Below are 44,626 nucleotides of genomic sequence, written 5' to 3'. Positions count from 1 at the left end.
CCCCGATCCGATTCAATCGGATCGGAAAAGGCTCTAAGCCGAATTTCGCCCTACATATCGCGGCGCAAATCAAGGGCTTCCTCGTCGCACAGGACTTTCACCGCCTCTCGCGCGGCCGAAATGGCCGGATCCTGCTCCGGTTCGCCGGAGCGCAGCGTCTCGTCCGTGGGGCGCCGCAATTCTTCCTTGAAACCTGTTTTCAGGAAATGGCGGTTGAAGATCGCCATGACATCGGCGACGCCTTCTTCGGTGACCGAGCGTTTGTCTTCCGCGAAATAGTTTTTCTCTGTGAAGCCCCCGGCGATGAATTCGTAGGAGGGAAAATAGGCGACCCTGTCCAAACCTCGCGTCAACATCTCGCAAGCCACGCGCAGGACCGACTTGGAATAGCTCGTCGAGCACAATACATGGCGCGGCTCGGCGGTCGCGACCAATGGCACCGGGGAGACGGTCAGGATCACCCGAGAACCGGGATTGACGCCGCGCAGGCGAGCGATGAAATCCCTCATGTCGCCGACGACGTCATCGACGCTCAGATTGACGAATTCATGGCGTTCCCGCGAAAACTCGCCCCCGACGACGCCGGGACATACCGGGAAAGCCGCGCCATCCTCGCGGGAGCGCCACATTTCGGTCAGGCCCAGCGTGAAGACGAACACGTCGAGCGTCTCGAAAGCCTGGCGGACGGCGCGCAAATGCCTTTCGCGGTCGATCTCCAGCTCCTTTTCCGAACCGAAGCCGCGCGGCTGAATATTGGGGCGAAAAGGGTCGATCACCGCGCCGGCGGCGCCGAGCCACAGGCTTTCGCGGGGCGTGAAACGGCCATAGGCGCGGTCGAACGTCTGGACGAGCTGCCGGCTGGTGTAAATATTGCCGTATCGCGCTGTGAACACGCCGTAATTCAGGGCTTGCGCGGCACTGGGCCCCATCATCGGGGGAGCGGGTTCGGTAAGCAAGAAATTGTAACCGCCGGCCTTGAGGTATCGCCCGATATGTTGCGCGAAACAGCTTCCGGCGGTCGCCACCGAGTCTTTCGGCCCAAACTGGAAAGGGACGCCGACGACCGGGTCGAGTCCGTCCGCCCCGACATTCGCCACTGCGCGACGCCAATAGGCGTGATCGGGGAGATTGGAATAGGGATGCGGAGCCATGAACCTATCCACAGAGTTTCAAGCGAAGTATACCGGTTCGCATCCAGAAAACGCACACCGAATCCCAATTCGATCGGATTTGATCTCTACGCCGCGATCGCGCCGGAAACGAGGCCGATCGCTTTCTCGATCATGGTCTGGCCGAACAGTTCATTGGCGTGGGTCGCGTCGCGTCCACAGGCTGCCTCGACCAGCATTCCATTGGAATCCATCATTTCAAGCGGTGTGTCGATATAGATGAAGCCGATTTTATGGCACAGCTCGCGATAGAGGCCAGCCTGCACGCGCCAGATCTTGTATCGCAGGCAATCGGGGGCGAGATTGCCTGGATCGATCGATTTGTCAAAAATACCCTGCGGATGGAGCAACACCTGGCGGAGGGGCAGCGGCGGCGGCGGCTCGATCAGAGCTATAGGCTTGTCTGTTGCATCGCGAAAAGCCTGCAGAAGGAACAGGCCGTCGGCCATTGCTTCCCACAAGGTTTCGCGGATCGTCGCCTCGGGGTAAATTTCCGCGTCCGGATCCAGAGCAAGCGCCGGATTTTCTGACAGGATGAAGTCGTAGCGCTGCTGAAACCGGGCCAAACCGAGGACGTTATGTTCATTGCCGCCGATCGACAGCAGGATGCCCTGCGGATCTTTTTCGCCGAGTTTCGCGATGATTGCAGCATTGAGCGACGCGCCTTCCGGCCCAGGCGACAAAGCCGGAACAAAACAGGGGTCATGCAGATAGTGAAACCGGCCGTCAACGAACGGAGCGAGAAAGGAAGGGCCCTTCGCCTGCAATGCGTACCAGCCCTTCGCCAGAGCGACGACGTGGCTGTGTCCAAATCCAACAAACGACGCCATTTGCAATCCACGAAGAATTTTCAGGGAACGCCGGCCCTTGTCAAGAGAGCGATTTTGGCGCGGTCAAGGGAGGTCAGGTGAGACTTCGATGCCTATGGGCTCGCCGAAGGCAATGGGACCGGAAATCTGTCTTTCGACGGCGATCACCCGATAGCGCCTTCCGTCTATCCTCACCAGCCGGCCGACTATATCTTCCGCTGTCGCCGCCATGGCAAAAGGCGAACGAACCGCGATCATCTCCCGCCCCTGATAGTTATAGGGGTAAAAGGCTTCGAGCGCGATTGCCTCGACAGAGGTCATGAGATTGGCTCCGGATTCAAATTTCTCCGCCAGCCTGGCGGGGCTGGCCTTTGGGCAAGGTTGTTTTGACGGATTTAACAGACGAGCGTCAACCTGTCAGGATTTTGCCCCTCAGCATCCGCTCGCCCAGCAAACCGAGGAACAAAAGGAAATTTGAAACAAAAAAAACATAGAAAAAGCTGTAATCCTCAAATAAATAATTGTTAAAAAACGCGCCGCGCAAAAGGCCGACCAAATGGTACAGCGGATTGTACCACATAAGGTCGCGCGTAGTTTCCGAAAAGAAGGTTGCTGGTATAAATACGCCTGACGTAAGATACATGGCTATAAAGGAAAATACAACGAGCAGTATTCCTACGATAAGTGAAAATGAGACGATTATGACGCCGAATATTCCAACTGAGATACCAAAATAAATCGCTAGAGCAATTGTAGCACAAGCCTGGGTAATGTCGATTGGCATTACGGCTACGCCAGCGAGCGCCAGGATGCCGACAAAAACCGCGAAAACAAAAAAGGACGATAGAATTTCAAGAATGGCGCGGGAAATTATGAGATGCATCGGCTTGAAGATTGGAAACTGCAGCAACGATCGATTTTGCGCGACTGTCATCGCCGTGAATCGCGCGGGATAGAGGCACAAGATATAGGGAGCCACGCCGGTTGCGATAAATATGCTCGGGTCGTCTCCAATAGGTGCGATACGATTAGAGAGTGTATAGGCTACTAACATCACCAACATATGTGTCAAAGGCCATCCAATGGCGATGAGGTAAGCGAAATAGGACCTCCCGTAGCGCGTACGCATATCGCGCAAAATCGACGCGACAATTATCCTGTGAAGGCTGGACACTACGGCAATACTCCCGTCAAAAGGTCGTTTTGCACTTAGGATGAGTCTTGGTGGAGTACTTTTACAAGATCGCATGCGCGATCTTTCCCGTCAAACTCTGCCGTCCGTGTCGCGCGGCCGCAGGTCGGAACGGTTTTCGCTCGCGCGCTCTTTACGTGGCGACTCGCCATGATCAGCCTCATCGAGCTTGCGCTAGCCCGCATGACCCTAACAAACGGCTCGACGCCGTTCGCCTCATGAGGCGAACGGAGGCGTTCTCGGTTTCAGTTGCATAAAATGGCCCGCGGCTCACTTTCCGCGATGCAGGAGGATTTCGCCCCGGAGGAACCCAATTATCATTGGCGCTACAGGATAGTATTGAGTTCGAAGCCCGTGCGATATAGCCACTTGCTAAAGATGGTTATAAACCGTTATTTAAGTCAATTTTGAATTGAGTGGACATCATGAAAATTGCGCTTCTCGTCCTGGGCATGCACCGCGGTGGCACGTCGGCAGTTGCCGGCGCGCTAGCCTGTGCTGGAGCTACGCCCCCGCGAAATCTTTTGCCAGCCAATTCGTTTAATGAACGCGGTTACTTTGAAGCAGCTCCTATCACGCATTTAAACGATGAGATATTAGCTTCGTTAGGCCGCTATTGGAATGATTGGCGGAGTATCGATTCCGATTGGGTTTCGTCCCCCTCGGCTGCAATTTTCCGCGAACGAGCTGTTAAATTGCTATTTGACGAATATGGGGATGAACCGCTGGTTGTGGTAAAGGATCCACGGATTTGCCGCCTCGGCAAATTTTGGCTGTCCGTGTTGCATGAAGCTGGCTTTTCAACTCGTGTTATCATTCCCGTCCGCAACCCAATTGAAGTCGTTCATTCATTAAGCAAAATGCATGGCTTGTCGATTGACGACTGCTTGCTGATTTGGCTTCGGTACATGCTCGACATAGACTTGGTTACAAGGACAGTGCCGCGAACTTTTATTGCGATTGATGATTTTTTGGCGGATTGGCGTGGCGCGTTAATCAAAGCTGGCGAAGAGCTTGAGATTGACTGGACAAACATCGACGCCGACGATGTCGTGCAAATAGATCAATTCATCGATCGGAACCTCAAGCATTATAATTTTCGCGATCGCTTTCCGACGCATAATTCTGAGTGGATTTTACGCGTCGAAGAAGCCTTTGCAATTTTAACGCGGGACCGCAACTCGAAGCTTGCAATTCGCGAGCTTGACTTGGTCGCCGCCGAGTTTGACCGATCTTGCGTTCTCTTTGATCCTGCATTTACCCTTATGCAGGAACAAATATTCCGAGACCGGGAAGCTATTGCGAGCCTCTTAACACAACTCGATGTATTGAAAACGGAAGCGTGATCTGATTTTCAGGCGACTTTCAGAACATCAGGCGGTGTTGCTTGACGATTTGGCCATGGAGAGAAACAGTCCAGAATTTCGTGTGTGGCTTGGGCTAGCGCGGAAAGGTTTTGCGCTTTGGCGTGCTTGGGCGAAAGGTTCGTATTGCCTGGAAGCGAGTCAGACAGAGGCAAATGACGTTCGCGTCATGTTCTTAAAGGCGTAGAAGGGGAAAGAGTTAATGTATTCACAAAACAGGGGCTGGATGTCTTTCAGGCCGCAAGAGCATTTAATTGAAGAAAGCGCTACCTCTGGCGATGTATCTCATATTAATGACGGCGAATTGGTTGATAGAATTATATCAGCATATCACCAAGCTGTAATTGGGCGCGTCGGAGATCCGGAAAATTTTTGGCTAAGTTTATATGGCCCTCTCAAGGAGCCGATACATGATGCTCTCATTTCGAGGAACCATGAAGAGACAACGCGGTTGTTGCGGGATCCTCGCAGTAATTTTCTATTTTATGGGTTTGAAGCTCTGTTTCAGGGTCTCAATGAGAATCCGGCTTGGCTCAGTCTTCAGGCGTCATCCCATTATGATGGGTTGCTGAGGCTATGCGAGGCAGTCGGCGTTATCGCGATGGAGGATCCGGAGGCTTATCGGTTCGATCAGGATCCGCCCCCGAAAAAGCCCATTGAAAGTCTTCTTTTGCTGCTTGACCACGCCTTCGGCTTCAGGGTTACATTTCCGAATCCTTACCCGCACGAGTCTGGCTTGGCGACAACGCGCGGCGTCGCGAGCCAAAGAGCCATTCATTCCTTGTATCTCGCTTGGCGGTCCACCACCTTTTTGACGGGGATTGCAAACCCACGCATTTTGGAAATAGGTGCTGGCTTAGGCCGGACGGCTTTTTATTCGAGCCAGTTTGGCATCAAGGACTATTCCATTATTGATATCCCGATGACTCTAGCGGCCCAGGCCTATTTTCTAGGAAGAACATTGGGGGATAATCGTATTACCTTGTGCGGCGAAGCAGGCGACGCATTAGTGAAGCTTATGCCACCTAAGTATTTTCTTGATTCAGATGAAAAATATGACCTGGTTGTTAATGTAGATTCTTTGCCTGAAATCGGGGAAGAGTTTGGAATGAGATATATCAAGGAAATTGCCCATCGATCACCCCGCTTCCTCTCCATCAATCATGAGTTGCTGCCGTTTATTGTCAAGGATGGCATGCAACAGGTATCTTGTAGATCAAGCACACGTCATCCCTATTGGATGAGGCGCGGATATTTAGAGGAGGTTTTCACGTTCTAGCTGGCTGAAGCGTTCTGCCATTAGAGATTTGCGTGGTTGACAAGCCTCGGGAGGCTCTTTATCGCTTCGAATATGCACAGGGGTGGAAATGGTTGCCTATGAAGGCTTGCGCGGTCAAGTCAGCAGTGATGAACCTCATCTTGGAGGGAACGTTGTCGAAGGCGACCCCTTCACATTTGCTCCTCGTGTTTGGGATTATTTGATCAACCGCTTTACCCCACGATCTGTGCTCGATATCGGATCAGGAATGGGGTACGCGGCCCGTTATTTCCACAGTAAAGGCTTGGCCGTCATTGCCTCCGATGGTTTGAAAAATAATGTCGAGCAAGCGTTGTTCCCGACTTTTTACACAGATTTGACACAAGGTCCTATTTTCTGCCGGGTCGATCTTGTGCACTGTCAAGAAGTGGTGGAGCACATTGAGGAGGAATACGTGGATAACGTGATTCGTTCTCTCGCATGTGGAAAGATCATCGTGATTACTCATGCTCCTCCGGGACATGATGGCCATCACCATGTAAACTTGCAGCCAGCCGAGTATTGGATCAGCAAAATGGCGACGGCAAATTGCTTTCTGCTGGAAAAAGACACTGAAAGAGTTCGACTCTACGCCAAAGAGGACGGCGCGGAGTTTTTAGAAAACACCGGTCTAGTGTTTTCCAATAGAAGCCTTTTCTAGGGTTAGGGTCTTTAACTGTTAGAATTGGGCCGGATATTCCAAGGAAGCGGGCAGCCATTTAGCGTGTGAACACGTTTCATAGCCCGACCAATTGAGAGCGGCTTATTGGTTACGGCCCAATGCGTAGCTTTTTAGCGAGATGCTGGGTCCAAAGATCAGCGAGATATGTGTCCTCGACCTCATTGATCATATTGAGGTAGGCCGGCGCCTCGCCGCGGTCATAAAGGTCTTTCCACAATTGTTGCGCGGCGAAGCCTCCTCGCTCTACCCTGCGGATGAAATCCTGCTCGGATTTGAATTGGAAATGTGCAACATAGCCGGTTTGAACAATGCGTTCGGGCCACCCTTCGGCGGTGACGATGTTCAGTGCATTTTGCGGAAATTGCTCGGTATAGTCCCGCATATCCTCTCCGAGGACATTGCATATATTGAAGGCGCCTTCCGCATAGTAATTGTTCCAGAAATGGGTGAACGCCAATCCGGTTCGACGAGCGCCTTCCATCGCGCTTTCGGCGGTGACCTTCGCTGTACGGAAAAACGATTTGGTGTGAATATCAATTCGTTTGGAACGACGCGTCAGAGCCGATAAGGTAAAGGAGCCATCGCGCTGCTTTCTCCCGTTGTTTCCGAACAAGATCCAATTGAAATAAACGCAATCCACGCTTCTATCAAAGCGAGTCATGAACGATGCGATATTGTCGTATTGCTTAAGGACGATAAACTCATCAATATCCAGGAAGCAGCACCATTCAGTTTCACCTTTGTAATTATCAAGATAATCTTTGTACATTGGCAGTTGCGCCCCGGTCTCTGTCCAGTGCACAAAAGTCACAAATGGATCCTGCCGTGCAAGATAGGGCAGGACGCGCTTCAACAATGTTTCGGGTGTATCGTCATTACAGTACAAATAAATATGGTCTATGCCTATTAATTTATGGTATTCGATCCATTCGACAATGTCGTCGTCTTCCCATCTTGCGCAGGCTGCCAACGAATAGCGAAAGCGCGGGGTTTCCGCCGTGACCATTTTTGAGTTTCCCGCTTTGATGGACTACGTTGAATGTTTTATTGCAAGCGCCCAGGCCACGATAGGGACATGTAGAGACGTTGTCGAGCGGTTCCGTCTCGGCTACATGACATGCCTTATCCACATATCATTTTTGGCCATTACTACCTCAATTGATCTAGTCCGGAATTTTGGTGAGGGTGCAAATCTTGCGCCAGATTCGGTTCCATCACCAACCCAATTGCGACAGGTGAACAGGTCGTCGATGATTGATCTACGCGATAACGATTCGCATGTGCGCTTCCGCCTGCTCTCGACAAGCTCGCGCCAGCAGACTGAGCCGCGCCGCATGGGAAATCTGCACAGGCTCGCTTTTAATGAGCTCGACAATGAACTCGCCGCCTCCGTCGGAAAGCACTCTGTTCGGGTACAGTCCTGTAAGCCCGAGCGCATTGAGCTCGCAAAGGATCAAAAGCATAGAGTGTGGCGTAAAAACCCAAGCATGCGCATCCGTGTAAGCTGTGGCCGGCTTTGATATAAGTTCATAAATGTCTTTAAGTGGGTTGCCATTTGCCATTTCTAAATGATCAAAAACCTCGCCATTCCGCCAAGTGACCTCTCGATGATTGGCAACAACAATTGAGTTGGTATCATATATAGCACTTAAAGAATGAAACGGTGCTGACTGGATGTAAGCTGCCAGCCACTGCCCAGTTGAAGTCAGTGGACGCAATAGGTCGAAGCAGCCGCGCTTGTCTGGCACGACCATGAGGAACGATCCCTTTTCACTTAAAAGCCGCCGTATGGAACGCAGGTGCGCAACGGGATTGGGGATATGCTCAATATTATGACTTGAAATACAGAAATCAAAGGTACCCAAATGCTCATCGGGGATAGCGCCATCAAGATTTCCATCTTGTACAACAAAATCAACACGCTGAATGTTACTTATTGTCTCGAGACTTAAATTATTACGTGTATAATGAGCAATTAAGTTGTCTTGAGTGTCATGGTCGACGGTATACATGTTAAGCCCATCTGTGCGATGCAATATAGGATTGTATGAGCCGCCAATTTCTAGCAATTTTTGATCTTTTGTGAATTGTGATAAAACAAATTCAATCCTATTCATGCCGATATCGGATAAAAACTCCACGAACGGAAGGCTCATATCGTGCCCTTTATTACCCGGCGGCTAGAATAAACATTGATGCTCATCGGCAGCCGACGGTTGATGATCGCTTTTACGGTTATCCTAATCCATTGGTGGCTAAAAGCAAATAATTCATTGCGAATTGCTCGGGGGGATCCCAAGTCCGCAGGAGCTTAGGGCCGCTGATTTTTTGCAGAATTTGATCAAGGTAAATTCGCGTTTTACGCGAGCCCTACTCTTTTGCTGATAAATAGTGTATCAGCAGGAATGCATATCGTTATCGTTGAGTCGCCATTTTGGAGGGCTGGCTCCGTGTTCACGGACGACGCGAGCTGTTCGAAAGGGCTTGCCCCGCTCTCCTCGCTTCCGCCTACGAGGTCGCTGCCTGTTAGGTGAAACGTTCGGATCCGTCATATGGTTCTCATGCAAAGGTTTCAGTTCCTGACAGGGCCCAACGAAAGTATAGCCAAGAAGCTTGTGTCCAAGCTATTTTCTGAGAAGTGGTATAACAGCCAAATCCCGCAAACGTCTGAAGCGGACAATGATGCATTGTTGCACTATATCCGGGTAGGTTGGCGCGAAGGCCGGTCGCCTCACCCTCTGTTTGATGGCGTTTGGTATCTTTCCAAGTATCCTGATATCGCCCAAGCAAACGTTAATCCGCTATTGCATTTTATGACTTTCGGTTGGAAGGAGGGGCGCTCTCCTCATCCGTTTTTCGACTCTATGTGGTACCGAGCGAAGAATACTGAAGTTGTTCCGACGGGTACAAACCCCGTTATTCATTTTTTGAAAGCCGGTGGGGCCGAGGGGCTGTCGCCGCATCCCCTGTTTGATTGTAAATGGTATCTATCGCAATATCCAACTATGACGGAATGCGGCCATAATCCCTTGGTCCATTTTATTGAATATGGCTGGCGCGAAGGCAGATCGCCGCATCCGCTATTCGACGCGAACTGGTATTTCCAGAACAACACCGATGTTGCCCATGCTAAACTGAATCCGTTATTGCACTATATAAATTCCGGCCATCGCGAAGGGCGGTCGCCACACCCGCTGTTCGATGCTATTTGGTACGCGTGGAGCAATCCTGACGTTAACCCGGCTGAAATAAATCCACTTTTGCACTTCGTCGAGTATGGCTGGAAAGAGCATCGGTCGCCGCATCCGCTTTTCGACATTGATTGGTACCTCGAACAAAACCCAGACCTGGCCCATGCTGGGTTAAATCCTTTGGCGCATTTTGCAACTATAGGATGGAAGGAAAAGCGTTCGCCTCATCCTCTGTTTGATACTCGCTGGTACCTGGCGCAAAATCCCGACGTCGACAGCGCGGGAATAAACCCTTTGGTGCATTATTGTAGTTCAGGCTGGCGGGAGCATCGTTCGCCGCATCCGCTTTTCGACACCAAATGGTACCTCGATCAGAATGAAGATGTGCGAGCGGTTGGCTTAAATCCTCTCGTACATTTTACCAGTTCAGGATGGCGGGAGCGTCGTTCTCCACATCCCCTCTTTGATGTTCGATGGTACTTGAATCATTATCCTGAAATCGAATCGGCGGGCCTTGACCCTGTCAAACATTATTTGGGTAAGGGCGGTCGTGAGGGGTTCGCCCCGAATGAGCTTTTCGATAGCGCCTTCTATATCAGAAACCATGAATCGATCTCCTCTACCGGAGAGAATCCTTTAATTCACTATGTCACGCTGGGAGCTGAAGAAGGCCGTGCCCCACACCCCTTATTCGATTCTGAATGGTATTGCGCTCAGCATCCTGAGCTCGCAGAACATGGTGGAAATCCTCTCGTTCACTTTTTGACGGTTGGCGCTCGCCTTGGTTTCACGACGCACCCCGCGGATAAACATAGCGCCACTTGCGAAGTGCTTGATATACCTTACGAAGTGATAAAAATACCTGAGAGTGTCAAGGACAAGGATGTTTGTATCTTTGTTACATTTAGCGCCGATGGTCATGTATACGATCACGTAACTGCTTATCTTTCGGCGCTGCGCTTGAAAGGATGGGTTGTAATAGTGGTTCTCGCGACGAATGGTTTGGCAAAGCCGTTGCCGTTCGAGTTGACAAGCGCCGAAGGATTAATCGTTCGCATAAACCACGGTTGGGATTTTGCGGCGTGGGCGACGGCGCTTGGTGCGCTACCTCAGTTATGGACGGCGCGCACGCTTTTGATGACTAACGACAGCGTTTATGGCCCCGTGAATTTCGAATCCTTCGACCGAATGCTTGCTGCGATTCAGGTCTCGAATTCAGACGTCGTCGCTCTTACCGACAGCTATCAGGCCTGGCGCCACTTTATGTCCTATTTTTGGGTGTTGAAACAATCTGCTCTCAGCTCGCCGGTAATCAGAAACTTCTGGGCAGGCATAAAGAGCATTCGAGACAAAGAAGAGCTGATAAAGCGATATGAATTGTCTATGTTGCAAAAATTCCGGGCGGGTGGCCTGACCGTCGACATCTTGTTTCCTTCCGACGAAAACGATCCGACGCCAGGGAATCCGACGTTAGCTCTTTGGCGCCAATTGATCGAGCGCGGATTCCCCTTCGTTAAAGTCCAGGCCCTACGCGATTCACTTGAGGGAGTCGATGTTTCGGATTGGAGAGATGTATTGAGCTTCAATCCTACGCTCGTGGAAAATATCTCTGACCACCTTCAGGACATAAGAGGTTCCACCGCCCCGATCCGCCCTGCGCCGTTTCCGGCGCCTAAGCGGCGGTTTGTGCGTCCGCGAAAACTTTCCACGTTTTATGGAGCGACAACCGCGACGCGATTGACCGAGGAAACCGATCTCGTACTTGAGACTCCGTTCGGTTATTCACTGCGAAAAATCGACCTTCCAGAAAAGGTCGCGGCGATTGTACATATCTTCTATGCCGATATGGCTATTGAATTGCGGGCCAAACTCGAAAACATTCCGATTGAAACCGATATCTTCGTGTCGACCGATAGCATCGCTAAAAAGGAGCAAATCGAGGGGAGCTTTGCTGGCTATGCAAATGGAAAGTGCGCGGTTAATGTATTTCCGAATATCGGTCGCGATATCGCCCCCATGATTGTCGGGTATAGAGATGTTTTTGACGAATATGAATATTTTATTCATATTCATTCTAAGAAATCGCCGCACGACGAGATATTTGGGAAATGGCGATCATATTTGCTTGATAATATCTTAGGTAATGAAAAGGCTGTCAGTAGTATATTATACACGCTTCGTCAGACCGATGTAGGGATTGTGTTTTCAGACCATTTTCCTGCTGTTCGCAATTTAATTAATTGGGGGTATAATTTCAACTCTATCAAAAGTGTGCTCGGGCGTTTTGGTGTTAGCTTAGACATCGATCTTCCGCTCGATTTTCCTTCCAGTTCATTTTTTTGGGGTAAGACGTCAGCTTTTAGGCCCTTGCTTCAGCTTGGCTTAGGTTGGGATGATTTCCAGGCCGAAGAGGGTCAGGTTGACGGTACTTTGGCGCATGCGCTCGAACGCTCTGTCCTGTTTGCCTGCGAGGCAGCCGGGTTTCGTTGGGTCAAGGTGTCCAACTGTAGCAATACGCCCTCGGCGCGTTTATTGCCGGTCCACTATCCGGAGGATTTGGAGCCTGCTCTGCTGCAGGCGCATCGACCTTTAATCGGCAATCCGGTGCGGCCTTTTGTTTACCAAAACATCGTTCCGGAAGTAAAAAAACAGGCGACGCGCAAGGACGCCGGACCGCGGCCTCGGCTAAATTTGCTGTTGCCAACGCTCAAACCTGAAAAAGTTTTCGGCGGAATATCAACAGCGATGCGCACCTTTAAAGAGGTGGGCGCCGCTCTAGGTGAAGATTTTGATTTGCGTATAATCGTGACATCCGATCCCGTCGACCTGCCTTCGACACAGGCGCACCCCGACTTTTGCCTGGTTAGGCTCGGCGCCTCATATGACAATTTCCGCCACACGATCGTCGATGCTAGCGACGTTGACTATGGCGGCGAAGTTCCAATCCGATCCAACGATATCTTCTTGGCCACGGCTTGGTGGACGGCGGCGGTCGGACAATCATTGGCCCAAGCGCAAGTACGGTATTTCGGCAAATCTACGCCGTTTATATACCTTATTCAGGATTACGAACCTGGTTTTTACAAATGGTCGAGTCACTACGGCTATGCATTGGCAACGTATACAAGAGGACGTGATACGATTGCGTTGGTCAACTCGGAGGAGCTTGCCGCTTTCGTACAATCCAAATTCCTCTTTTCAGAGGCTTATGTGGTACGCTACAAGGCCAATCAAGCGATAATAAGCTCTCGGAAAGCTTTGCCGCGAGAGCGGATTATTCTATTATATGGGCGCCCGACTACAGATAGAAACTGCTTCGACACCATTCGCGGGGCCTTGCTTCTCTGGCAGCACACAAATCCCGTCGTTGCGCAGCAATGGCGGATCGTTTCCGCTGGAGAAGAATATGATTCGGCTTATGTTCGTGGAATACTGAATCTCGAAATCAAGGGCAAGATGACGCTTGAGGATTACGGTGACATACTCAGCAGGTCCTCAATCGGCATCTCTTTGATGGTTTCCCCGCACCCGAGCTATCCGCCGCTCGAAATGGCGGAGGCTGGACTGCTGACGATCACCAATAATTACGAATACAAGGATATGACAAAGAGAAGCAAGAACATCATAACGATTGGAGAATTGACGCCGGATGCTTTGGCCTTGGCGCTGGAGGCAGCGGTTTACTCGGCTGAAAAGTTTATCGGAAGCGAGCGTCAATTCGATGAAATTGGCCCGCTGCATAGCGATTTTCCCGACTATGATCCGCAACTGCTTGCCCAAAGGTTAAGGCGATCATTAGACAATATTGCCTGAGAACTGCGCGATCGATATGAACCGCTTTTTCGTGGGGCAAGCAGCATAATAGGGCTGTCGAATGCGAAGGGGACACGCTCCACGTCGCAGCGTCGATATCGACGAGGAATGGCGCCGCGCCAAGCGATGCCTTAGCAGGGCGCCGAAAAAGGGCAGGATCTCTTCGGCGACGGGCCGCTTGCTGATTTTTATTGACGATTCTTGTTGCGGGAGGATGAGGTTCCTGCTTGCGGGAGGTCATAGCAATAGCGCTCGTCCTTCGGACATTTCATGATCTGAAGGACGCTGTTGGCCTCACGGACGGCACGCTCCGTTTCGGCCGAAAGACAGCCCCTGTATCGGAATACGTTGGCGACATATGAATCGATCTCCTTTTCGCAGCTCGTCCGGTCCTTGGGGGCCTTGGAGAGCTGATCGACGCAGGCGGGAGGGTAGGGCGGGGCGCAGTAGCCCCAGCTCCAGCGATCATCCCGTGTCTGCGCGTCGAAGAAAAGATTCGCTGCCGGCAAGGGAGTACAAAAGACCATAAGCAGCAAGGTTGCGGCCGGCGCCGACCAAATCCAACGCCGATGCGGGACGCGACCGGCGGAGATTCCTGGTTGGGTCGCCCCCGCTATCGACAAGGATACTGGTCCTCCAACGGCTTCGACGGAACGGCCGCACCGTCAAATTCTGGAAACGGCTAATCCCATGACGGCCGGTTGGGCGGCGGTCGTGAACATCTGCATCGCCTTGTAGAATTCGTTGGACGGCGACGACGCAACATAGATCATGTCCTTGTTGTGGACCTGCATATGGCGCGCGACGAAATAGGTGTTCGTATCCTTCAGATTGATCCGGTAGACCACGTTGACGGTGCGGGCGCCCGGCTCGATCGGGAAGGTTGGGTCGAGTTCCCGCGCCAAAGAGACGGGCTCGGCGCGCATCAGGAAGACGCCCTGGGGATCGGCGAGGCTGTCGAGAATGCCGCCGGATTTGGCGACGGCCTCCTCCACGGTGAGGCCGACGGCGTCGAACGGCACCATGGCGTTGCGTCCGGTCGCGCCAAATACCGTAAAGGTCTGCGGCTGCAGCTCGACAGTGATGACGTCGTTGGCGCGGGCGTAGACGTTTTCGCGTGGATTGGCGAGCAGGGCCTGCATGGGGACGCGCGCCGTCGTGTCGCCGCGCGAAAGGGCGATGAAGACCTCGTGAACCGGCGCCTTGACCCCGCCGGCCGTGGCGATGATGTCGAGAATGCGGTCGCCTCTGCCGGTCAGCGGCACACGTGCGCCATTGGTCACTTCGCCGGTGACTGTCACTGTGTTGCTGACATTGCGCGGCACGGTCACGAGCGCCTGCGGCTCGATGGCCTTGCCGGTCAGATGGTTGACAATGGTTTTTTCGACCTCCGCGGGGCTCATCCCTGCGACATGGATGCGTCCGGCGTAGGGAACGGTGATCGCGCCGTCGCGCCCGACAACCTGTTCTGGAATGCTCGCGGAATGCGAGCCGGCCGTGACGCCGCCGACTGCCGCCGAGGAAAACAAGCCGCCCGACGCGGCTTCCCAGACAGTGACCTGAATGGTGTCGCCCACGCCGATAACGGAGGAAGGAGGCGCGCCTCTTTCGCCGAAACGGCCGTACAGCGATGGCCTGGGGCTGTGGTCGAGAATCGAGACGGCGCGTTCGTTGAGCTCTACAGTCAGATAGCGCGGAATTTCCGTCTGATCGGCGACCCGTTCGCCCAGAACCTGGCTCGTCGTAGGCCCAGCCGACGGAAGAGTCGAGCAGCCCGCGGTGGCCAGCGCGAGGCCGGACACGACGACCGAAGCTATCTTGGGAAACAACCGCATCCAGTCCTCTAATTCCGCTTTGGGGCAGCATAGGTGACGCTGCGTCGGTAGCAGGTCAATCGCCAAATGCAGTCAAACGAACAAACAAGCCATTTTATGCGCCATCGTGGCGCAAGGGGCACATGGCGCCGTTAATATAGCTCAAGCTGCAGTATTTTGTCGGACCTACCAACGTTATGGTTAAATTTGTTGCATTGGCGAATAAGCAGAGCATGTTGCCACATTCATTGCGTTGTTAATCTCCGATATAAATGGCGTCAGGGCGCCAGTTGCCTGAGGAACTCGTCGAGTTTACCCAGGCGCGCCGTTTCGCCTGCGGTTTCAACGCCATTTTCTGCGCGGCGCTCGGATGGCGGCTTTGGCGGGGCGAAAGCAAGGTCGATGATGGCCTTGCGCCACGACGGCTCCGACCGGGGATCCAGATAAAGGATGTTTTCGCCCCGCTGTTCGCGAAAGGGCGGAATGTCCGAGGCGGCGACCGGGGCGCCCACTGCCAGCGCTTCGGCGACGGGCAGTCCAAAGCCTTCGGCGAAAGAGGGCGCCAGCAACGCCCGGCAATGATCGAGTAGCCTTTTGTAATCCGGAGTCGCCAGGCCGGCGACCTCGATCACATGGCCACGCAGCGCGTCATCCTCCAGTTTGGCCACGATTTCGTCGCTGCCCCAGCCGCGCTTGCCGACCACCAAGAGTTTGGGCGCGTCGCGGCCATATTTCGCGATGAGATTTCGCCAGACTTCAAGCAGTAGCAGATGGTTCTTGCGCGGCTCGATCGTGCCGCAGGCGATGAAGAAAGGATGCGCCGCCAGTCGCGCATCCAGACTTGCCGGCTCGCGAAAAATGCTGTCGGTCGGCGGCGGCATCCGCAAGACAGGAAGGTTGGGCCGGCCCATCCGTTCCAGATGATCGCGCAGGCTGGATTCGACGCTGGCGCCGGCGACGATGGCCGCCGCGCCGCGCCGCGCCAGCAGTTCGATCCGCATAAGATGCAACTGCGGCTCCCGCCCCCAGAACCATTCCGGTCGGTCGATCGCCAGCACGTCGTGGATCCAGAACACCGGCCGCACGTCGCGACGCTCGTCGAGCCACGCGATGTGGCGCTTCCATTCCAGTGGAAAATGGGTGGCGTTGAAATAGATCGCGCCGCGCGGCGTGGAATAAACTGGAATTCGACCGCTGGGCGGGAGGTGGCGGAACAGGGCGTGAGCGACATTCAGCGCGCGTCTGGGGCGGGGAACGACCATCCGCGAGGCGCCGTCGCCACGCGGCGGGCGGGAGTCGCAAAGGCGCGTCACCACCGCTTCGTAAGCGCACGATCCAGGCGATTCCACCGCATGTTCCCGCCATGCGGCGGCGACCCGCCCGATAGCCGCGCGCGCCAAGGGGTCGGACATCAGGCGCGGCCCGGTAAAGCCGAGGCCGAGCGCGTGGGTTCTGAACTCGCCGTTCAAGAGAAAATGTCGCGCCAGCATTAGATCGACCCGGTCGATTCCATTCGGCGTGGCATGCAGCACGCGCGTCACCAGCCGGGATAGATCGTAGACGAGGGCAGGGGCCATGGCCGGCTTCGAGTTTTGCGCTGGAGCCTTTTTCGGATCCAGGGGAATGGGATGGCGACTCCAGTTGCGGTTTTCCAGCGCCACATTCGCGTTATCCGGAATGCAGATCAATAGGCCCGAAGAAATATCGGGTCGGCCGATATGACGTAAGAGCATCTCGTATTTGCCGGGGCAGTCACCGGGTGTATTCTTTCGTATCAAAGAACTGTTAGAATATGGGACAGCCTCATCCCTGACCTATAGTGAAAAAGGTAATTTTTTTGCATTTCCCTAGGGTACATGGCGCTGTATCCTTAATGACACAGTGTAAATATTTTGGAATTTGCGGCGCTTTCGCTAAATTGACCAAAGGTAATGCTTAACGTATTTCGAACAAAATACGTTAGGTAATGTAAGGCGCGATTATGGCTCCGCAGAGAAATTTGAATCGAAAAAATAGCAGTTTTCTGGCTCACTCCGAGCAAAAACTGATCCAATGGATTCTGCCGCGGATTCCGGCGCGAACGACGTCGCTGCATCTGACTGGGTTTGGGATGGTCGGCTCTTTTGCTGCGGCGGTGGCCCTGATCGGGTGCAACTGGAGCCATTTGTGGTTGCCGATCGTGGCGCTGGGGATTTCGATCAACTGGTTCGGCGACTCGCTCGATGGCGCCCTTGCCCGTTTTCGCAACGAGGAGCGCCCGCGCTTTGGTTTTCTGGTCGATCACACCTGCGACCTGTTTTCCACGATCATGCTGATTGTCGCCTTCGGCTTTTCGCCTTTTCTGTCGCTTGTCGCCGCTTTATCGGTCCTGCTCTGCTACCTGCTCTTTTCCTCCTATACCTATATCCGCGCCGCCGCCCATCACGTTCATCAGATGTCTTATCTTGGCCTCGGCGGGACGGAGTTTCGCATTCTGATGATCGGCTGGTCTTATCTCGCTGCTTTTCTCGAGGTTCGCCAGCCGCTGGTGAATGGACTGTCAGGGCTCGACATCGGTATTCTTGCGCTGGCCGCTATCGCCGTTGTGGCTTTGGCGACAAAAGCGATCGGCGATGCGCGTGACGTGGCCTTTGAAGAAAACATGGGCCTCGGCGGGGCGCCGGAACTTGCCCAGGACGACGTCGGAACGGCTGTCGCATTGTGATGGTTAATGCAGCCCTCGGCTAGGCTGCCAACGGGAATATAGGATTTTTTGAACGATTCAGGGCCGCCTGCGCAAAAGTGCTGTCGGGCATCGAGATCGGCCAAAATTCGGTCGGCGGCCTGCTCCGGCGCCATGCCCTCCGCGTGGATCACGATTTCCGCGCCGTCGAGCCGTTCAAAGGCCTGGTCGATAGCAAACCGTTCAATCGGGCTTGATGAATTGCAGGATCTGCTGCGCTGGCACGAAATATTTGGCGATGTCGATCATTTTGGGCTTCGCGCCCGGGTCTCGCCGTGGCGTGGCGGCTACCTGAATCTTTCGGCTGACGATGCCCATCAAGCAGGGGCTCGTTGGGTCAAAAACGCCCGATCCAGAGTTTCCGGTCGTTGCCACATCGGCGATCAGGGTGTCGAATCGTCCCCCCTGCAGATCCGCAGGTAGCGCTTTAGGCGAAAGGACGTGTGAAGTCGAGACGGCTTGGGGCGTCACGACGATTACGGCCTGCCCGGCGCGTGGCGGCGTCCTGCATATCGGCATCAGCCGCAAGCCGAGACTCGGCGGCAGTTGCCGCACGTCGATGCGCAGCAAAGTCAAATCCACCGTCTCGAATTCTCCTTCCTTGACGACCTTGGCTTCAACAGTCCGGCCGGCAATGGCCACGCTCGGGTTCCCAAGCGTGGAGCGCCCGACTACATGCGCGGCCGAAAGGACCAGCCCGTCGCCGAGATAAATGCCATAGCCGGGCCAGCTTTGCCGAGGATTCCGGAAAATATTGACCGCGAAAGCATGGGGGTCGCTGTCGCTGCCGTCGCTCCGGGCGGGAGCGTCTCGCCCCTGCGACCTGATAGAGTCGCCGGCCCAAACGGGAAAAGCAGGGAAAAAGGCAAGCATCAAGGCGGCGAATTTCAAACCCCACTTGTGGTTGGCAAGAAGCCATGGTTCGAGCCTTGTCATGGCGTCGTGTCGCTCGGTCACTGTGTTTTCCAACTCAAGCTCCGGGCGCGGAGCGCGGCGTCATCATCGCAGTCTTTTGCGATTTGGCGAAAGGCAAAAGTCCGAAGATTTTTCAGTTCACGGTGTTTCAGGGGCAAGGCGCGGGGGCGCAGTCATGAGTAGTTGACTAAAAAACTAAACTAATTATCGTCCCCCAAAATTGTTTGATTGACGCGGCTTGTCGGGCGTGTCTTTTGCGGCCAGTCTGTGGTCGCGCCGCTCGGAAACGGAAATTCCGCGAAACAATGTCGAAAACGTCGCCGGGGAAACAAAATGTCCATTCAGTCGAAAAAGCCCGAAACCATCGTCCTTCACGCCGGCTGGCGCGCCGATCCCGCGACTGGCTCGGTCGCACCGCCGATCTACCAGACCACCAGCTACCAGTTCCGCGACACCGAACACGCCGCCAATCTTTTCGCGCTGAAGGAACTCGGCAATATTTACACACGCCTCGGCAATCCCACGACGGACATATTGGAGCAGCGCCTCGCCGCGCTCGAAGGGGGCGCCGCCGCGCTCTGCGTGGCTTCGGGGCAGGCGGCTTCCGCCTATGCGGTGCAGAATCTCGCTCGCGTTGGCGACAATATCGTCTCCTCGACCGACCTTTACGGGGGAACCTGGAATCTCTTCGCCAATACGCTGAAAGACCAGGGGATCGAGGTTCGGTTCGTCGATCCGACCGATCCCGAAAATTTTCGCCGCGCCACGGATGGGCGGACACGCGCCTATTACGCCGAAACGCTGCCCAATCCGAAACTCGCCGTTTTCCCGATCGCGGAAGTCGCCGCGATAGGCCAGGAGTTCGGCATTCCGCTGATCGTCGACAATACCGCCGCGCCGATACTGACCCGGCCGCTGGAGCATGGCGCCGCCATCGTCGTCTATTCAACCACCAAATTCATCGGCGGCCATGGCGCGGCCATTGGCGGCGCCATTGTCGACGGCGGCCATTTCGACTGGGAAAAATTCCCCGATCGCCAGCCGGCGCTGAACACGCCCGATCCCAGCTATCATGGCGCGGTGTGGACGGAGGCCGTCAAGCCGATCGGCCCGGTCGCCTATATCATCAAGGCCCGCACAACTTTGCTGCGCGATCTCGGCGCGGCGCTGTCGCCGTTCAACGCATTCATCACCTTGCAGGGGTTGGAAACCCTGCCTTTGCGCATCGAGCGCCATTGCCAGAATGCGAGCGCCGTCGCCGCCTGGCTGGCGAATCGGCCGGAGGTGGTGACTGTCATCCATCCGTCGCTGCAGAGCGGCGAAACGCGCGCGCGAGCCGATAAATATCTCAAGGGGGGCTATGGCGGGCTGGTCGGATTCGAACTGGCCGGCGGCTCGCAGGCCGGGCGGAAATTCATCGACACGCTGCAACTCTTCTATCACGTCGCCAATATCGGCGACGCGCGCAGCCTCGCCATTCATCCCGCCTCGACCACCCATTCGCAGCTTGCGGAGGAGGCGCAGATGGCCACCGGCGTCTCGCCCGGCTATGTGCGCCTGTCGATCGGGCTGGAGCATATCGACGATATTCTCGCCGATCTCGGTCAGGCCTTGAAGGCTGCCGCATAAACAGGCGAACTGACCAACGGTAAAATGCGAAGGGCCCAGCCAATGGCTGGACCCTGATATGGCGTGACAGTAACAAGCAGAAATTACTTGCCCTGAACCTTGGCGATCGCGGATTCGACCGGCTTGAAAGCCTGTTTGGCGAAGTTCGTGTAGAGCTCGCCGAGCTTGGTCGACTGCGCGATGAAATCTTCGTAGCTCGTCTTGGTGAATTCGGACTGGAGCTTGAGCGCCTCGTCGATTTGCTTCGTGGCGCTGAGCTTTGCGACGAAAGCCTGGCCGTTCTCAATGGACTTCTTGGAATATTCGCTCGCCTCGGTGGCGATGGCCTGAAGGCCCTTGGCGAATTCGCTGGTGGCAGCCTGAACCGCTTCGATCTGCTCTTTGCCGAACTTCTGGATCTGTTCAAAATTGGCGGACATCGTCGTTTCCTTTGGGATCGCCGTGCGCCTGCTGGCGGCGGCTGTTGCTGGAACCGACCTCAAAGCCGCCCCCGTGCCCACCACGTATGCCGTAACGCCTCGGCCCTGTCAATAAAAATGCTGCACTGCACAATAAGCTTCGTGCGAGGGCGCCTCGATCAATTTAACGCCCCGATCAGCGCGCCGCCCATCAGCGAAGCGAGCGTGCCGGAGACCAGCGCCTTGAGACCAAGTGCAACAATATCGTGCTTGCGTTCCGGCGCCATGGCGCTGACGCCGCCGACCAATATGCCCACCGAGCCGAAATTGGCGAAGCCGCACAAAGCGTAAAGCAGGATCAGTTTGGAGCGCGCGCTGATCGCGCCTTCCGGCAGGTTGGCGAGATCGAGATAGGCAATGAACTCGTTGAGCGCGGTTTTCGTGCCAAGCAACCGCGCCGCGATATCGAGATCGGCGCCATCGACGCCGATCAAAAAGGCTACCGGGCGGAAAATCCAGGACAAGAGGCGCTGCAGCGTCAACGGCGCGCCGAAAACATCGGGCAGGGCGGACAGGACGCTGTTGAACAGCGCCACCAGAGCCAGCAGCACGATCAGGTGGGCGACAATATTGGCGAGAATGACGATGCCGTCGGTCGTGCCGCGAGAGATGGCTTCCAGCGAATTGAGCGGGGGGTCATGGATGACGGTGGCGCCTTCGGCGTCGGGGTTCGGAGCGAAAGGCGTCAAGATTGCCGCCACGGCTATGGCGGCTGGCGCGGAAATCAGCGCGGCGGTCAGAATATGGCCGAAGGCGTCGGGCATGACGGGCAAGAGAATGCGGCCATAAATCACCATCACCGTGCCGGAAATCCCGGCCATGCCTGCGCTCATCAGGGCGAAAAGTTCGCCACGCGGCATGGTTGCGAGATAGGGGCGAATGAGGATCGGCGCTTCCACCATGCCGACGAAGAAGTTCACCGCCGCGCCTGTGCCCAGCGCGCCGCCGACGCCGACCGTGCGCCGCAGCGCGAAGGCCATTGCGCCGACGACTTTCTGCATCACGCCCCAGTGAAACAGCAGCGAGGCCAGGGCGCAGATGACGAGAATTAGCGGAAAGACATGAAAGGCGAGAACCAGCGTCGAGCCCTTGCCGTTGGGCTCGAAGGGCAGGGCGGCGCCTCCCAGGTAGCCGAAGACGAAGGAGGTTCCGGCCTCGGTCGCATGATCGAGCGCCCCTACCGCGCCGGCGAGCGTCGTCATGATGGCGCGGGCGGGCGGAAATTTCAGCAACAGGACCGCCAGAGCGATCTGCAACGCCACGCCGGCGGCGACCACGCGGAACGGAATGGCGCGCCGGTCCTCGCTGACCCAATAGGCCAAAGCCAGCAGGCAGGCCATGCCGAAAAATCCGTGCAGCAGGTTCATGGCTTATCCGGTGGCGCGAGGAAGAAGCTGCAGTCTTAAATCGCCAAACGGCGAAGGCCAAGGGGCGACGGCGGACGTGCGGGACGGGAGTCGCCTTGACAGGGCTGATCCGCTAGCCTTGTGGGGTCCGCGCCCGGTTAGGCGGCAAAGGGACGCAACGATGCGGAACCTGTCTCTCGCCAAAGTCTATCAGAAGCTCGAACCCGGGCCGGTCGTTCTCTTGACCACTGCCATCGGCGGGAGGCCCAATGTCATGGTCATGTCCTGGCACATGATGGTGGAATTCGAACCGCCGCTCATCGCCTGCGTGGTCAGCGCCGCCAACTACAGCCACGCCGCCTTGCTGAAAACAAGGGAATGCGTCATCGCCATTCCTCCAGCCGAACTGGCGAAAAACATTGTCGCCATCGGCAATTGCTCGGGGCGCGACACCGACAAGTTCGAGAAGTTCGGGCTGACGCAAAAGAAGGCGGCCCAGGTTATGGCGCCCTTGATCGTCGAGTGCGGGGTCAATATCGAGTGCCGGCTGGTCGATACCACCCTCGGCGCGCGTTACAATCTCTATATTCTTGAAGCGACGCAGGCCTGGATCGAGCCGAAGCTATCGAAGGCGAAAACCCTGCATCACTGCGGCTTTGGTCGTTTCGCAGTCGATGGCGAGACCATAAAACTGAAATCCGAAAAACCCTGAGGGAACGGATAGCAAGTTTTCAATTACCGAACACGCGTTAACACAAATCAGAACCCGCGCTGACTATATCGGAGCGGAAAACAGGCTCCCGGCTGCAACGATCCCGGTCCGCGCGCGTTTTCGTCGGAGTGACGGGAGGGGCTGATGATTCCGTGCGATAAACCGGTCTCGGAGCAAACGGTCGGCGATATAGCCAGTTGCAGCTGGCAGATCTTCAAAAGCGCCGCCGTTGCGGTCGTCGATCATCCCGGCGGCGCCAGCCTGACCGAATGGGTGATCACGGTTATGGCCGCGCTGGTCCTGCTGATGCTGGTGGGGTCGTTGATTCGTCGTTGACTCCGGGAGCTCAACGGCCGGCTGGAAGGGTCCAGCCGGCGTGAGCAAGGTAACCGAAATACGTGTCTTTTCCGTCTGGCGGCGGCGCTGCCGGGCGTCAGGCCCCGATCGCCATTTCCGGCACCACGTCCGGGATGATGAGATGGGCGGTCGTGGCTTCGACGATCTCGGAGACTTCAATTCCGGGAGCGCGCTCGATCAGGACCAGGCCGGCTTCGGTCGGCTCGATCACCGCCATGTCGGTGATGATCAGGGTGACGCGGCGCGTGGCGGTCAGGGGCAGGGTGCATTCTGGGACGATCTTCGGCTTGCCCTTGGCGGTGTGCTGCATGGCGACGATCACGCGGCGAGCGCCGCTGACCAGATCCATCGCTCCGCCCATGCCCGGCACCATCTTGCCCGGAACAACCCAATTGGCGAGATGGCCATTTTCGTCGACTTGCAGTCCGCCAAGCACCGTGGCGTCGAGATGACCGCCGCGGATCAGGCCGAAGGACATGGTGCTATCGACCGTCGCGGCCCCCGGAACGGCCGAGATGAAGCCGCCGCCCGCGTCGGTCAGTTCCTCGTCTTCCATGCCTTCAGGCGGACGCGAATCCATCCCGACGATGCCGTTTTCCGACTGGAACAATATGCACAGCGCGGGGTCGATATATTTGGACACGCCGGTCGGCAGGCCGATGCCGAGATTGACCAGGGTGCTGGCGTGCAATTCGCGCGCGACGCGGCGCTGGATGATTTCTTCGGGGGTCATGGTCATTGGTGGTTGCCTCTGCGAATGATGTAGTTGACCAAAACGCCCGGGGTGTTGACGCTATCCGGTGGGATCGTGCCCACGGGGAGAATTTCGCGCGGCTCGCAGATCACCGTTTCCCCCGCCATGGCCATGACGGGATTGAAATTCATCGCCGTCAGCTGGTAGGAGACATTGCCGTTGTGGTCGCAGCGATCGGAGGCGATCAACGCGAAATCGGCTCTCAGCGGCGGCGCGAAAAGCCATTCCTCGCCGTCGATGTCGATGACCTTCTTGCCCTTCGCGGCGATGGTGCCGAGAGCGGTCTTGGTGAGGACGCCGCCCAGACCGTAGCCGCCCGCGCGAATTTGCTCGGCGAGCGTGCCCTGGGGCGTCAACTCCACCTGGATCGCGCCGTCGATCATCCCCTTCTGGGTTTCGGGATTCAGACCGATATGCGAAACGATGGCGCGCGAGACCGCGCCGGCGCGGATCAGTTTGCCGATCGCGTAATTCGGTCTTGCGGTATCGTTGGCGATGATGGTGAGGTTGCGAACGCCGCGTGCGACGATGGCGTCGATGGTGCGGTGGGGACTGCCCACGCCCATGAAGCCGCCAATCATCAAAACGGCGCCGTCGGATATCATCGCCGCGGCTTCTTCTGGGGTAATACCCTTTTTCATTGTGAAATCGCCTTGTCTTGATCGACCGGATCGGCTGGAGTTCGATCGGCCGAGCCCCTCTGGAGCCCGGCATCAACCGCAAGCTTGTAAACTTTATGCGCCCTTTTTGACAGATTGGTGAACGTTATTTTTCGTCAAACGGCGGCGACGGAAGTTTTTTCGCCTTTCTTTTCGAGCATTTATTCCCGGCTCCCGCCCGTTATCGGACTTTCATCCTTCGCCCCTATCTGTGTCCGCCGGAGCGGAGCGGAAGCGCAGATTCGAGGCGACTCCAATAGCATTCCAAGGTGAAAAAAATGTCCTTGATTCAAGTCAGTTTGAACGAGCATATCGGGGTCATCGCCTTCGATCACGACGACAAGCGCAATGCGCTCAGCGCCGAGCTGATCGCGGAGACGCTCGAGACCCTTGATCGTTTCAAGGCTGAGCGCGCGCGCGTCGTGATCCTGCGCGCGATCAAGGGCTCCAATGTCTGGTCGTCCGGCCATTCGGTCGATGAGTTGCCCAAGGCCGATATCGATCCGCTTCCCTACGACGATCCCCTGGAACAATTGTTGCGCGCGGTAAAACGCTTTCCCGCCCCCGTCATCGCCATGGTTCACGGCTCGGTCTGGGGCGGCGCCTGCGACCTCATCATGGCCTGCGATCTGGTCATCGCCGACGAAACCAGTTCGTTCGCCATCACGCCGGCGAAAATAGGCCTGCCTTACAATTCGGTGGGTATTCTGAATTTCATGAGCCGGCTTCCGCTTGCTGTCGTCAAGGAGATGTTTTTTACCGCCCAGCCGATCGGGGCGGATCGCGCGGAAAGGGTTGGCATCGTCAACAGGCTGACATCGACCGCCGCGCTCGAAACCGAGGTGTGGGAGATGGCCAGAACCATCGCCTCGCGCTCGCCGGCGGCGATCGCCGCCTTCAAGGAAGCCATGCGCGCCCTGGCCGGGGCCGTTCCGATCGACCCGGAGAAATATGAATATCTCCAGGGCCTGCGGCGCAATGTTTATTTCGGGCCGGATTACCGCGAAGGCATAGCCGCCTTTCTCGAAAAGCGGCCTGCGAAATTCTGAAAGCGCCGGGAACCTGAAAGCAACGGATTCGTGATAAAGAGGGCGTCCTGCCGCGAACTCACAGGAATGCGCAATTGAAACCTGACGATCCCCCGGCGTCCGACGAGCCTGTTTCCGCCCGTGTGCGGCGGCGGATTATCGCAGCCCGGAAAAGATTCAACGCCAACGACAATATTTCGGCCTTCATCCAGCCGGGCGAACTGGAGGCGCTGCTCGACGAGGTGGAAGGCAAATTCAAGGGGGTTCTGGAGAGCCTGGTGATCGACACCGAAAGCGATCACAACACTCAGGAGACGGCGCGCCGGGTGGCCCGTATGTACCTGACGGAAGTTTTTCGCGGGCGCTATGTCGCGGCGCCCGAGGTCACCGAATTCCCCAACGCCGAATTGCTCAACGAACTGATGATCGTCGGTCCGATCACGGTGCGCAGCGCCTGCAGCCATCATTTCTGCCCGATCATCGGCAGGCTGTGGATCGGGCTGATGCCCAACGAGCACTCCAACCTTATCGGCCTGTCGAAATATACCCGCCTCGCCGAATGGGTGATGTCGCGCCCGCAGATCCAGGAGGAGGCCATCGCCCAGATGGCCAATGTGCTGATGGACAAGGTGCAGCCCGACGGCCTGGCCGTGGTGATGGAAGCCGACCATTTCTGCATGCAATGGCGGGGGGTGAAGGACGATCGAAGCAAAATGCTTAACAGCGTCATGCGCGGATCCTTCCTCAAGGACCATACCCTGCGCGCCGAATTCCTGTCTTTGCTGAACCTGAAGCCGTGAGGGTCCGATGCTCGTCCGTTGTCTCTACGCCAGCCGCCCTTCCGCTTCTTGCGATGTCCGGGCGCTGGATCGCATCCTTCAGCAGGCGCGGAAGAACAATCCCGCACTGGGCCTGACCGGCCTGCTTTGCGTTTCCCATAATCTGTTCGTGCAGGTGCTGGAAGGCGGGCGCGACGAAGTCTGCGAGATCTACAACGCCATCGTTCGCGACGACCGCCACGAGCAGGTGCGGTTGCTGATCTTCGAAGAAATCAGCGAGCGGCGGTTCGGCAACTGGACGATGGGCCAGATCAATATCGACCGGCTCAATCCCTCGCTGCTGTTGAAATATTTCCGGCGGCCTGTACTTGATCCATTCGAATCTTCCGGCCGTGCGACCCTGGCGCTGCTCGACGAACTGGTGGCCACGGCGGCGATATCTCCGCGGTGCGAGTGAGCCTCGGCGCTGTTCAAACGCTGCGACGGCGCCAATGACAATCCAAAGAGAATCGTGCATAGGCTCTTCGGCCCCAGAGGATCGCGACTTGATCGATGCGAATTCCTATCCCTTTCTGATCGAGGCTTTGAGCGTCGGCGGTCTGGCGGCGCTTTCCTATGTCTCGACCAATTGCGACAACCTTCTCATCCTGTCGGCCTATTCGGTCAAGCCCGGCTATCGGACGCCGCTGGTCAGGCTGACCTTCATCTTCGTCTGCATGATAGTGCTGTTCGTCAGCTTGATGCTGGCCAGGGCGGCGGACAATAGTTTTCTCGCCAGACAGGTGCATTACCTCGGCGTAATCCCAGTGTCGCTCGGCGCGTGGCAGTTGTTGCAACTGGCTCTGGGCCGCGCCGGGGACGGAGAACCAGCCGAGGGAAAAACGCCGTCCCGGACCGGGCCCGCCATCTATTTCAGCTTCGCCTTGGTGCTTATGGCCAATAGTGGCGACTCCGTCGGCGTCATGACGCCGCTGCTCGCCGATCTTAAGCCGTCGCTGGTTCTGGCGAGCTTCGCCGCCGCCATGCTGGTGGCCATCGTCATGACCTGGTTCGCCAAATTGCTCGCCCATCATCCGGCGACCAGGAATCACGTCCAGAAAATAGCCAAATGGGCGCTGCCTTTCCTGCTGATCGGAATCGGCGTGATGATTCTCATCGACGAACCCGCAGACGTATTCATCGAATCCGGCTTTTTGCCTATCGCTTGAACCTTGGGCTGCGCCTCGGAGCGCTCATTCATCGAACCGACGCCGAGCGTGAATACGCCTATGCTCGCAAAGCAAGTTTCGGCCGGGCGCTCGTCCCCGCAACCATCGATAAATGGGCGGTCGCAGACGTGAAGGACGACTGGAAGTCATCTTCCCTTTCGAGAAAAGGTAAGTTATGAATCCCAGCCTTCCTGCTTTGTCCAAGCGAAGAACCTTTTTCAACCAAGGGGTATATCGATGAAGAAAACTGTAATCATGCTGGCTCTGGCGACGATGTTCGCGCCTTCCCTGAGCCAGGCGCAGGTCGAAATCGACATGGGCACCCTCACCTGCGGCGATTATCTGGCCATGTCCCCGGATATGGAAAAGGTGTTCTCGGCGTGGATGAGCGGCTGGTTCAACCAGAAGAAGGGCTATACCACCGTCGATCTCGACGCCTATGCCCGCAACGTCGCCAACGTGAAGAAATGGTGCGCGTCGAACCAGAAGTCTTCGGTGATGGGCGCCCTGCAGGCCGCCACCGGCGGCGCGAAGTGATTCATCAAGAGATTCGGAGAGATCGAATGAACCGCAAACTTCTCATTGCCGCCGCCCTTCTCGCGGCTTTCGCCGCCCAGCCCGCCTCGGCTCAGGTCCTTATAAATATGGACCAGATCACCTGCCAGGATTTCCTGAACGCGCCTCCCGAACGCCAGATCCTGATCGCCTCCTGGGTCGGTGGCTATTACAGCGGCTCCAAGAACCTCAATATGTTCCAGTCGATTTACGCCAAGCGCAACACGGACGTCATCTTCAAATATTGCGCCGAGCACAAGAAGGAAGGGTTCCTTGCTTCTTTCATGAAGGAAGCGCACTGATTTGAACGGCGCCGCGCAAGAACAGCGCGGCGCCTTTTTTTATGCGCTCAAGCGACCCGAAGCTGTTGCGTCCTTTTTTGACCGCCGCGCGACCTCGACCTCTCCATCCGACTTGTCTGACCTTTCTGTTCGTCCAGCCTTCTATTTGTCAATGACATCAAGCAAGGACTTCACGTTCCGTAGATGTTAAGCAAATTTCGTCGCCCGTCCCGCCTGAGACGGGGCGCAGAACCGATACCGCCTCCTGATTTGTTCGTTGGTCTATTCCGCAGCGAAAAGTTGACAGGGCAAGCTGCGGATGCATCGTCCCGCCCTCGACCCTCACGATCTCCGCCGCTTGCAACTTCTTCGCGGCAAACAGGGGAATCTAATGCTGAAATCCAAATCCGTATGGTTGTCGGCGCTGGCGCTTGTCGGCGTCTGCGCATTCGCGCCTGCTTATGCCGAGGAGCCCGCTGCTGCGGCGCCGGCCAAGACCGCAACCGTGGCCATCGACCCAAAAGCTCTGGCCCTGCTGAAGGACATGAGCGAAACCCTTGCCAAGGCTGGCACGGTTTCCTTCAATGTCCGCCGCGCCTTCGATGAGCCGGCCGCCAACGGCCAGCCGCTGTTTTACATGGTCTCTTCCGAAGTGACGCTGCAGCGTCCTGACAAGTTGAAGATCATCACCCCTGGCGACGGGCCCGCGTCCGAATTCTACTACGATGGCAAGGAAATGGCGGTGTTCCTGCCGGAAGCCAATCTCGTCGCCGTCGAGGCCGCACCCCCGAAACTTGACGACATGCTCGAAGCAGCCTTCACCAAGGCCGGGATTTATTTTCCCTTCGTCGATTTCATCGTCGCCGATCCCTATGCGGCGATCGCCGAAGGCCTGACTTCGGCCTTCGTGATGGGCAAGTCGAAAATCGTCGGCGGCGTGGAGACCGACATCGTCGCCATCGCCACCAAGGACATCCAGGCGCAGATCTGGATCGGCTCGGCCGATAAATTGCCGCGCCTGGTCTGGCTCAATCCGGCCCAGGGCGCGGAAAAGCCGCGCAGCATGATCGAATTTTCCAACTGGAAACTGGGAGCGCCGCTCTCCGCCGAATCCTTCCACTCCGAGGCCGCGGCCAAGGCGGGAAAGATGAAATTCGGCAAGCCGGCAGGCGTTGAAGAGCCCGCGAAACAGTGACCAGCAAGAGATCGAGGAAAAAGACCATGATCAAACGTCAATTTCTGGCTGTCGCTCTCGCGGCTTCGGCTCTGGCCATTAACCCGGCCTTCGCCTGGCGCGGCGGCGGGTTCGGCGGTTTCCACGGCGGCGGATTTGGGGGCGGCGGTTTCCACGCGGATAGCTTCCGCGGACCGATGGGCGGCGGAGGAGCCGTGGTTCACGGTCCGGATGGCGGCGCCGCGGGAGTCTATCGCGGGCCGGCCGGCGGTTGGCACGCGGGCGGAGTCGGCGGCTACGGCGGCACCTGGCACGCCGACGGCTATCACGCCGGCGGCTACTGGGGCGGCGCCTATCACGGCCCGGCGGTGGTCAACAGCTATTACGGCGGCGGCTGCTACGCTTGCGGCGCCGCGGTCGTCGGCGGCGTAGCTGCCTTGGCGATCGGCGCGAGCCTCGCCACGCTTCCGCCCGCCTGCGGCTATCGCGTCGTCGGCGGCGTCGGCTATTACGTATGCGGCGACCAGTGGCTGCAGCCGCAATACGGCTATGGCGGCGTCCATTATGTTGTGGTGCCGCCGCTTTGACCTTCGTTACGACGGACGATCCATCCGGCCGCCCGTCCATCGCTTAACGATCTTGGAACCGCCGATTGCAATCGGCAAACACTGCCAAGGGATTGAAGGAGTCAAACCATGTTCAAATCGCTCATTCTCGCATCCGCCGTTCTTGCTGCTGCGGTCGGCGTCCTTCCGGCTTCGGCGCAGGAATTTGTCAAGACCGGCGCTCTGGCTTGCGACGTTTCGGCGGGCGTCGGCCTGATCGTGGTGCAGAAACAGACCTTGCACTGTGTGTTCACTTCGACCAAAGGCGGCGCGCCCGACTTCTATAACGGCCGCATCGACGAGTTCGGCGTCGCTTTGGGCGAAGTCGCCCAGGGGCATCTGATCTGGGCGGTGTTCGCACCGGCTTCGGGCGTGCCCCATGGCGCACTCGCGGGAACTTATGCGGGCGTCGGCGCTGAAGCGGCTGTGGCCGTCGGCGGCGGAGCAAACGTGCTGGTCGGGGGCACCGGCCGCGCTTTCTCGCTGCAACCGGTATCGGTCGAAGGACAGGTCGGCGTCAATGTCGCGGCTGGCGTCACCACCGTGACGCTCATGCCCATGTAATGAGGCGCCCCTTCTGACGAAAGCGCCCGAATCGCTCACGATTCGGGCGCATTTGCTTTGCTTGCGCGCTTGCCGCAAGGGCCGCGCGGCTTATGGCAAATTTGTCGCAATCGCGCGGAAAATTCGGCGTCCGCGCCCCTGCGCGGGTCCAGTCTGTTGACCGCCATTGCGCTGAAACTTAAGGATTTGCTCTCTCTTTTTGTATTTATGTCGCCGCTTTCGCACGGTGCTTCGTTAGGATTGCAGGGTAATTCAGTATGAAAGTTGTTTTGCCTTCGCCCAAGCGTCTGTTTCTGGGCCTGCTCGCTCTCGCGACGCTGTCGGTGGCCGCCTGTTCGACCCTGGAGCGCAAGAGCGCCGTGCCGCCGGAGCTGCGGCGCTCCACCAGCGTTCTCGGCATCCCCAACGCCCGCTTCTTCAGGGACCAGCCCGAGCAGATGACGGCGGAGCAGAAAAAGCAGTTGCTCCGCGAGGCCAGATATCTCCACGTTCCGCCCGGCGGTGAAATGCCGACCGCCTATCTCTTGTCCTTGTCCGGCGGCGGCGACGATGGCGCGTTCGGCGCCGGCTTGCTGGTCGGATGGACGGCGCACGGCGACCGTCCCAAGTTCAAGCTCGTGACCGGCGTGAGCACCGGCGGCCTGATCTCGCCCTTCGCTTTCCTCGGCTCCGAATATGACGCGGCCCTTACCGACGTATTCACCAACATCGTCCAGTCCGACATTTTCACCAAGAGATTCGTCACTGCGGCCTTGACCGACGACGCCATGGCCGACACGGCGCCGCTTTACGGAACCATTTCCAAACATGTCGACGGGCATATGATGGCGCGGATCGCCGAGGAATACGGGAAGGGCCGCGTTCTGTTGATCCAGACGACCGATCTCGACGCTGGCTATCCCGTTATCTGGAACATCGGCGCCATCGCTGAAGTCGGCACGCCGGAAGCATTGAACCTGATTCGCCATATCATGCTGGCTTCGGCCTCCATCCCCGCCGCCTTTCCGCCGGTGATGTTCGATGTCGACGCCGGCGGCGGCGCCTATCAGGAGATGCATGTCGACGGCGGCGCCTCGAGCCAGGCGTTTCTCATCCCGACTTCGGTCGACCCGCGCATCGCGCGGGCCGAAGCGGGGCATCGGAGAAACACGGACGCCTTCATCATCCGAAATTCGCGCCTCACCACTGAGTGGACCGATACCGAACGGAGAACGCTGTCGGTGGCCGGCAAGGGCGTGACGACCATGATCAATTACAGCGGCATCAGCGATTTTTACCGGATGTATCTGGAAACCTTGCGCGCCAAGGCCGGCTTCAATCTCGCCTATATAGAGCCGGATTTTAAGGCCCCGCACCCGTCGGATTTCGACCAGCCCTACATGCGCGCGCTTTATCATTACGCCTATGAAAAGGCCGCCCATGGCTATCCCTGGATGCACGCGCCGCCGGGGTTCAAGCCGGGGGAAAATTGAACGGGGCGTCGCCGTGCGATAAGAATGCGGCGGCTATTTGGGATGTGTTTGCCGTCTGCGCCGCTCTCATCTGGCGCAGGAATCATTCCAACAACAGCGGCTTTCTTTCCCGATCTACGAAGGCGCAGCGGTCAAAATGCAATTCAGCAATCATCGCTGCGATTCGGCGGCAAGTTGCAGACCATCGTCTTCGCTCGGCCTTTGCGCCGAGTTTCCAAGCCGAAAAGTCGCCGGACAAATTGCGCGGACAGTCATGCCGCCCTTAAATGACGACCTGAGGCTCAAATGCGCGCTGCAATTTCCTATCTTTGCGATCGCCACGATTTAATCGGAGGATCAGGTCCACCATTTCGCCTGCGGGGCTTCACTTCCGATATCCGATAACGCGGACGCGAGAAGGGTAGGGGGCAACCAATCAGCCGATTCGGCAGCTAGAGCCTTTTCCGATCCGATTGAATCGGATCGGGGCTCTAGTTTTTTGTTTTTACGCGTTTTCTTCATGCGAACCGGTATCCACTTCGCGTGAAAACGCTCTAAGCCTCAGAACTTCATCTGGAAATTGCCGACCTGTTTCATCAACTGTTGCAGCAAGCGGTTTTCGCCGCCGCCGGTGACCGTGGTCCGCGACGAGAAGTCGACAACCTTGCCATCTTCCAGGCCGTAATTGGCGATTCGCGTGACTTTCTTCTGCTTGTCGAAATAGACCGCATAGACATGCTGGTCGGCGATGTGCGACGGCAGGAAGGGCGCGGGGCGTTCAACCCTCTGGCTGATGTAATACCAGGCGTCGCCGCCGACCGTCGACGTAGTGGAAGGGGATCCGAGTACGATCAGCACCTGTTCGGCGGCGGCGCCGACACGCACTTGCGACACGTTCTGCTCGTCGAAAATATATCCACGATGCACGACATTGTCGTCCATCATGCTGCAGGCGGAGAGCGGCGCAAGGGCCAATGCCGCCGCCAGGACGAGAATGCTTCCGCCGCCCATGGGGCGTGAGGCTTTCCGTCGAAGACGCGATTTCGCATTCGCCAGCATTTGTAATTCTCCGCTTTCCCGGCAAGATTGTCCTTGCATCCCGCCGCCGAGATGCCTAACCCCCAGTTGGAGCAAAAGCAAGGCCGTGGGAAATGCGGCGCCGGAAAAAGTGGAACGCCTGTTTTTTCGTTAAATGGCCTCGTTTTCGGGCCATCCTGCAGTTTCCTCGACGCCAGCGAGTGACGGCGGCCTCATCAAACGGTCGGGATCGGATGAGATGATTTTTGGCCTGTTCCGCAAGAAACCGCATGAAGAACTCGTCGGGCGCCTGCACGAAAAAATCGTGGCGCAATCGCGCCTGCCGGCTTTCTTCCTGCCGCCCTATGGCGTTCCCGACACATTGGTAGGCCGTTTCGAACTTCTGACGCTCAATGCTGGCCTGGCTTTGCGACGCCTGAATCTTCCCCCTGAACCGGGCCCGAAGATCGCTCAAGGCTTGTCCAATGCGATTTTTTCGCATTTCGACGACGCCTTGCGCGAAATCGGCGTTTCCGATGTCGGCGTGCCGAAAAAGATGAAAAAACTCGCGGGCGCCTTCATGGGACGCGGCGCCGCTTACGCCCAGGCGATGGGGCAGGGCGAGGCGGCGCTGGCCGCCGTACTGGCGCGCAATGTTCTCGCCGGGGCCGGCGACGGCGCCGCCCTGGCCCGCTACGCGGTCGCAGCGCAAAAACAGCTCGCCGATACGCCGCTGGAGGTGTTCTTGCACGGCGACGTTCCTTTTCCGCAACCCTGACCGGGGCTCCAACCGGGTTCCAACTTTTGGGAGAAATGGGGAAAGCCATGACCGAATCGAATTTTGACGGCGCTGCGGCGCCTTTTTCCCGCCCCGTGGCCGTCGATTCCATCGGCGAAAAGGGCCAGCGGCTGAAGTTTCAGGCCAGCGAAGCCGAATGCGCCGCGCTGGCGGAGCAGGACGGGCTGGTCGCGCTGCGCGATCTCGTCGTCGAGGCCGAAGTTTCCCGTCGTGGCCGCGAAGGGCTTTACGCAAGGGGACGGGTCACCGCCTTCGTCACCCAGAACTGCGTGGTGACCCTTGAGCCTTTCGAGGCCTCGATCGAAGAGCCGTTCGAGATCGAATTCGCGCCGCAAGCCGAGGCCGAGGCGGCTTATGCCAAGGCGATGGCGGAAATCGAGGCGGCTCGGGACAAGGCGGCGGCTTTGGCCGAACAAAAGGATCCCCCCGATCCGATCATTGACGGCAAGGTCGATTTCGGCGCGCTGGGCGCCGAATTCCTGGCGCTCGGCATCGATCCGCATCCCCGCAAGCCAGGCGCGAGTTTCCAGGAAATTGTCGATCCAACGGCCGAGGAAAAGCCCTCGCCGTTCGCCGCGCTGGCTAAAATCAAGAAGGACTGAGCGCCACCTTCTCTTATAGGGGCTTGCCAACGCGCGAGCAGAAGCTATTGTCGCGCGCCTGCCGGGGGGGTGGGCGCGGCGTCCGGAATCGGAGTGAAAGCGGGGATGGAAAAACCTGTGCGGATTGCGCTGGACGCCATGGGGGGCGATTTCGGCCCGTCGGTGGTGATCCCCGGCGCGAACCTGTTCCTGGAGCGACATTCCAACGTCGAATTCCTGATGTTCGGCGACCGCGAAAAAGTCTCGCCCTTTCTCGCCCAATATCCGTTGCTCGCCGAGAAGACGCTGCTGCGCCACACCGATGTCTCGGTCGGCATGGCCGACAAGCCAAGCCAGGCTTTGCGCTCCGGGCGGCGCAATTCGTCGATGTGGCTGTCGCTCGAGGCGGTGCGCTCGGGCCAGGCCGATTGCGCGGTTTCAGCCGGCAATACCGGCGCGCTGATGGCCATGTCGAAAATCTGCCTGCGCACCATGGCGCAGATCGACCGCCCGGCTCTGGCGGCGATCTGGCCGACCATGCGCGGGCGTTCGATCGTGCTCGACGTGGGCGCCACCATCGGGGCGGACGCCCAGCATTATGTGGACCTCGCCATCATGGGCGCGGCCATGGCCCGCAGCCTGTTCGAACTGGAGCGACCGACCGTCGGCCTGCTCAATATCGGCGTCGAGGAGGTCAAGGGCATCGAGGAGGTCAAGGCCGCCTCGCGGCTGCTTCAGGAGATCGATTCCCCGCTGCTCGACTATCGCGGCTTTGTCGAGGGGGACGATATCGGGCGCGGCTCGGTCGACGTGGTGGTGACCGAGGGGTTCACCGGCAATATCGCGCTGAAGACCGCCGAAGGCACCGCCAAGCAGATTGGCGCCTACCTACGCCAGGCGCTTTCCAAGAATTTGATGACCAAGCTCGGCGCCCTGATCGCCCGCTCGGCCTTCGCGGATCTCAAGGCCAAATTGTCGCCGCGCGAAATCTCGGGCGCGGTGCTGCTGGGCCTCGACGGCGTCGTCATCAAGGGCCATGGCGGCATCGACGCCGACGGCTTCTCAGGCGCCATTGAAATAGCCTATGGCATGGTCAGCCACGGCCTGCTCGAAAAAATCCGCGACATGATGAGCATCGCCAACGAACCGGTCGCCGCCGTGCTCGGCGTCGGATTCGACGCTGAGGAGGCCATCGAGCGGAAAGCCGATCCGGCATGAAACGAACATCGAAAAACGCTGGAAGAAAACCCTCAAGAAAACGCCCAAGAATTAGAAACGCCAAGGAACGCCTTAAGTGACGCAACAGAACAAGCGCCTGCGCTCAGTGGTGAAAGGCGTCGGTTCGGCTTTGCCGCAACGCTGCGTCAGCAACCGCGAACTGGAGCAAACCGTCGACACTTCCGACGAATGGATCGTGCAGCGCACCGGCATCAAGCAGCGCTATATCGCCGGCGAGGGCGAAACCACTTCGACCCTTGGCGCGGCGGCGGCGCGAGCCGCCCTGGCCAAGGCCGAATGCGCGGCGGAGGACATCGACCTCATCATCTGCGCCACTTCGACGCCGGATTACACTTTTCCGTCCTCAGCGACGATGATCCAGGCTGAACTTGGCATCACCAAGGGCGTCGCCTTCGACCTCCAGGCGGTCTGCGCCGGTTTTGTCTTCGCCGTCGCCACAGCCGACAAGTTCCTGATCTCCGGTTCGCATAAAAGGGCGCTGGTGATCGGCTCCGAGACTTTTTCGCGCATTCTGGACTGGCAGGATCGCACCACCTGTGTGCTGTTCGGCGACGGCGCCGGGGCCATTGTGCTGGAAGCGCAAGAGTCCGAAGCGCCCGAAGGCTCCGAATCCGACCGGGGCGTCCTTACCAGTCATTTGCGCTCGGACGGTCGTCATCGCGCCAAGCTTTATGTCGACGGGGGCCCCTCGACGACGCAAACCGCCGGCCATTTGCGGATGGAGGGCAAGGAAGTTTTTCGCTTCGCCGTCGGCCATGTGACCGATGTGATGCGGGACGCCTTCGCCGCGACGGGCGTTACGGCCGATGATCTCGACTGGTTCGTGCCGCATCAGGCCAATCGGCGAATCATCGACGCCTCGGCGCAAAAGCTGGGCATTGCGCCTGAAAAAGTCGTCACCACCGTGCAATATCACGGCAATACATCCGCGGCCTCGATACCTCTCGCTTTGGCCGTCGCCTGCGAAGACGGGCGAATCAAACGCGGCGATCTAGTGATGATCGAAGCTATAGGCGGTGGGTTTACTTGGGGAGCAGCAATTATCAGATGGTAAATTATCATTTTGAATCAACGCGCGAGGGCGTGCTGTAGTCATCGTATATTGCTCGCTCGCCTGCCTCTGGAATGGCAAGCAGGCGAGGCGCCTCCGTACTTTCCGCAATCGGCGGATTTCCGTTCGATTTCCGTGATTTCAGTATTATAAATACTGCGGTCAGGCTTGAGACGGGGGAGCTGAGTCTTCGCTGTGAAGAAGTTTGTGGCAAATTGTCTCCGGGGGGCGACGACATGACAACTGAGGCTATTACTTCGAATTTTGAGAAGTCTGTTTTTTCACGTAAAGGCAATAGCGCATCGGCGCGCAAGGGCGATAAAGCCGCTCAAGGCGCTCTCGACGACACCCACGGCCTCCGCAGCACGGTGACCAGATCTGATCTCGCCGAGGCGATTTTCCGTCGGGTTGGCCTCTCTCGCCTCGAATCGGCTCATCTGGTCGAAGCGGTGATAGAAGAAGTCAGCGGCGCCATTTTGCGTGGCGAGAATGTGAAATTGTCGAGCTTCGGCACTTTCATGCAGCGTTCGAAACGCGAACGGGTCGGCCGCAATCCGAAAACCGGCGTCGAGGCGACCATCTCGCCCCGCAAGGTGCTGATTTTCAAGGCCTCGCACATCATGCGCGATCGGATTAACAACGGTCGGAACGACGGCTGAACTTTGGGCGACGCGTCCCGCTTTTCGCGCGCCAAAGGGACGCGGCGTGGCGCTTTTTCCGATTGGAAGTCGTAAAAGGGTCTGGACAAGACCCTTTTTTTTGGCCGAAAATCACCGTTACGGCTTAGAATGGCGCAGGACGACGGCGGGAGCGAGCTAATCGCGCGATGGAAAAAACGCAGGACGCTTTTCGCACCATCGGGGAAGTCGCGGAAGAACTCGATCTTCCACAGCATGTCCTGCGTTTCTGGGAAACCAAATTCACACAAATCAAGCCGGTGAAACGAGTCGGCGGCCGGCGCTATTACCGGCCGGACGATGTGCATCTCGTCGCGGCGATTCGCATCCTGCTGCATAACGAAGGCTATACGATCAAGGGCGTGCAGCGCATTCTTCGCGAGCAGGGCGCTCGCGCCGTGGTGGCGGCGTCACGCGGCGACGGGCGCAGTACGCAGGGGGCGCCCCTCGGCTCAGGGATGGCGGCGCTCGCTCCACTACGCGAAAATCCTGCGGATCTTTTCACGCCGCTTGAGGCGACTGACGACGACGCGTCCGTGGCTGCCGAGGCGATGAGAATGGAGCGGAGCGATTCGATTGGCGGCACTTTTCTCTCCTCGCAGGACCGTCATCGCATGGAGGGTATTCTCGCCGAATTGGGAGAATGCGTGCGGCTGCTCGACGAGGCGCGGCGCAAATGAAAGCTTAAGGAATTTAGTCCTGTCGATTTTTCTCGCTCGCCGTTGCCAGCCTGCAAAGCCTTGTCTATAAGGCGGACAGTCGGAGTGTAGCGCAGCCCGGTTAGCGCACTAGTCTGGGGGACTAGGGGTCGTGGGTTCGAATCCCGCCACTCCGACCATCTAACTTCCTGAAATTGATCGATGCTTTGGCGCCACTTATGCGCAGCGCCGAACTGGCCGAGCTTGAGCGGCTTTCCGCCGCCTAGAAATCGAAATTGCGGTTGGACGGTTAAAGTTGACGAAAGATCTCCGCTATCCCGACGCGCTGATCGCTGATGTGCTGCGTTCGGTGAAAACCATCGCGCTGGTCGGCGCCAGCCCCAAGCCGGACCGTCCCAGCCATGAAGTGATGAAATTCCTTCAGGCGCTGAATTATCGTGTCATTCCAGTCAACCCGGGTCTCGCCGGTCAGGTCGTGCTCGGCGAGATGGCGCGCGAATCCCTTTTGGCCATCGGCGAGCCTGTCGACATGGTCGATATTTTTCGCCGGCCGGAGGCTGTCGCGCCGATAGTCGATCAGGCCATCGCGATCAAGGCCAAGGTAGTGTGGATGCAACTGGGCGTACGCGACGATGCCGCTGCGGCCAAAGCGCAGGCGGCCGGCCTGATCGTGATCATGGATCGCTGCCCGAAAATCGAAACGGCGCGGCTGACGGCGGCGGGTCTGCTCTAAGCCTGCCGCGGCACGGCGTCACGCGACGTTCGAAAGCGCGCAAAAAAGGCGGCGCTCCTCTGCGCCGCCCGAAAAACCCGCTTAGCCCGCGAGAACGTGCTTTTCGATTTCCCACACCGGCATTTTGGTGAAATCCTTGTCGATTTCGCCGATGATCTTGGCTTTCACATCGGGGTGCAGCACCCGCCGCAATTCCGCCAGCGTCCTCGCCGGGGCGGCGATCACCAGCGCGGGGGCAGCGCGCTCTCGGACCACGGCCTCCAGCGCCACGGCGGCGCGTTGCGCGAAACGGGTTTCTTCGAGTTCATGCCAATCCGTCGACTCGACCGCGCTGCGTCCGTTGGAATGGGCGCCCTGGAAGGCGCGTCCCGGCCGGTCCGACCCCTGTTCGTGGGTGAGCGGATTCTCTTCGGCCATGACGTTCACGGTGATGAAATTGGCGAATTTCTCGTCTCCCTCGTTGCGAAGAAAAAGGGCTTTGCGGCCGTCGCCAACAAAGACGAAACCGTCGTGCGGAACTGCAAGTTTATTCACGATAAAACTCCCGATGTTCGGGCGGCTCGCCGTTTTTTCGCGGCGCCGTCAATTGTTTCGCGCGCAATGTCTCCCACGCGCCTTGGGCCGGCGTCGATGCGCCCTAGCGCTTCCGTTCCCTCCCTGAGCTTAAAAAATAGGGCGCATGTCACGTAAGCGCCATGATCCGCGTCAAGGAAGCCGCTTTTATGTCGAACTTGTGAAGGGGCGCAGCCTCTGCCGGGCGCGCTCATCGTCGAGCAGGCGCCCGGCTTCGCCATCGAGCCTGTGCCGCCAATTGGGCTTTCCCTCCGTCGTGCCGGGAACGTTGGGCTGGACGTCGCTGGCGAGGACGTCCTCGATGGCGACGATTTTCAGCGCGCAGGGCGTTTGCGCGATATAGCCGATCGCCGCGTCGACCGCGGGCCAGGAATCCCATCGCGCCGGGCGGTCGCCGTGGACCAGGCCGCTGGCGCGGAAGGCGTCCCAAAGAATGCCGCGCTCCCCGTCGCGCGCCGCCGGGTCGTCGAGATCGGCGCCTTTCCACCAGCCCGACGTGGCGATCATGTCGTGGGTGGTGGTCAAGGCGACGGCGTCGCGCGACCATTCCCGCGGCGGCGTGTAGCCGTTGTCATGGCGTTCGAAGCGCAGCACCCGCATGCCGTAGACGCCCTCGCGCCCCAGAAAATCGCGATAGCCCCAAGGCGTGGTGCCGAGATCCTCGCCGATGACGATCGCCTTGTGGCGCCAGGATTCGAGCGCGATCAGGCGGAACAGATCCTCCTGCGGGAGGGCGACATAGGCGCCCTCCAAGGCGCTGCGTCCCTCGGGGATCAGCCACAACCGGCTCATGCCCATGACATGATCGATGCGCAAGCCGCCGGAATGGCGGAGGCTCGCACGCAAAGTCTCGATGAAGGGCGCGAAGCCGCCGGTTTGCAGGCCGCGTGGCGACAGCGCCGCCAGCCCCCAGTTCTGGCCCTCGGCGGCGTAATAATCCGGTGGGGCGCCGATGGTGAGCCCGGACAATATGTCAGCTGGGCGCGACCAGGAATGGCTGCCGTCAGGATCCGTGCCGATGGCGAGATCGGCGATGAGCCCGACCTTCATTCCGGCCTCGCGGCAGATTTTTTGCGCGGCGCCGAAGCTCTTGCCGGTCAGCCATTGCAAGAAAATCTGGAAATCGACTTTTTCCGCATGTTTTTGAGCGAAGGCCGCGACTTCGGCGCTGGCGGGGTCGCGCAACTCCGCCGGCCAGTCACGCCAGCGCCAGATTTTTTGCTCTCGCCAGAATTTCTGGTGCAGGATTTCGAAGAGGGCGTGGTCGCGCAGAAAAAGGGGGGCGTTACGCCGGAATTCGACGAATTCGCCGTTTTCCGCCGAATCTCGGAATATTTCGAACAAGCACTGCAAAAAATGCAGCCGCGCAGGCGTCGCCGCCAGCCAGTCAACCTGCGGCAGAGCGGAAAGCCGCGCCATTTCGGGCGCGAGCGCCGCATTTTCGATCGCCTGCGCGATGGTCGTCGCCGGCAGGACGCAAGCCGGATCGGCGTGCAGCGGATTATAAAACAGCCGCGTCGAGGGGGAATAGGGGCTGAAGCGCGAGGGATCGGCTCCGAACAGCGCATGCACGGGGCTGATCGCCAGCACATCCGCGCCAAGACCGGCCGCGGCGCGACCCAGGGCGGCGATACCGCCGAAATTGCCGATGCCGCCATCGCCGCGACTGCGCAGCGAATAGATCTGCGCCGCCAAGCCAAAGCCCGATCCGCCCTTCAGGTCGGCGAACGTCGTGCAGCGTTGCGGAGCCGTGGCGATGGTGAAGTCGCCGGAGGGAAGATGCGCAACGTGATAGCCCGGCTGGTCGAAAGCGGGCAGCAGCAGCGCGTCGGGCAAGCTTTGGAGCGGCGCGACGAGTATTTCTTCGCCGCCTTCCAGCGTGACTGCGATTTTACCCGCGTCGCATGCGCCGGGCAGACGGAAAGGCTCGCCGATGCCCGCGGTGATCAAGGGCGCGCCGTTCCGACCGCCCTTTTCCAGCAAAGCGAAGGAATCGCGGATTTCGCCGCCAGTTGCGGCGGGCAGGCCGAGCGCGGCGAGGATTTCACGCAGGGATTCCACGGAGACGGCGCGCTCGCTTCCCGCCTGGTCCCTCCACAAGGGAGAAACGCCAGCCTTTTGCGCCAATTGCCGCAGGTTTTCATCGGTCATGCCCAATTCCATTTTGCCGCCTGTCGAGGGCGGCGGAGAATGTCATAGTTTTCCGCGCCGGTCAGCCGGGGAGGGCGGCTTGTTCGAGCATAAAGAAGGGCCTAGCCTGCAATAGCCAGCGCCCTGGCGGCGAATGGTCCAGTCGGAGAACCCATGTCTTATTCCGGCCTGTGCGGCGGCGAGAATTTCGTCTTCGACGATCTGAAAAAGCTGCTGGCGGCGGCCTCGCCGCTGCGCTCCGGCGACGAACTCGCCGCAATCGCCGCGCCGAGCGCCGCAGCCCGCATTGGCGCCCGGAGAATCCTCGCCGATGTGCCGCTCAAAACCTTCCTGCAGGAGGCGCTCGTTCCCTATGAGGACGACGAAGTGACGCGACTGATCCTCGACAGCCACGACCCACAGGCCTTCGCGCCCGTCGCCGCAATGACAGTCGGCGAATTGCGCGACCATCTGCTGTCCTACGAGGTCGATTCCGCCGCATTGAAAGCGCTGGCGCCGGGGCTGACGCCGGAAATGGCCGCGGCGGTGAGCAAATTGATGCGCAACCAGGACCTGATCGCCGTGTCGCGCAAGTGCCGCATCGTCACCGCCTTCCGCAGCACCATCGGCCTTGAAGGGCGCCTGTCCACGCGGTTGCAGCCCAATCATCCCGCCGACGATTTGAAAGGCATTGCCGCGGCGACGCTCGACGGTCTCGCCCACGGCGCCGGCGATGCGGTGATCGGCGTCAATCCCGCCTCCGACAATGTGCGGAACGCCATTAGCCTGATCGAGATGCTGGACGAAATCCGCCAGCGTTACGCTATTCCGACCCAGACCTGCGTCCTTACGCACATCACCAACGCCTTGGAGATTTTTTCACTGGGCGCGCCGGTCGACCTGGTGTTCCAGTCGGTGGCGGGCAGCGAGGCGGCGAACAGGAATTTCGGCGTCGATCTCGCCTTGCTCGACGAGGCTCACGCCGCCGCGCTGTCGCTGGGGCGCGGGACGGTCGGGCAAAACGTCATGTATTTCGAGACGGGGCAGGGCTCGGCCCTGTCGGCCGAAGCCCATCATGGCGTCGACCAGCAGACCATGGAGGCGCGCGCCTATGCCGTGGCGCGGCGCTACCAGCCGCTGCTGGTCAATACGGTGGTCGGCTTCATCGGCCCGGAATATCTCTATGACGGCAAGCAGATTCTCCGCGCGGCGCTTGAGGACCTGTTTTGCGGAAAACTGCTTGGCCTGCCGATGGGCTGCGACGCCTGCTACACCAACCACGCCGAGGCCGATTCCGACGACATGGACACGCTCATGGTGCTCTTGGCGGCGGCCAACTGCGCCTTTCTCATCACCGTGCCGGGGGCGGACGACATCATGCTCAATTACCAGAGCCTGTCCTTCCATGACGCGTTGTTCCTGCGCTCGACTTTCGGGCTGAAGCCGGCGCCGGAATTTTGCGACTGGCTGGCGCGAATGGGTCTCCTGACGCCGCAAGGCCGTATCGCCGATGTGCATCGCTCCGGCTTCGGCGGCTTGGGAATTCTGGGGATTTCAGCGTGAGCGGCGACGGCAGGATTGCCCCCGCCGACCCCTATGCGGCCCTGCGCGCCGCCACGCCGGCGCGGATCGGGCTGGGACGCAGCGGCGATTCTCTTCCGACGCAGGCGCTGCTCGATTTTCAACTCGCCCACGCTCGCGCCCGCGACGCCGTGCACGGCGTGCTGGATGCGCGGGCTCTGGCGGAGGCGCTGGCGCCCTTGCCGACGGTCCTCGTGCAATCGCAGGTCGCCGACCACTCGACCTATTTGCGCCGGCCCGATCTCGGGCGGAAGCTGAACGCGGAATCGCGGCGGGCGCTGGCGGCTTTGGCAGGCGAGCCCGACGTGGTCTTCGTCGTCGCCGACGGCCTTTCCGCTGGCGCGGCGCAGGCGCAGGCCGCGACGCTGATCGCCGCCTGCCTGCCGGGGTTGCGGGATTTGAAGATCGGGCCGGTGGCCATCGCGACTTACGCGCGCGTGGCGCTTGGCGACGAGATCGGCGCCTGTCTCGGCGGAAAACTTTGCGTGGTGCTGGTCGGCGAGCGGCCGGGGCTCAGCGTCGCCGATAGTCTCGGCGTCTACATGACCTTCGATCCGCGCATGGGACGGCGCGACAGCGAGCGAAATTGTATCTCCAATATTCACGACCAGGGCGGCCTGACCATTCCTCAGGCGGCCGACAAGCTGGTGTGGATTCTTCGCGAGGCGATGAGCCGAGGGCTGACCGGGGTGGAGTTGAAAGACGAAAGTCCGCAAATCGTTCTGGCGCCGCCGCGCTCCTGACAGCGCAACGCCCATGCCCGCACAGGCGCGCCAGCCGCTGTGATTAGAGCGTTTTCAAGCGAAGTGGATACCGGTTCGCATGAAGAAAACGCGTAAAAACAAAAAACTAGAGCCCCGATCTGATTCAATCGGATCGGAAAAGGCTCTAGTAACAATTTGGATCCAAGCATGCGTTAAGGGAAGTGACACTACCCGATCCGCATTCCGGTTGTCCGCAAATAACGTTTCTTTCGGAGCCGTCCGGCTCATGGAAATAGGACTTGACCCTGTGCGATGTGTTATTGTGATGACTGCATCCAGAATCATCTTTATTAT

General features: G+C 58.2%; 44 protein-coding genes and 1 tRNA gene. 28 read left to right on the top strand and 17 right to left on the bottom strand.

Translation table 11 applies throughout. The features are described 5' to 3' along the window. Window positions 1–50: 50 nt before the first annotated feature. The 4 genes from ACLP2E_RS04365 to ACLP2E_RS04350 all read right to left on the bottom strand — a co-directional run bounded on the left by ACLP2E_RS04365 (window position 51) and on the right by ACLP2E_RS04350 (window position 3,152). Window positions 51–1,151 (bottom strand): GSCFA domain-containing protein, encoded by a 1,101-nt coding sequence (locus ACLP2E_RS04365; protein ID WP_442465251.1) that lies wholly within the window; start codon window positions 1,149–1,151, stop codon window positions 51–53. 86 nt (window positions 1,152–1,237) lie between these two features. Next, window positions 1,238–1,999: a hypothetical protein gene (locus ACLP2E_RS04360; protein ID WP_442465250.1), complete on the bottom strand. Its 762-nt coding sequence runs from the start codon at window positions 1,997–1,999 to the stop codon at window positions 1,238–1,240. 63 nt (window positions 2,000–2,062) lie between these two features. Continuing rightward, the gene (locus ACLP2E_RS04355; RefSeq protein ID WP_442465249.1) at window positions 2,063–2,299 is read right to left on the bottom strand and encodes a hypothetical protein; all 237 of its coding nucleotides are present in this window, start codon (window positions 2,297–2,299) and stop codon (window positions 2,063–2,065) included. 88 nt (window positions 2,300–2,387) lie between these two features. After that, window positions 2,388–3,152 (bottom strand): ABC transporter permease, encoded by a 765-nt coding sequence (locus tag ACLP2E_RS04350; RefSeq protein ID WP_442465248.1) that lies wholly within the window; start codon window positions 3,150–3,152, stop codon window positions 2,388–2,390. Between the two features lie 443 nt (window positions 3,153–3,595). Between ACLP2E_RS04350 and ACLP2E_RS04345 the strand changes: the two genes are divergently transcribed. The 3 genes from ACLP2E_RS04345 to ACLP2E_RS04335 all read left to right on the top strand — a co-directional run bounded on the left by ACLP2E_RS04345 (window position 3,596) and on the right by ACLP2E_RS04335 (window position 6,492). After that, on the top strand, window positions 3,596–4,516 hold the full coding sequence (locus ACLP2E_RS04345; protein ID WP_442465247.1) for a sulfotransferase family protein: 921 nt from the start codon (window positions 3,596–3,598) through the stop codon (window positions 4,514–4,516). Between the two features lie 220 nt (window positions 4,517–4,736). Next, a complete protein-coding gene (locus tag ACLP2E_RS04340; RefSeq protein ID WP_442465246.1) occupies window positions 4,737–5,813 on the top strand; it encodes a hypothetical protein in 1,077 nt (358 codons plus the stop codon). Between the two features lie 88 nt (window positions 5,814–5,901). Next, the gene (locus ACLP2E_RS04335; protein ID WP_442465245.1) at window positions 5,902–6,492 is read left to right on the top strand and encodes a class I SAM-dependent methyltransferase; all 591 of its coding nucleotides are present in this window, start codon (window positions 5,902–5,904) and stop codon (window positions 6,490–6,492) included. A gap of 109 nt (window positions 6,493–6,601) precedes the next feature. Here the strand turns inward: ACLP2E_RS04335 and ACLP2E_RS04330 are convergent, their stop codons facing one another. Both ACLP2E_RS04330 and ACLP2E_RS04325 read right to left on the bottom strand, forming a co-directional pair. Then, window positions 6,602–7,519, bottom strand: a complete 918-nt coding sequence (locus tag ACLP2E_RS04330) for a glycosyltransferase family 92 protein (RefSeq protein WP_442465244.1) — start codon at window positions 7,517–7,519, stop codon at window positions 6,602–6,604. A gap of 253 nt (window positions 7,520–7,772) precedes the next feature. After that, entirely contained in the window at window positions 7,773–8,669 is an 897-nt protein-coding gene (locus tag ACLP2E_RS04325; RefSeq protein WP_442465243.1) for a class I SAM-dependent methyltransferase, read from the bottom strand. A 396-nt stretch (window positions 8,670–9,065) separates the two neighbouring features. Between ACLP2E_RS04325 and ACLP2E_RS04320 the strand changes: the two genes are divergently transcribed. Beyond that, complete coding sequence (locus tag ACLP2E_RS04320; protein WP_442465242.1) at window positions 9,066–13,517, top strand: rhamnosyltransferase WsaF family glycosyltransferase; 4,452 nt, start codon at window positions 9,066–9,068, stop codon at window positions 13,515–13,517. Window positions 13,518–14,182: 665 nt separating this feature from the next. Here the strand turns inward: ACLP2E_RS04320 and ACLP2E_RS04315 are convergent. Both ACLP2E_RS04315 and ACLP2E_RS04310 read right to left on the bottom strand, forming a co-directional pair. After that, window positions 14,183–15,352, bottom strand: coding sequence for a polysaccharide biosynthesis/export family protein (locus ACLP2E_RS04315; protein WP_442462692.1), 1,170 nt, complete (start codon window positions 15,350–15,352; stop codon window positions 14,183–14,185). 257 nt (window positions 15,353–15,609) lie between these two features. Next, window positions 15,610–16,908, bottom strand: a complete 1,299-nt coding sequence (locus ACLP2E_RS04310) for a glycosyltransferase family 4 protein (protein WP_442465241.1) — start codon at window positions 16,906–16,908, stop codon at window positions 15,610–15,612. Between the two features lie 404 nt (window positions 16,909–17,312). On the opposite strand from ACLP2E_RS04310, the gene ACLP2E_RS04305 reads away from it, so the two are divergent. Next, entirely contained in the window at window positions 17,313–18,035 is a 723-nt protein-coding gene (locus ACLP2E_RS04305) for a CDP-alcohol phosphatidyltransferase family protein (protein WP_442462694.1), read from the top strand. Window positions 18,036–18,236: 201 nt separating this feature from the next. Here the strand turns inward: ACLP2E_RS04305 and ACLP2E_RS04300 are convergent, their stop codons facing one another. Then, complete coding sequence (locus ACLP2E_RS04300) at window positions 18,237–18,767, bottom strand: S1 family peptidase (protein WP_442465252.1); 531 nt, start codon at window positions 18,765–18,767, stop codon at window positions 18,237–18,239. A gap of 534 nt (window positions 18,768–19,301) precedes the next feature. On the opposite strand from ACLP2E_RS04300, the gene ACLP2E_RS04295 reads away from it, so the two are divergent. Beyond that, a complete protein-coding gene (locus ACLP2E_RS04295) occupies window positions 19,302–20,597 on the top strand; it encodes an O-acetylhomoserine aminocarboxypropyltransferase/cysteine synthase family protein (protein ID WP_442465240.1) in 1,296 nt (431 codons plus the stop codon). 83 nt (window positions 20,598–20,680) lie between these two features. On the opposite strand, the gene ACLP2E_RS04290 is transcribed toward ACLP2E_RS04295, so the two are convergent. Both ACLP2E_RS04290 and ACLP2E_RS04285 read right to left on the bottom strand, forming a co-directional pair. Continuing rightward, complete coding sequence (locus ACLP2E_RS04290; RefSeq protein ID WP_442462696.1) at window positions 20,681–21,016, bottom strand: phasin family protein; 336 nt, start codon at window positions 21,014–21,016, stop codon at window positions 20,681–20,683. Between the two features lie 158 nt (window positions 21,017–21,174). Beyond that, window positions 21,175–22,422: a NupC/NupG family nucleoside CNT transporter gene (locus tag ACLP2E_RS04285; RefSeq protein ID WP_442465239.1), complete on the bottom strand. Its 1,248-nt coding sequence runs from the start codon at window positions 22,420–22,422 to the stop codon at window positions 21,175–21,177. Between the two features lie 160 nt (window positions 22,423–22,582). Between ACLP2E_RS04285 and ACLP2E_RS04280 the strand changes: the two genes are divergently transcribed. Beyond that, entirely contained in the window at window positions 22,583–23,113 is a 531-nt protein-coding gene (locus ACLP2E_RS04280) for a flavin reductase family protein (RefSeq protein WP_442462698.1), read from the top strand. A gap of 144 nt (window positions 23,114–23,257) precedes the next feature. Beyond that, window positions 23,258–23,449, top strand: coding sequence for a hypothetical protein (locus tag ACLP2E_RS04275; protein WP_442462699.1), 192 nt, complete (start codon window positions 23,258–23,260; stop codon window positions 23,447–23,449). Between the two features lie 97 nt (window positions 23,450–23,546). Here the strand turns inward: ACLP2E_RS04275 and ACLP2E_RS04270 are convergent, their stop codons facing one another. Next, on the bottom strand, window positions 23,547–24,203 hold the full coding sequence (locus tag ACLP2E_RS04270) for a 3-oxoacid CoA-transferase subunit B (RefSeq protein ID WP_442462713.1): 657 nt from the start codon (window positions 24,201–24,203) through the stop codon (window positions 23,547–23,549). A gap of 2 nt (window positions 24,204–24,205) precedes the next feature. Further along, a complete protein-coding gene (locus tag ACLP2E_RS04265; protein WP_442462700.1) occupies window positions 24,206–24,865 on the bottom strand; it encodes a CoA transferase subunit A in 660 nt (219 codons plus the stop codon). Between the two features lie 296 nt (window positions 24,866–25,161). Here ACLP2E_RS04265 and scpB point away from each other — a divergent pair, with 296 nt between their 5' ends. The 10 genes from scpB (at window position 25,162) to ACLP2E_RS04215 (ending at window position 32,549) form a co-directional block, all read left to right on the top strand. Beyond that, window positions 25,162–25,932, top strand: coding sequence for a methylmalonyl-CoA decarboxylase (scpB, locus tag ACLP2E_RS04260; protein WP_442462701.1), 771 nt, complete (start codon window positions 25,162–25,164; stop codon window positions 25,930–25,932). A gap of 74 nt (window positions 25,933–26,006) precedes the next feature. Beyond that, complete coding sequence (folE, locus tag ACLP2E_RS04255) at window positions 26,007–26,711, top strand: GTP cyclohydrolase I (protein WP_442462702.1); 705 nt, start codon at window positions 26,007–26,009, stop codon at window positions 26,709–26,711. A gap of 7 nt (window positions 26,712–26,718) precedes the next feature. Then, window positions 26,719–27,147, top strand: coding sequence for a BLUF domain-containing protein (locus tag ACLP2E_RS04250; RefSeq protein ID WP_442462703.1), 429 nt, complete (start codon window positions 26,719–26,721; stop codon window positions 27,145–27,147). 88 nt (window positions 27,148–27,235) lie between these two features. Then, window positions 27,236–27,898 carry a cadmium resistance transporter gene (locus ACLP2E_RS04245; RefSeq protein ID WP_442465238.1) on the top strand — a complete coding sequence of 221 codons (663 nt, stop codon included), beginning with the start codon at window positions 27,236–27,238 and terminating at the stop codon, window positions 27,896–27,898. Between the two features lie 237 nt (window positions 27,899–28,135). After that, entirely contained in the window at window positions 28,136–28,435 is a 300-nt protein-coding gene (locus ACLP2E_RS04240; protein WP_442462705.1) for an HdeA/HdeB family chaperone, read from the top strand. 26 nt (window positions 28,436–28,461) lie between these two features. Further along, window positions 28,462–28,755 (top strand): HdeA/HdeB family chaperone, encoded by a 294-nt coding sequence (locus tag ACLP2E_RS04235; RefSeq protein ID WP_442462706.1) that lies wholly within the window; start codon window positions 28,462–28,464, stop codon window positions 28,753–28,755. Window positions 28,756–29,125: 370 nt separating this feature from the next. Then, window positions 29,126–29,929, top strand: a complete 804-nt coding sequence (locus ACLP2E_RS04230) for a DUF2092 domain-containing protein (RefSeq protein WP_442465237.1) — start codon at window positions 29,126–29,128, stop codon at window positions 29,927–29,929. A 26-nt stretch (window positions 29,930–29,955) separates the two neighbouring features. Further along, the gene (locus ACLP2E_RS04225; protein WP_442462708.1) at window positions 29,956–30,495 is read left to right on the top strand and encodes a hypothetical protein; all 540 of its coding nucleotides are present in this window, start codon (window positions 29,956–29,958) and stop codon (window positions 30,493–30,495) included. A gap of 108 nt (window positions 30,496–30,603) precedes the next feature. Then, window positions 30,604–31,077, top strand: coding sequence for a DUF992 domain-containing protein (locus ACLP2E_RS04220; protein WP_442462709.1), 474 nt, complete (start codon window positions 30,604–30,606; stop codon window positions 31,075–31,077). A gap of 257 nt (window positions 31,078–31,334) precedes the next feature. Then, a complete protein-coding gene (locus ACLP2E_RS04215; protein WP_442465236.1) occupies window positions 31,335–32,549 on the top strand; it encodes a patatin-like phospholipase family protein in 1,215 nt (404 codons plus the stop codon). A gap of 540 nt (window positions 32,550–33,089) precedes the next feature. On the opposite strand, the gene ACLP2E_RS04210 is transcribed toward ACLP2E_RS04215, so the two are convergent. After that, a complete protein-coding gene (locus ACLP2E_RS04210) occupies window positions 33,090–33,587 on the bottom strand; it encodes an outer membrane protein assembly factor BamE (protein ID WP_442465235.1) in 498 nt (165 codons plus the stop codon). A gap of 217 nt (window positions 33,588–33,804) precedes the next feature. Here ACLP2E_RS04210 and ACLP2E_RS04205 point away from each other — a divergent pair, with 217 nt between their 5' ends. The 8 genes from ACLP2E_RS04205 (at window position 33,805) to ACLP2E_RS04170 (ending at window position 39,284) form a co-directional block, all read left to right on the top strand. Beyond that, window positions 33,805–34,323 carry a ubiquinol-cytochrome C chaperone family protein gene (locus ACLP2E_RS04205; RefSeq protein ID WP_442464221.1) on the top strand — a complete coding sequence of 173 codons (519 nt, stop codon included), beginning with the start codon at window positions 33,805–33,807 and terminating at the stop codon, window positions 34,321–34,323. Between the two features lie 47 nt (window positions 34,324–34,370). Further along, window positions 34,371–34,946 carry a YceD family protein gene (locus ACLP2E_RS04200; RefSeq protein ID WP_442464220.1) on the top strand — a complete coding sequence of 192 codons (576 nt, stop codon included), beginning with the start codon at window positions 34,371–34,373 and terminating at the stop codon, window positions 34,944–34,946. Between the two features lie 105 nt (window positions 34,947–35,051). After that, window positions 35,052–36,143, top strand: a complete 1,092-nt coding sequence (gene plsX, locus ACLP2E_RS04195; protein WP_442464219.1) for a phosphate acyltransferase PlsX — start codon at window positions 35,052–35,054, stop codon at window positions 36,141–36,143. A gap of 76 nt (window positions 36,144–36,219) precedes the next feature. Further along, complete coding sequence (locus tag ACLP2E_RS04190; protein ID WP_442464218.1) at window positions 36,220–37,218, top strand: beta-ketoacyl-ACP synthase III; 999 nt, start codon at window positions 36,220–36,222, stop codon at window positions 37,216–37,218. Between the two features lie 365 nt (window positions 37,219–37,583). Beyond that, entirely contained in the window at window positions 37,584–37,874 is a 291-nt protein-coding gene (locus tag ACLP2E_RS04185) for an integration host factor subunit alpha (protein WP_442464224.1), read from the top strand. Between the two features lie 167 nt (window positions 37,875–38,041). Further along, window positions 38,042–38,572 carry a MerR family transcriptional regulator gene (locus ACLP2E_RS04180; RefSeq protein ID WP_442464217.1) on the top strand — a complete coding sequence of 177 codons (531 nt, stop codon included), beginning with the start codon at window positions 38,042–38,044 and terminating at the stop codon, window positions 38,570–38,572. Between the two features lie 80 nt (window positions 38,573–38,652). Then, window positions 38,653–38,730, top strand: a tRNA-Pro gene (locus tag ACLP2E_RS04175). 116 nt (window positions 38,731–38,846) lie between these two features. Beyond that, window positions 38,847–39,284 (top strand): CoA-binding protein, encoded by a 438-nt coding sequence (locus ACLP2E_RS04170; RefSeq protein ID WP_442465234.1) that lies wholly within the window; start codon window positions 38,847–38,849, stop codon window positions 39,282–39,284. Between the two features lie 81 nt (window positions 39,285–39,365). On the opposite strand, the gene ACLP2E_RS04165 is transcribed toward ACLP2E_RS04170, so the two are convergent. Together ACLP2E_RS04165 and malQ are read right to left on the bottom strand one after the other, a co-directional pair. Next, the gene (locus tag ACLP2E_RS04165) at window positions 39,366–39,818 is read right to left on the bottom strand and encodes a host attachment protein (RefSeq protein WP_442464215.1); all 453 of its coding nucleotides are present in this window, start codon (window positions 39,816–39,818) and stop codon (window positions 39,366–39,368) included. 186 nt (window positions 39,819–40,004) lie between these two features. Further along, a complete protein-coding gene (malQ, locus tag ACLP2E_RS04160; RefSeq protein WP_442465233.1) occupies window positions 40,005–42,008 on the bottom strand; it encodes a 4-alpha-glucanotransferase in 2,004 nt (667 codons plus the stop codon). A 153-nt stretch (window positions 42,009–42,161) separates the two neighbouring features. Here malQ and ACLP2E_RS04155 point away from each other — a divergent pair, with 153 nt between their 5' ends. Next, window positions 42,162–43,550 (top strand): ethanolamine ammonia-lyase subunit EutB, encoded by a 1,389-nt coding sequence (locus ACLP2E_RS04155; protein WP_442464213.1) that lies wholly within the window; start codon window positions 42,162–42,164, stop codon window positions 43,548–43,550. Continuing rightward, on the top strand, window positions 43,547–44,311 hold the full coding sequence (gene eutC / locus ACLP2E_RS04150; RefSeq protein WP_442464212.1) for an ethanolamine ammonia-lyase subunit EutC: 765 nt from the start codon (window positions 43,547–43,549) through the stop codon (window positions 44,309–44,311). The genes ACLP2E_RS04155 and eutC overlap by 4 nt, the downstream gene beginning before the upstream one ends. A 54-nt stretch (window positions 44,312–44,365) precedes the next feature. On the opposite strand, the gene ACLP2E_RS04145 is transcribed toward eutC, so the two are convergent. Next, on the bottom strand, window positions 44,366–44,626 hold a 261-nt coding region (locus ACLP2E_RS04145; protein ID WP_442465232.1), incomplete at its 5' end, for a hypothetical protein.

The organism is Rhodoblastus sp. (genome assembly GCF_052145335.1).
GTDB lineage: Bacteria > Pseudomonadota > Alphaproteobacteria > Rhizobiales > Beijerinckiaceae > Rhodoblastus.
The sequence above is the reverse complement of the archived record's forward strand: the minus strand, read 5'-3'. Positions and strand labels throughout refer to the sequence as shown.

What these genes read in the sequence shown, in the direction of transcription:
- ACLP2E_RS04235 (WP_442462706.1), top strand. Translation starts at nt 28,462, where the DNA reads ATGAACCGCAAACTTCTCATTGCCGCCGCCCTTCTCGCGGCTTTCGCC.
- ACLP2E_RS04310 (WP_442465241.1), bottom strand. Translation starts at nt 16,908, where the DNA reads ATGGCCCCTGCCCTCGTCTACGATCTATCCCGGCTGGTGACGCGCGTG.
- ACLP2E_RS04275 (WP_442462699.1), top strand. Translation starts at nt 23,258, where the DNA reads ATGATTCCGTGCGATAAACCGGTCTCGGAGCAAACGGTCGGCGATATA.
- ACLP2E_RS04345 (WP_442465247.1), top strand. Translation starts at nt 3,596, where the DNA reads ATGAAAATTGCGCTTCTCGTCCTGGGCATGCACCGCGGTGGCACGTCG.
- plsX (WP_442464219.1), top strand. Translation starts at nt 35,052, where the DNA reads ATGGAAAAACCTGTGCGGATTGCGCTGGACGCCATGGGGGGCGATTTC.
- ACLP2E_RS04180 (WP_442464217.1), top strand. Translation starts at nt 38,042, where the DNA reads ATGGAAAAAACGCAGGACGCTTTTCGCACCATCGGGGAAGTCGCGGAA.
- ACLP2E_RS04290 (WP_442462696.1), bottom strand. Translation starts at nt 21,016, where the DNA reads ATGTCCGCCAATTTTGAACAGATCCAGAAGTTCGGCAAAGAGCAGATC.
- ACLP2E_RS04320 (WP_442465242.1), top strand. Translation starts at nt 9,066, where the DNA reads ATGGTTCTCATGCAAAGGTTTCAGTTCCTGACAGGGCCCAACGAAAGT.
- ACLP2E_RS04270 (WP_442462713.1), bottom strand. Translation starts at nt 24,203, where the DNA reads ATGACCCCCGAAGAAATCATCCAGCGCCGCGTCGCGCGCGAATTGCAC.
- ACLP2E_RS04315 (WP_442462692.1), bottom strand. Translation starts at nt 15,352, where the DNA reads ATGCGGTTGTTTCCCAAGATAGCTTCGGTCGTCGTGTCCGGCCTCGCG.
- malQ (WP_442465233.1), bottom strand. Translation starts at nt 42,008, where the DNA reads ATGACCGATGAAAACCTGCGGCAATTGGCGCAAAAGGCTGGCGTTTCT.
- ACLP2E_RS04205 (WP_442464221.1), top strand. Translation starts at nt 33,805, where the DNA reads ATGATTTTTGGCCTGTTCCGCAAGAAACCGCATGAAGAACTCGTCGGG.
- ACLP2E_RS04330 (WP_442465244.1), bottom strand. Translation starts at nt 7,519, where the DNA reads ATGGTCACGGCGGAAACCCCGCGCTTTCGCTATTCGTTGGCAGCCTGC.
- ACLP2E_RS04360 (WP_442465250.1), bottom strand. Translation starts at nt 1,999, where the DNA reads ATGGCGTCGTTTGTTGGATTTGGACACAGCCACGTCGTCGCTCTGGCG.
- ACLP2E_RS04200 (WP_442464220.1), top strand. Translation starts at nt 34,371, where the DNA reads ATGACCGAATCGAATTTTGACGGCGCTGCGGCGCCTTTTTCCCGCCCC.
- ACLP2E_RS04265 (WP_442462700.1), bottom strand. Translation starts at nt 24,865, where the DNA reads ATGAAAAAGGGTATTACCCCAGAAGAAGCCGCGGCGATGATATCCGAC.
- ACLP2E_RS04340 (WP_442465246.1), top strand. Translation starts at nt 4,737, where the DNA reads ATGTATTCACAAAACAGGGGCTGGATGTCTTTCAGGCCGCAAGAGCAT.
- ACLP2E_RS04355 (WP_442465249.1), bottom strand. Translation starts at nt 2,299, where the DNA reads ATGACCTCTGTCGAGGCAATCGCGCTCGAAGCCTTTTACCCCTATAAC.
- ACLP2E_RS04230 (WP_442465237.1), top strand. Translation starts at nt 29,126, where the DNA reads ATGCTGAAATCCAAATCCGTATGGTTGTCGGCGCTGGCGCTTGTCGGC.
- ACLP2E_RS04250 (WP_442462703.1), top strand. Translation starts at nt 26,719, where the DNA reads ATGCTCGTCCGTTGTCTCTACGCCAGCCGCCCTTCCGCTTCTTGCGAT.
- ACLP2E_RS04285 (WP_442465239.1), bottom strand. Translation starts at nt 22,422, where the DNA reads ATGAACCTGCTGCACGGATTTTTCGGCATGGCCTGCCTGCTGGCTTTG.
- ACLP2E_RS04295 (WP_442465240.1), top strand. Translation starts at nt 19,302, where the DNA reads ATGTCCATTCAGTCGAAAAAGCCCGAAACCATCGTCCTTCACGCCGGC.
- ACLP2E_RS04220 (WP_442462709.1), top strand. Translation starts at nt 30,604, where the DNA reads ATGTTCAAATCGCTCATTCTCGCATCCGCCGTTCTTGCTGCTGCGGTC.
- ACLP2E_RS04305 (WP_442462694.1), top strand. Translation starts at nt 17,313, where the DNA reads ATGGCTCCGCAGAGAAATTTGAATCGAAAAAATAGCAGTTTTCTGGCT.
- ACLP2E_RS04280 (WP_442462698.1), top strand. Translation starts at nt 22,583, where the DNA reads ATGCGGAACCTGTCTCTCGCCAAAGTCTATCAGAAGCTCGAACCCGGG.
- ACLP2E_RS04225 (WP_442462708.1), top strand. Translation starts at nt 29,956, where the DNA reads ATGATCAAACGTCAATTTCTGGCTGTCGCTCTCGCGGCTTCGGCTCTG.
- ACLP2E_RS04210 (WP_442465235.1), bottom strand. Translation starts at nt 33,587, where the DNA reads ATGCTGGCGAATGCGAAATCGCGTCTTCGACGGAAAGCCTCACGCCCC.
- ACLP2E_RS04155 (WP_442464213.1), top strand. Translation starts at nt 42,162, where the DNA reads ATGTCTTATTCCGGCCTGTGCGGCGGCGAGAATTTCGTCTTCGACGAT.
- ACLP2E_RS04325 (WP_442465243.1), bottom strand. Translation starts at nt 8,669, where the DNA reads ATGAGCCTTCCGTTCGTGGAGTTTTTATCCGATATCGGCATGAATAGG.
- ACLP2E_RS04240 (WP_442462705.1), top strand. Translation starts at nt 28,136, where the DNA reads ATGAAGAAAACTGTAATCATGCTGGCTCTGGCGACGATGTTCGCGCCT.
- ACLP2E_RS04365 (WP_442465251.1), bottom strand. Translation starts at nt 1,151, where the DNA reads ATGGCTCCGCATCCCTATTCCAATCTCCCCGATCACGCCTATTGGCGT.
- scpB (WP_442462701.1), top strand. Translation starts at nt 25,162, where the DNA reads ATGTCCTTGATTCAAGTCAGTTTGAACGAGCATATCGGGGTCATCGCC.
- ACLP2E_RS04215 (WP_442465236.1), top strand. Translation starts at nt 31,335, where the DNA reads ATGAAAGTTGTTTTGCCTTCGCCCAAGCGTCTGTTTCTGGGCCTGCTC.
- ACLP2E_RS04335 (WP_442465245.1), top strand. Translation starts at nt 5,902, where the DNA reads ATGGTTGCCTATGAAGGCTTGCGCGGTCAAGTCAGCAGTGATGAACCT.